This is a genomic window from Fodinicola feengrottensis (genome assembly GCF_010993775.1).
Taxonomy (GTDB): domain Bacteria; phylum Actinomycetota; class Actinomycetes; order Mycobacteriales; family HKI-0501; genus Fodinicola; species Fodinicola feengrottensis.
The window spans coordinates 1-55909 of sequence record NZ_WOTO01000016.1; the positions used below are offsets into that span (position 1 = coordinate 1).

The 55909-nt window shown below is 63.2% G+C and carries 60 protein-coding genes and 4 pseudogenes; 29 read left to right on the top strand and 35 right to left on the bottom strand.

Annotation, left to right across the window (positions count from 1 at the left end; genetic code table 11):
* The 5 genes and pseudogenes from GNX96_RS16440 to GNX96_RS16450 form a co-directional block, all read right to left on the bottom strand.
* The coding region (locus GNX96_RS16440) for a DUF427 domain-containing protein (protein ID WP_163568766.1) at positions 1–203 on the bottom strand (203 nt) is incomplete at its 3' end.
* Between the two features lie 1092 nt (positions 204–1295).
* A complete protein-coding gene (locus tag GNX96_RS52335) occupies positions 1296–1964 on the bottom strand; it encodes an FAD-dependent monooxygenase (RefSeq protein ID WP_279580547.1) in 669 nt (222 codons plus the stop codon).
* Positions 1876–2235, bottom strand: a complete 360-nt coding sequence (locus tag GNX96_RS52340; protein WP_279580548.1) for an FAD-dependent monooxygenase — start codon at positions 2233–2235, stop codon at positions 1876–1878. The genes GNX96_RS52335 and GNX96_RS52340 overlap by 89 nt, the downstream gene beginning before the upstream one ends.
* A gap of 37 nt (positions 2236–2272) precedes the next feature.
* Positions 2273–2506 (bottom strand): annotated as a pseudogene (locus GNX96_RS63715) (FAD-dependent monooxygenase); the annotation flags it as partial.
* Complete coding sequence (locus GNX96_RS16450) at positions 2503–2955, bottom strand: nitroreductase/quinone reductase family protein (protein WP_163568767.1); 453 nt, start codon at positions 2953–2955, stop codon at positions 2503–2505. The gene GNX96_RS16450 and the pseudogene GNX96_RS63715, both read right to left, overlap by 4 nt.
* 47 nt (positions 2956–3002) lie before the next feature.
* On the opposite strand from GNX96_RS16450, the gene GNX96_RS16455 reads away from it, so the two are divergent.
* Entirely contained in the window at positions 3003–3458 is a 456-nt protein-coding gene (locus GNX96_RS16455) for a MarR family winged helix-turn-helix transcriptional regulator (protein WP_279580549.1), read from the top strand.
* 208 nt (positions 3459–3666) lie between these two features.
* Here the strand turns inward: GNX96_RS16455 and GNX96_RS52345 are convergent, their stop codons facing one another.
* The 5 genes from GNX96_RS52345 to GNX96_RS16475 all read right to left on the bottom strand — a co-directional run bounded on the left by GNX96_RS52345 (position 3667) and on the right by GNX96_RS16475 (position 7155).
* A complete protein-coding gene (locus GNX96_RS52345; protein ID WP_279580550.1) occupies positions 3667–3969 on the bottom strand; it encodes a hypothetical protein in 303 nt (100 codons plus the stop codon).
* An 8-nt stretch (positions 3970–3977) separates the two neighbouring features.
* A complete protein-coding gene (locus tag GNX96_RS52350; protein ID WP_279580551.1) occupies positions 3978–4118 on the bottom strand; it encodes a hypothetical protein in 141 nt (46 codons plus the stop codon).
* Positions 4119–4402: 284 nt separating this feature from the next.
* Complete coding sequence (locus GNX96_RS16465) at positions 4403–4987, bottom strand: CPBP family intramembrane metalloprotease (RefSeq protein WP_279580552.1); 585 nt, start codon at positions 4985–4987, stop codon at positions 4403–4405.
* 142 nt (positions 4988–5129) lie between these two features.
* The gene (locus GNX96_RS16470; protein WP_279580553.1) at positions 5130–6017 is read right to left on the bottom strand and encodes an NAD(P)H-binding protein; all 888 of its coding nucleotides are present in this window, start codon (positions 6015–6017) and stop codon (positions 5130–5132) included.
* A 100-nt stretch (positions 6018–6117) separates the two neighbouring features.
* A complete protein-coding gene (locus GNX96_RS16475) occupies positions 6118–7155 on the bottom strand; it encodes a zinc-binding dehydrogenase (RefSeq protein ID WP_163568769.1) in 1038 nt (345 codons plus the stop codon).
* Between the two features lie 337 nt (positions 7156–7492).
* Between GNX96_RS16475 and GNX96_RS16480 the strand changes: the two genes are divergently transcribed.
* The 3 genes from GNX96_RS16480 (at position 7493) to GNX96_RS16490 (ending at position 9364) form a co-directional block, all read left to right on the top strand.
* Entirely contained in the window at positions 7493–7969 is a 477-nt protein-coding gene (locus GNX96_RS16480) for a hypothetical protein (RefSeq protein ID WP_163568770.1), read from the top strand.
* A 54-nt stretch (positions 7970–8023) separates the two neighbouring features.
* A complete protein-coding gene (locus tag GNX96_RS16485; protein WP_313885686.1) occupies positions 8024–8614 on the top strand; it encodes a flavodoxin family protein in 591 nt (196 codons plus the stop codon).
* Between the two features lie 270 nt (positions 8615–8884).
* On the top strand, positions 8885–9364 hold the full coding sequence (locus GNX96_RS16490) for a hemerythrin domain-containing protein (protein ID WP_163568771.1): 480 nt from the start codon (positions 8885–8887) through the stop codon (positions 9362–9364).
* A 1697-nt stretch (positions 9365–11061) separates the two neighbouring features.
* Here the strand turns inward: GNX96_RS16490 and GNX96_RS16495 are convergent.
* Positions 11062–11664, bottom strand: a complete 603-nt coding sequence (locus GNX96_RS16495; protein WP_163568772.1) for an RNA polymerase sigma factor — start codon at positions 11662–11664, stop codon at positions 11062–11064.
* Positions 11665–12484: 820 nt separating this feature from the next.
* Here GNX96_RS16495 and GNX96_RS52355 point away from each other — a divergent pair.
* The 3 genes from GNX96_RS52355 (at position 12485) to GNX96_RS16510 (ending at position 14542) form a co-directional block, all read left to right on the top strand.
* A complete protein-coding gene (locus tag GNX96_RS52355) occupies positions 12485–12823 on the top strand; it encodes an ANTAR domain-containing protein (protein ID WP_279580554.1) in 339 nt (112 codons plus the stop codon).
* A gap of 303 nt (positions 12824–13126) precedes the next feature.
* Entirely contained in the window at positions 13127–13660 is a 534-nt protein-coding gene (locus tag GNX96_RS52360; RefSeq protein WP_279580555.1) for a GAF and ANTAR domain-containing protein, read from the top strand.
* Between the two features lie 192 nt (positions 13661–13852).
* Entirely contained in the window at positions 13853–14542 is a 690-nt protein-coding gene (locus tag GNX96_RS16510; protein ID WP_279580556.1) for a GAF and ANTAR domain-containing protein, read from the top strand.
* A gap of 72 nt (positions 14543–14614) precedes the next feature.
* Here the strand turns inward: GNX96_RS16510 and GNX96_RS16515 are convergent, their stop codons facing one another.
* Positions 14615–15088 (bottom strand): ferritin-like domain-containing protein, encoded by a 474-nt coding sequence (locus GNX96_RS16515; RefSeq protein ID WP_279580557.1) that lies wholly within the window; start codon positions 15086–15088, stop codon positions 14615–14617.
* A gap of 439 nt (positions 15089–15527) precedes the next feature.
* Between GNX96_RS16515 and GNX96_RS63720 the strand changes: the two genes are divergently transcribed.
* Positions 15528–15737: a helix-turn-helix domain-containing protein gene (locus tag GNX96_RS63720; protein ID WP_390624034.1), complete on the top strand. Its 210-nt coding sequence runs from the start codon at positions 15528–15530 to the stop codon at positions 15735–15737.
* 7 nt (positions 15738–15744) lie between these two features.
* On the opposite strand, the gene GNX96_RS63725 is transcribed toward GNX96_RS63720, so the two are convergent.
* From GNX96_RS63725 to GNX96_RS16535, 3 genes are all read right to left on the bottom strand, one after another.
* Positions 15745–16356 carry an ATP-binding protein gene (locus tag GNX96_RS63725; protein ID WP_390624031.1) on the bottom strand — a complete coding sequence of 204 codons (612 nt, stop codon included), beginning with the start codon at positions 16354–16356 and terminating at the stop codon, positions 15745–15747.
* Between the two features lie 64 nt (positions 16357–16420).
* The gene (locus GNX96_RS16530) at positions 16421–16843 is read right to left on the bottom strand and encodes an STAS domain-containing protein (RefSeq protein WP_163568775.1); all 423 of its coding nucleotides are present in this window, start codon (positions 16841–16843) and stop codon (positions 16421–16423) included.
* A gap of 28 nt (positions 16844–16871) precedes the next feature.
* A complete protein-coding gene (locus tag GNX96_RS16535; RefSeq protein WP_163568776.1) occupies positions 16872–17414 on the bottom strand; it encodes an RNA polymerase sigma factor in 543 nt (180 codons plus the stop codon).
* Between the two features lie 599 nt (positions 17415–18013).
* Here GNX96_RS16535 and GNX96_RS16540 point away from each other — a divergent pair.
* A complete protein-coding gene (locus GNX96_RS16540; protein WP_163568777.1) occupies positions 18014–19216 on the top strand; it encodes an Nramp family divalent metal transporter in 1203 nt (400 codons plus the stop codon).
* Positions 19217–19226: 10 nt separating this feature from the next.
* Here GNX96_RS16540 and GNX96_RS16545 read toward each other — a convergent pair whose 3' ends face one another.
* On the bottom strand, positions 19227–19952 hold the full coding sequence (locus tag GNX96_RS16545; protein ID WP_279580558.1) for a hypothetical protein: 726 nt from the start codon (positions 19950–19952) through the stop codon (positions 19227–19229).
* A gap of 74 nt (positions 19953–20026) precedes the next feature.
* Between GNX96_RS16545 and GNX96_RS63730 the strand changes: the two are divergent.
* Positions 20027–20278: pseudogene (locus GNX96_RS63730) on the top strand (IS66 family transposase); the annotation flags it as partial.
* A gap of 398 nt (positions 20279–20676) precedes the next feature.
* Here the strand turns inward: GNX96_RS63730 and dgoD are convergent.
* From dgoD to GNX96_RS16585, 8 genes and pseudogenes are all read right to left on the bottom strand, one after another.
* Positions 20677–21897, bottom strand: coding sequence for a galactonate dehydratase (dgoD, locus tag GNX96_RS16555; RefSeq protein WP_279580559.1), 1221 nt, complete (start codon positions 21895–21897; stop codon positions 20677–20679).
* Between the two features lie 238 nt (positions 21898–22135).
* Positions 22136–22720, bottom strand: a pseudogene (locus GNX96_RS63735) (NAD-dependent epimerase/dehydratase family protein); the annotation flags it as partial.
* Positions 22717–23016, bottom strand: a complete 300-nt coding sequence (locus GNX96_RS52375) for an ABC transporter permease family protein (RefSeq protein ID WP_279580562.1) — start codon at positions 23014–23016, stop codon at positions 22717–22719. The pseudogene GNX96_RS63735 and the gene GNX96_RS52375, both read right to left, overlap by 4 nt.
* Positions 22974–23276, bottom strand: coding sequence for an ABC transporter permease subunit (locus GNX96_RS63740; RefSeq protein ID WP_390624035.1), 303 nt, complete (start codon positions 23274–23276; stop codon positions 22974–22976). The genes GNX96_RS52375 and GNX96_RS63740 overlap by 43 nt, the downstream gene beginning before the upstream one ends.
* A 317-nt stretch (positions 23277–23593) precedes the next feature.
* Entirely contained in the window at positions 23594–23977 is a 384-nt protein-coding gene (locus GNX96_RS63745; protein WP_390624036.1) for a carbohydrate ABC transporter permease, read from the bottom strand.
* Positions 23978–24538: 561 nt separating this feature from the next.
* Positions 24539–25768, bottom strand: coding sequence for an ABC transporter substrate-binding protein (locus GNX96_RS16575; protein ID WP_163568780.1), 1230 nt, complete (start codon positions 25766–25768; stop codon positions 24539–24541).
* Between the two features lie 32 nt (positions 25769–25800).
* A complete protein-coding gene (locus tag GNX96_RS16580; protein WP_163568781.1) occupies positions 25801–28332 on the bottom strand; it encodes a polysaccharide lyase family protein in 2532 nt (843 codons plus the stop codon).
* A 106-nt stretch (positions 28333–28438) separates the two neighbouring features.
* Entirely contained in the window at positions 28439–28582 is a 144-nt protein-coding gene (locus GNX96_RS16585; RefSeq protein ID WP_163568782.1) for a hypothetical protein, read from the bottom strand.
* A gap of 123 nt (positions 28583–28705) precedes the next feature.
* Here GNX96_RS16585 and GNX96_RS16590 point away from each other — a divergent pair, with 123 nt between their 5' ends.
* From GNX96_RS16590 to GNX96_RS52385, 4 genes and pseudogenes are all read left to right on the top strand, one after another.
* Positions 28706–30307 (top strand): hypothetical protein, encoded by a 1602-nt coding sequence (locus tag GNX96_RS16590; protein ID WP_279580564.1) that lies wholly within the window; start codon positions 28706–28708, stop codon positions 30305–30307.
* 147 nt (positions 30308–30454) lie between these two features.
* Positions 30455–31210 (top strand): annotated as a pseudogene (locus GNX96_RS63750) (LacI family DNA-binding transcriptional regulator); the annotation flags it as partial.
* A gap of 26 nt (positions 31211–31236) precedes the next feature.
* Positions 31237–31440, top strand: a complete 204-nt coding sequence (locus tag GNX96_RS63755) for a substrate-binding domain-containing protein (protein ID WP_390624037.1) — start codon at positions 31237–31239, stop codon at positions 31438–31440.
* A gap of 362 nt (positions 31441–31802) precedes the next feature.
* Positions 31803–32384 (top strand): ROK family protein, encoded by a 582-nt coding sequence (locus tag GNX96_RS52385; protein ID WP_279580566.1) that lies wholly within the window; start codon positions 31803–31805, stop codon positions 32382–32384.
* 914 nt (positions 32385–33298) lie between these two features.
* Here GNX96_RS52385 and GNX96_RS52390 read toward each other — a convergent pair.
* Complete coding sequence (locus tag GNX96_RS52390) at positions 33299–34033, bottom strand: PKD domain-containing protein (RefSeq protein WP_279580567.1); 735 nt, start codon at positions 34031–34033, stop codon at positions 33299–33301.
* Positions 33969–35339, bottom strand: coding sequence for a right-handed parallel beta-helix repeat-containing protein (locus tag GNX96_RS16610; protein ID WP_163568784.1), 1371 nt, complete (start codon positions 35337–35339; stop codon positions 33969–33971). The genes GNX96_RS52390 and GNX96_RS16610 overlap by 65 nt, the downstream gene beginning before the upstream one ends.
* Positions 35340–35863: 524 nt before the next feature.
* Here GNX96_RS16610 and GNX96_RS16615 point away from each other — a divergent pair.
* The 7 genes from GNX96_RS16615 (at position 35864) to GNX96_RS16645 (ending at position 40436) form a co-directional block, all read left to right on the top strand.
* The gene (locus GNX96_RS16615; protein WP_163568785.1) at positions 35864–36400 is read left to right on the top strand and encodes a sigma-70 family RNA polymerase sigma factor; all 537 of its coding nucleotides are present in this window, start codon (positions 35864–35866) and stop codon (positions 36398–36400) included.
* 55 nt (positions 36401–36455) lie between these two features.
* Complete coding sequence (locus GNX96_RS16620) at positions 36456–37127, top strand: hypothetical protein (protein WP_279580568.1); 672 nt, start codon at positions 36456–36458, stop codon at positions 37125–37127.
* Positions 37105–37488: a WD40/YVTN/BNR-like repeat-containing protein gene (locus tag GNX96_RS16625; RefSeq protein ID WP_163568787.1), complete on the top strand. Its 384-nt coding sequence runs from the start codon at positions 37105–37107 to the stop codon at positions 37486–37488. Before GNX96_RS16620 ends, GNX96_RS16625 begins: the two co-directional genes overlap by 23 nt.
* Positions 37489–38496: 1008 nt before the next feature.
* Entirely contained in the window at positions 38497–38754 is a 258-nt protein-coding gene (locus GNX96_RS63760; protein WP_390624038.1) for an ArsR/SmtB family transcription factor, read from the top strand.
* Positions 38755–39028: 274 nt separating this feature from the next.
* Positions 39029–39340, top strand: a complete 312-nt coding sequence (locus GNX96_RS16635; protein WP_279580569.1) for a hypothetical protein — start codon at positions 39029–39031, stop codon at positions 39338–39340.
* Positions 39341–39360: 20 nt separating this feature from the next.
* The gene (locus GNX96_RS16640) at positions 39361–39543 is read left to right on the top strand and encodes a hypothetical protein (RefSeq protein WP_163568790.1); all 183 of its coding nucleotides are present in this window, start codon (positions 39361–39363) and stop codon (positions 39541–39543) included.
* A 488-nt stretch (positions 39544–40031) separates the two neighbouring features.
* Positions 40032–40436 (top strand): hypothetical protein, encoded by a 405-nt coding sequence (locus GNX96_RS16645; protein WP_163568791.1) that lies wholly within the window; start codon positions 40032–40034, stop codon positions 40434–40436.
* A gap of 81 nt (positions 40437–40517) precedes the next feature.
* Here the strand turns inward: GNX96_RS16645 and GNX96_RS16650 are convergent, their stop codons facing one another.
* Both GNX96_RS16650 and GNX96_RS16655 read right to left on the bottom strand, forming a co-directional pair.
* Positions 40518–41438, bottom strand: coding sequence for a tetratricopeptide repeat protein (locus GNX96_RS16650; protein WP_163568792.1), 921 nt, complete (start codon positions 41436–41438; stop codon positions 40518–40520).
* 2 nt (positions 41439–41440) lie between these two features.
* Positions 41441–41623: a hypothetical protein gene (locus GNX96_RS16655; RefSeq protein WP_163568793.1), complete on the bottom strand. Its 183-nt coding sequence runs from the start codon at positions 41621–41623 to the stop codon at positions 41441–41443.
* A gap of 1119 nt (positions 41624–42742) precedes the next feature.
* On the opposite strand from GNX96_RS16655, the gene GNX96_RS16660 reads away from it, so the two are divergent.
* The 6 genes from GNX96_RS16660 to GNX96_RS16685 all read left to right on the top strand — a co-directional run bounded on the left by GNX96_RS16660 (position 42743) and on the right by GNX96_RS16685 (position 47429).
* The gene (locus tag GNX96_RS16660) at positions 42743–44290 is read left to right on the top strand and encodes a S8 family serine peptidase (protein ID WP_163568794.1); all 1548 of its coding nucleotides are present in this window, start codon (positions 42743–42745) and stop codon (positions 44288–44290) included.
* Positions 44263–45969: a hypothetical protein gene (locus tag GNX96_RS16665; protein WP_163568795.1), complete on the top strand. Its 1707-nt coding sequence runs from the start codon at positions 44263–44265 to the stop codon at positions 45967–45969. The genes GNX96_RS16660 and GNX96_RS16665 overlap by 28 nt, the downstream gene beginning before the upstream one ends.
* Before the next feature lie 87 nt (positions 45970–46056).
* Positions 46057–46134, top strand: coding sequence for a DeoR family transcriptional regulator (locus GNX96_RS63765; protein WP_390624039.1), 78 nt, complete (start codon positions 46057–46059; stop codon positions 46132–46134).
* Positions 46135–46222: 88 nt separating this feature from the next.
* Positions 46223–46528, top strand: coding sequence for a hypothetical protein (locus GNX96_RS16675; RefSeq protein ID WP_163568796.1), 306 nt, complete (start codon positions 46223–46225; stop codon positions 46526–46528).
* 4 nt (positions 46529–46532) lie between these two features.
* Positions 46533–46895 (top strand): DUF3137 domain-containing protein, encoded by a 363-nt coding sequence (locus tag GNX96_RS16680; protein ID WP_163568797.1) that lies wholly within the window; start codon positions 46533–46535, stop codon positions 46893–46895.
* A 96-nt stretch (positions 46896–46991) separates the two neighbouring features.
* Positions 46992–47429 carry a hypothetical protein gene (locus GNX96_RS16685; protein ID WP_163568798.1) on the top strand — a complete coding sequence of 146 codons (438 nt, stop codon included), beginning with the start codon at positions 46992–46994 and terminating at the stop codon, positions 47427–47429.
* Between the two features lie 228 nt (positions 47430–47657).
* On the opposite strand, the gene GNX96_RS16690 is transcribed toward GNX96_RS16685, so the two are convergent.
* The 3 genes from GNX96_RS16690 to GNX96_RS16700 all read right to left on the bottom strand — a co-directional run bounded on the left by GNX96_RS16690 (position 47658) and on the right by GNX96_RS16700 (position 49714).
* Positions 47658–47852 (bottom strand): hypothetical protein, encoded by a 195-nt coding sequence (locus tag GNX96_RS16690; RefSeq protein WP_163568799.1) that lies wholly within the window; start codon positions 47850–47852, stop codon positions 47658–47660.
* A gap of 456 nt (positions 47853–48308) precedes the next feature.
* Positions 48309–48626: a helix-turn-helix domain-containing protein gene (locus tag GNX96_RS16695; protein ID WP_163568800.1), complete on the bottom strand. Its 318-nt coding sequence runs from the start codon at positions 48624–48626 to the stop codon at positions 48309–48311.
* Positions 48623–49714 carry a tyrosine-type recombinase/integrase gene (locus GNX96_RS16700; RefSeq protein WP_279580596.1) on the bottom strand — a complete coding sequence of 364 codons (1092 nt, stop codon included), beginning with the start codon at positions 49712–49714 and terminating at the stop codon, positions 48623–48625. Before GNX96_RS16700 ends, GNX96_RS16695 begins: the two co-directional genes overlap by 4 nt.
* Before the next feature lie 378 nt (positions 49715–50092).
* Here GNX96_RS16700 and GNX96_RS16705 point away from each other — a divergent pair, with 378 nt between their 5' ends.
* Both GNX96_RS16705 and GNX96_RS16710 read left to right on the top strand, forming a co-directional pair.
* Entirely contained in the window at positions 50093–50314 is a 222-nt protein-coding gene (locus GNX96_RS16705) for a hypothetical protein (RefSeq protein ID WP_163568802.1), read from the top strand.
* Positions 50315–51478: 1164 nt separating this feature from the next.
* A complete protein-coding gene (locus tag GNX96_RS16710; protein WP_163568803.1) occupies positions 51479–52078 on the top strand; it encodes a hypothetical protein in 600 nt (199 codons plus the stop codon).
* A gap of 75 nt (positions 52079–52153) precedes the next feature.
* On the opposite strand, the gene GNX96_RS52395 is transcribed toward GNX96_RS16710, so the two are convergent.
* From GNX96_RS52395 to GNX96_RS16725, 4 genes are all read right to left on the bottom strand, one after another.
* A complete protein-coding gene (locus GNX96_RS52395; RefSeq protein WP_279580570.1) occupies positions 52154–52366 on the bottom strand; it encodes a hypothetical protein in 213 nt (70 codons plus the stop codon).
* 94 nt (positions 52367–52460) lie between these two features.
* Positions 52461–53654, bottom strand: coding sequence for a DUF6119 family protein (locus GNX96_RS16715; protein ID WP_163568804.1), 1194 nt, complete (start codon positions 53652–53654; stop codon positions 52461–52463).
* A 290-nt stretch (positions 53655–53944) separates the two neighbouring features.
* The gene (locus GNX96_RS16720) at positions 53945–54604 is read right to left on the bottom strand and encodes a hypothetical protein (RefSeq protein WP_163568805.1); all 660 of its coding nucleotides are present in this window, start codon (positions 54602–54604) and stop codon (positions 53945–53947) included.
* A 692-nt stretch (positions 54605–55296) separates the two neighbouring features.
* The gene (locus GNX96_RS16725) at positions 55297–55479 is read right to left on the bottom strand and encodes an antirestriction protein ArdA (protein ID WP_163568875.1); all 183 of its coding nucleotides are present in this window, start codon (positions 55477–55479) and stop codon (positions 55297–55299) included.
* Positions 55480–55909 lie beyond the last annotated feature (430 nt).

Here is a 55909-nt window from a genome sequence, read left to right on the forward strand (position 1 = left end):
GAAAGTCTGTCGTTGGACCGGACGATCTGGTCGCCAAACGCCGTCCGCGGCAGATAGTACGTCGGCGGATGCGAGGTCTCCAGCACACGGACCACATCATCGGTGTCGGCAACGATTACGCCTGCGTAGGTCAGCACGGCACGTCGCTGGATCCGCTCGGCGCGCGGTGGCCTTGGATAGTCCCAAACAGATTCCGAAGCCATGAGTTATCCCTCGAAGGTGAACATATTGAACGCTCGGACAAGCGTTAACCCTTTAATATAGTCTTACGGCTAAACTGCGACGTCATCATGAGATCATAGGGTCTGCATTCCTGACGAGTTCAGATAGGCCGTTCGGCCGTCTTCGCGCGCTGCCCCATTTTCCGCACGGGAGCAAAACGCGAAATCGGCGATGGCTCCGCTATGCACGGGACCCCAGGTGCAACAAGCCGTCGGACACCATCCGCCAGAAATGTCCCCTTCAGCGCGGGCATAGACGAGGATCTGAAACCGGATATGCGGCGATGAGGTCGAGTCTGACCGAAACACGTGGTTGATGTTCCGGCGTTCAAGGCAGGTTTGCTATCTTTCTCCTGAACAACTCACGCTTGGCGGCGGGATCAGAATACGAACGACTACGTGTGTCGCGCCGATCCGCGCAAAGAGCCAGTTGGTGAGCAGTAGTAACAAAAATGCGACCTCGGGTACATAGAAAGAACCGACAGTCAAGTGGCGTGTCGAGCTGGTCGCCGCGCAGTCAGACCCATCAGGCTGCCGGACAACAGCAGAATGGCCAACTTTGTCACGCGACGGTCCTCGGCTGGGTGCTTGAAACAGGTTTGCGATGTCAGGGGCAACGACCAACCGGTCCACGATCCAAAGCCGGACGACACCGCTCCACCCCCTCGGCCAGACGAGCGAGTTCGGCGTCTCTGTTATCCAGCGCCAGGGCGAGAAGCGCCGGTCAGCCAAAGGCGTGCAGCCCAACATCCCTGCGAACATCCCGCTTACTGCGCGAGATCGCCCCTCGTACACAGATGCCTCCGGCACTTCCGGAGGTCTACTCTGTTCCTGCTCGCCCACCGCGATCTCCGCGAGTTCATCGGTAGGGTAGATATATCGTCGAGTCCGACGTCGCCTGTGATCGATACTGATTGCTTCCAGCGGACTGTAGCGTCATGGGTGTTTTGATCGCGTCGGCTTTCGTGTCCCTCAGTTGGCGCTTGTCACCAGGCACTTGAGCGGCCACTGACCAGTCTGGTGTCGTTGCGCAGATCCGGGATGTCTGCGGAACGATGCCTCGGGCGCACGACACTAGAGCTGAAGTCGGGGTGGCCGTGGGCCGTACGCGTTGGAGCGGGCGGCGCGGCGGCGGATGGCCGGGATTTTGCTGAGATACCGGAGAAAAGTTGGTGGGCTGATCGCGCGGCCGGTTTCTCGCGCGGCGGCAGCTTGCTGCTCGATGCGGACTTGGTCGGCCTGTACGGCACGGATGGTCGGCTCCCGCTCGGTCTGGATGGCTGCTAGTACCTCGTCGTTGATCGGCTGGCTGGTACGCAGCGCGGGTGCGAGATGGTTCGCCGCGGCGACGGCGTCCTGGATCGCCATCAGGATTCCGTTGCCTCCTACTGGGGAGATGACGTGCGCAGCGTCGCCGATGAGCAGCAGCCCGGGCTGGTGCCAGAGTGTGAGGCGGGAGATGTCGATGGACAAAAGCGTGGTGTCGGCGAAGTCGGCCAGAAGGTGTAGCCGGTCGGACAGCCATGGCACCCGCTCGGCGACGAACCGGCGGATTGGCTCTAGGCCGGACTCTCGTACCGCTGGATACCCGCCTTTGGGCAGGGTGTATCCGACCTGCCAGTCGTGGTCGCCACCGAGAAGCGCTACGTACCGGTCAGCGCCCGAAATACACCCCAGCGTCCGCGTCGGGAGGGTCCAAATGGTAGCGGGGCAGCTTGAACCAGAGCAGATCGGTGGTCGCACCCAGCGATGTCGGCGTCATTGCGGCCAGGTGCCGGACCTTGGAGAACCGGCCGTCACACGCGACTACGATCGCGGCGCCGAGGTCATGTGTACGCCTGTCGCTGTCGCGATATCGCACTCCGGTGGTCCGGTTGCCGGTGTTCACCAGGTCGGTGACCTTGGCGCCCATCCGGATCTCGAACGCCGGTAGTTTCGCAGCCTCGGCGGCCATGAAGGTCAGGAACCGCGCCTGCGGCATCAGTGCCACATAGTTGAACGGTTCTGGGAGCAACCCATAGTCGGCCGCGGTGATGGTCGCGGACGGGGTTTGCAGGAAAAAAAAACGACCGCGCCTTGTGGTGCGGTAGAGCTAGCAGCCTGTCCGCCAAGCCGAGTTGGCCAAGCAGATCGAGTGTGTACGGGTGCAGGGAGTCGCCGCGAAAGTCGCGGTCGAAGTCCTGACGTGACTCCAGGACCGTGACAGGACAGTCGGCCGAGGCCAGCAGGTATCCCAGCATCATGCCGGCAGGACCACCGCCGACCACCAGGCATCGCTCGGTCATACGTCAGTGGGCTGATCGAGCCGAAAAACCGCCATCGCTGGCAGCTTTTGCCGTATCTGATCAGGTGGCTGGCCAGCGGAGACAGGGAAGGCAGCAAGTGCCCAGGGAGCTGTAACTGCGCCCAGGTAAGCAACGATCACCCTGACCGCCTCGTCGCCGTTGACCCCGACACCGCGCCGGCGCCAGATGCGCCGGCCTGCGGTCAGAGTGCAGATGGGGTCGGTCCGCAGGTTGCGTACCCAATCTCGGCCAGCGTCGGGCGAAACCAGATACCACCTTTCGCCGACCTGCAGGACGCCAAGAGGTGTACTGCGGACCCGCCCAGTCCGGCGCCCGTGGGTGCTGACGACCCGCAGCGCGTAACCGCCCTCGACTAGTGGCTGCGGCTCACTGGACAACAGTTTGTCCTTCAGGTCAGCGTTGGCTAACTCGCTAGAACTTCTAGTCATGTCGGGACTTTACCACGGTCGGTAGCTTATCTAGCTACAATTGCGGAGTGGTGGGCAACGACAGGTCCAGGGAGGTCAATCTCGCCGTCCGGCGCGTACTGCAGGCAGGTCGGGAGATGCAGGCGGCGGTGGCTGCGGGGATGGGCGTTCGGACGACGGATGTCCAGGCGATCGATCACGTCATTTCGGCAGACGAGCCGATGGGAACGGTAGAACTGGGGGACCGCCTGGGCATCCGCTCGGCGTCTGCAGCGGCCTTGGTCGACAGACTGGTCGAGACCGACCACCTACGCCGGGAACCCCATCCCACCGACGGCCGCCGCGTGTCGCTCGCGGTCACCGAACACGCCCGTGCGCAGGTCAGACAGGCGCTGGAGCCGCTGCTGACCGACATCGCCGGCTACACCCGCCAGCTCAACGACGACCAAGCCGACACCGTGCTCGACTTCCTCGACCACGTCATCACCGCAATGCGAAACTACGCCGTCGAGGCAAAGGAATAGCGGTCAGAACAAGCTGTTCCTGGGCGATTGCGGTTCGCCGACAATCGGTAGCTGAGGAGATGCTGTACGGGGTACCTGGGGCCCAGTACTCCAGCAGTAGATCGCCCCCGGGTTGCTGGTGCCTACGCTTTCCGCGGCTTCCCCCAGCTGTCTTGCGGCCGGTTTCGCTCTTGGTCCAGCATCGTCGCGTCGAACTGGGCCTTGCTGATCATGGCTCTCGCTTCGGGCACGAGCGTGATCGCCGCCGATCCCACGGGACAGCCGAGGCCCAGCCGACCAGGGGCATGGTCTCGTCGTAGTGCGGAGCGAACTGTGCGACGGTGATGGTGGGCATTCGGTAGTTCAGGCCTCGGACGTGTTCGAGGAACCTCTCGGGCAGCCAGACATGGTGTGTCTCCAGGTAGTGCGGGAAATCCTGGCGCCACAACCAGGTGCCGTCAGTCATCAGTGATGAGCATCCCGGCGAGTGCCGGTGGGCGCTGCCGGTGATGACGTCGTGTCCAGCTTCCATGACGTCGATCAGGACATGGCGGCGTCGAGGTATGCCACCAGGGCTGCCTCGTCCGGCTCGCTGACAGGTCGGACGGCATCGTTTACCGATCCGTTCGGCTGGTTGGAACAGGCGTCGAATTCGTCGTAGAAGCCCAACAATCCCAGCACTGCGTCTCCTTCGACGAGCCGGTCCGACCTGCTGGCGCTGGCAGCTGCGGCCACCATTGATCATCGGTATACCAACGCGCCGGACGTCAGGTTTTCTTCGGAATACTCGAAGCTGCGCCGTCCCAGCAGCACCGCCTCGGCTTGCAGCGCCTCTGCCAGTAACGCGTCCGCCCACTCCTGGCGGTCCTTGTTCCCGATCCAGTCGAACCAGTCGCCGCGAGCTTTCCCACGTCGTTTCTCCTTCGTTGGCTGAGTCGGCCGTCACAGAGGTAGAAACCGCGGCATCAAGAAAGTGGGCGCTGCGTTCGAGATTTCGACAGGCACCCGGGCTGCCCGCTTCGAGGCTCGTGCGAAGAACAGGTCGACCGCTTGGCGAACAGTGGTGGCAGGAACGTGAGCATCAGTGTGGACCAGGTCAGGTGTGTGATCAGTGGCGCTTGGATGCCGCCGGTCCCACGACGTTGGAGCGCGAACAGTGCCCCCATCGGGATTGAGGCGAGGACGAGGGCGGGGTTGCCGGTCGCGGTGGTCGCCAGTGTGTAAACGGCGGTGGTCACGGTCACCGGAGCTCGGTCGCCGGCCGCTGCGAAGACGGCGCCACGAAAAAAGGTCTCCTCGGCCGCGCCATTGGCCAAGGTCGTGAACAGCACCAGTGGGGACGTGCCCTCGTGCGCGTACTGCAGAATGCCGGCGATTGCATCGCGCAGCGGTGGAATGGGCCTTGCCACCAGGGCGGCTGCATAAAATGCCCCGAAGGCGCCTACGCCGAGCAACACGGGTCCAACGACTGGCCGCCCGCCGCCGCGTACGGTGCGGCCTCGGTGCAGCGGGCCGGACGCCAGTCCGCCTGCCAGCCAGACCGCGGCCACCGCGCCGGTCAGGCCGTAGAACCGCGGCGATCCAGGTTTGGTGGACAGTGAGACGCCCAGCAGCAGTGTGTGGTGCCGGCGATGGCTGTACCGGCGACCACCCGGCGTCGCCAGGACAGGCTCCGGGCTCGCGACCAGCCCATCACCACGCGGTTCCCTTGTCCTTTGCGCGTTCTTTGAGCGCTTCCAGCACCGCGTCGTCGTAGCCCATCGGCGCGAAGTCGACGAGCTGCCGGATGCTGTCGTCGCGTACGAGCACCTCGTTGGTCATCGAGTCGATCAGTGTCCGGCCGGCCTGTACGTCCACGTTGGTGACCAGTGCCAGCCAGTACGATGACAGCTGGGGTGACAGTAACGGGACCGGCAGGGCCAAAAACTGTCGGCCTTCGATGATCGCGACTCTGCGCATCATGTCCAGATAGGACATCACGTCGGGTCCGCCGATGTCGAAAGTCCGGCCGCGCGCCTCGGGAGACTCCAGGACCCTTACGAGGTAACGGACGACGTCCGCGACGGCAATGGGCTGCGTACGCGTACGGACCCACAGCGGGGTCACCATCGCTGGCAGATGCTCGACCAGTTGCCTGGTGATCTCCCAGGAAATCCCGCCGTGGCCGACGATGATCCCGGCCCGCAGCGCGGTCACCGGTACGTCGGTCGAGGCCAGCAGGTGCTCCACCTCCCGCCGACTGCGCAGGTGCGGCGACAGGTTGTCAGTGTCGTCACCCAGCCCGCCGAGGTAGACGATGCGTTCCAGGCCCGTTTCGTTGGCGGCGTTGGCGAATCGCTTCGCGGCTTCAGCGTCTCGCTCGACGAAGTCGCGCTCGTCCAACGAGTGCACGAGGTAATAGGTGGCGTCCACGTTTTTCATCGCCGTACGCAACGAATCCTGGTCGCTGACGTCTCCGTACACAGGTGAGCCGGCGCCGTCGTAGTTCTGCGGATTTCTGGTCATCGCGAACACGCCGTGCCCAGCCGTCGCCAACGCTGCGCACAGTCGTCGACCGATGAAACCCGACGCACCTGCCACCAAGACGTGAATGTCATCTCCCTCTGTCGAGATTGGGATACCCAGCTGCCGCGCATTCAACCCTCAGGACCGGCAACAACGGCCCCGCCTCGGCCGCGATTTATCCGAAGGCAATTGCGACCTTGAGTGCTTTTCGGTCAGCCATCGCTTGGTACCCTGCCGGCACTTCGTTGATGCCGATGGTGCGATCGAAGACTTTTCCAGGCTGCAGTGTGCCGTCCAGAATCTCGGGAAGTAGTTGGTCAATATAGTGTCGAGCTGGTGCCACGCCACCGGTGAGAGTCACGTTGCGCATGAACTGCTGCCTCGTCAGAGGGGCTGCCTGGTACTGCGGAGCGCCGACCCGGCTGACCGTACCGCCGGCCCGTACGAGCCCGAGGGCCATCTCGAGCGCTGGCTCGGTCCCGACGCATTCCAGAACAATGTGGGTGCCTGCGCCGGCCGTACGTTCGCGGACCTTTTCGACACCCTCGTCGCCGCGTTCGGCGACAACTTCGGTGGCGCCGAATTCGAGGCCGAGATCGGTGCGGTCGGTGTGACGGCCCATCAGAATGATCCGTTCGGCGCCGAGTCGTTTCGCCGCCAGTACAGCGCACAGCCCCACTGCGCCGTCGCCGATCACGGTGACCGTGGTGCGCTTATCCACTCGGGCGGCGGTGGCCGCGTGGTGACCGGTGCAATAGACGTCGGACAGCGTCAGCAGCGACGCGAGCAACGCGTCGTCTCTGGTGGCGGGGACTTTGACAAGGGTGCCGTCAGCCAGCGGGCTGCAGACGAACTCGCCCTGTCCGCCGTCGACGCCGTTGGTGCCCCACCCGCCGCCATGTTCGCATGAGGTTTGTAGGCCCTCCCGGCAAAACTGGCAGGTGTTGTCGGAGATGACGAACGGGGCGACAACGAGGTCGCCGGCCTTGACCGTGACCACCTCCGAACCGGTGTCCTCAACGATGCCCAGGAACTCGTGTCCGATCCGGTTACCTTTTTCGGTGGCCGGCATGCTGGCGTACGGCCACAGGTCGCTGCCGCAGATACACGAACGGACCACTCTCACCACGGCATCGGTCGGCTCCTTGATCTTGGGATCGGCCACGTCCTCAACCCGCACGTCGCCGGCACCGTAGATGACAGTCGCTCGCATGAAATTCCTTCGCACTGGGCAATCAGTCAACCTGGGAATACCCGAGATCAACAGAGGTAAACGCCCCGAGTCGAGATAGCGGCAACGCAGCCGTCCGAAGGCAGCGAAATCCTGCATTTGGAGTCAGACACAAGTGTCGTTGACACTTACCCGCGCTGCCCGGTGCCCACCACCCCCAACTACGAATGTGACGCCTGTCTGAACCGTGAGAACGTCGCCCGCGAATACATAGGCGACTCGGTCATCGGCGACTTCGCGCCGTACCTACACGAGGTTGCGGCTCCAGACTTCGGCGGCCGTGCTTTTCAGCATGGTTGATCGCCCTGGGAGGTTCGCTGTGAGCAACGCCAGAGCTGCCGTCGCGGGGATTAGTCCGCTACGTGCGGTGACATTTGGTCAGCCACTCTGTGTGTGGGCGCGGGAAATCACGACAGCGTTGGATTTCTACTTAGCGATTGGCTGCGAGGTGCGTAAGGTTGCTGACGGTCGGGTATATCTTCACAACAACAACACCAGGTTTATCCTCGCGTACTCGCCTGGCCCGGTCGCGGCATCGGTGGCTCAGACTCTGCAGGTGACAACCGTGGACCTGGCCGAAGTGTGCTGCAGGTTGTACGAGCTGGGGATCGAAGCGGGGCCGATCACATATCCGGCTGCAGCTCCACACGGTCGGATCGAACTGTGTGATCCTGACCGGCATGTCGTGGTGGTGATCCAGCTCCCCGCGAGCGGTGACACCAGAGTGTCACCCGCCCGCCATTCGCCGTCGGCGCACGATGCAGGCGGCCATAGGACTGCCGTACGACGAGCGTGACAGACCCGGGCTGACTGATCTTCGAGGAGTTTCCGGACGAATCTGCGAGCCATCATTCTTGGCTGTTCTCTCAAACGTTCACCGGCGTCGTCAAGCTCGGAGCTGCTGGGTAGGCAGGTACTCGCGGCCTTGGCGGAGCGCGAGGTTGACGGCGAGTTCATCCGGATTGTCGACCACGACGTGAGTTTTGGGGTGTCCATCGACGAAGGCGACGACGACGGTTGGCCGGCGATTCGCGCGAAGATCCTCGAGTCTCAGATCCTGGTCATTGCGACTCCGATCTGGATGGGACAGCCGTCCAGTGTCTGCAAGATGGTGCTGGAGAGGCTGGACGCCGAGCTGGCAGAAACCGACGGACAAGGCCGACCGCGGGTTTACGGCAAAGTGGCCGCGGTAGCGGTTGTTGGCAACGAGGACGGCGCGCACCACGTCACTGCTGAAGTTTTCCAAGCCTTGAATGACGTCGGCTTCACCATCGCCGCTGCAGCATCTACTTACTGGGTGGGTGAGGCGATGAAAAAGGTCGACTACAACAAGACTGACCCCAAAACGGACACCACAGGCGCAGCGACCGCCGTTCTCGCGGCCAATACCGTGCACCTCGCTCGCCTCCTCAACGACAGGCAATACCCCGCACCCAGTTAACGTGACGGATGGATCCGCCCTACCCCCTTCGATAGGGCGGGTCCACCATGCCAGCGCTCGAGCTGGGTGGGGCAGCCAACACACCTCGCGTTGCGCTGGCTCATTTTTAAGCACCACGATCAACATGAGGCAACCCTGTGTGGGCCGCCGGCGCCGCTTGCGACCAACTGCGGTGGATCGGTCAGCCGAATTTGCCATCCCTTGTGGAGCTGGCGGCGATTAGCGCGGTCATTCAGCGGGTACCACTTGATGACGAGATGAGGAGACACCATGTCCACTGATGCGATCGTACTGTTGAAAGACGACCACAAAACTGTTGAGCAACTCTTCAAGAAGTTCGAAGAGGCCGGCGACAATGCGCTGGTCACCAAGCGTGGCATTGTCGAGTCAATTATCAAGGAGTTGACGGTTCACGCGTACATCGAGGAGGAAATCTTCTATCCGGAAGCCCGCAAAGCAGTGCCGGAGACTAAGGATCACGTCCTGGAGAGTTTGGAGGAACATCACATGGTGGTATGGATGCTTTCCGAACTCCAGAAACTCGATCCATCCGATGAGACATTCGATGCAAAAGTGACTGTACTGACGGAGAACGTTCGCCACCACGTCGAGGAAGAAGAGCAGGAATGGTTCCCTAAGGTCCGCAAGGCGATGGGCCGAAAGGAGCTTCAGGAAATTGGTCAGCGAATGCTCGACGCCAAGTCCGACGCGCCACACGATCCGCTCAAGCTGCCGAGCGCGACCGCCTGACCTGCCTGGTTATGGCTGTCAGATCTGCAGCTCGCCGCGACCGTCGTCGGTGATGAGGTTTCGTTGTGCCCCGTGGATTTACCTGCCCATTTCTAGGAGTACGACAGCCGCAGCGGTTGCCCAACCTGGCTCCGAGTGCTACTACAACGGGTATGAGCGCATCGTGTTTTTGGCGTTGCCTCCCACTCCAGAACCCGGTGGCCTTGACCGACGGTAAGTAGGTCAGCTGATGAGCGGATCCGGCGCTTCTCGTTCACTTTTTAGGCTGACTGCTGAAAATGACTCATATCCGATCTGGTTCACCTGGGAGAATAAGTCGCCGTCGTGACCCTGATCGGTCGATTCCTGTCTTGGTGCGGGACCGCACTTCTCATGACAGCTTCGGCATTTTTTTCCGGCGCCAACAGTGGAACATCGTTACCGCGACCAGCGCACCCGAGTATCACCAGAACCAAGGCATACAGAAAGGCGAGATCATGAGTGAAAACGGGAACAACCCGGATCAGGCTGGTTGGGCTCCCACCGGCCAATCTGGCTCGAGCGAAGGCGGTGACAAAGCTTTCGATGCGAGCAATGCCCCCGGCCCCGGGCCGTGGGCGTGAACCTTCCCCGGAGGAGGAGGATGGCGTCCCGCCGACTGACACTACGGGTGCGGGGGCGTTGGGTGTGGGTGAAAGTTCCCATCGTCGAGGTGAGGACATGATTGACCATGACGGCAAGGAAAGAGGCCGCGCCAACCTCCCACAGACAGGGGAGTCTGATCGTCCAGCGGGCACGTCAACCCCGGCCGACGCAACTGGAGTCGACCCGTAAAAAGATTGCTCTATTCCTGGCATTGAGGTGGCATGAAAGCTGAGACGGCGACCGACAAAGTCGCACGGACCCGTACGTATCGGGTTGGGTGGCTGGAGAAAGAGGACTTCTCGCCTGGCGGACAATCTCGGACCACGTCGGTGAGAGGGACATATTCATCTAGGTTGATTGTGTGTGCTCCGGATGATGCGGACCTTTGAGATTGGCGCCCGCGAACTGGGGCCTGCACGAGCTGGCGGTGGAGGATGCAGTGCATTTCGGGCAGCGTCCTAAGCTTGATTGGTGCGAGGATCACATCCAGCGTCCTCATCGTCCTCTTTGCGGGCACCCTGTACGTGGTGTTCCGACGCAAATCGCGGTTGTGACAGATTCGCATCTCAGACAAATAGAATTTTGATGACCTGACACTGATGACCTGCGGTCGCGCTCGGAACGCGACTGTTGGGATCATGAATGAACAGGTCCCGCGCCGCTATTGTTAATGCCCGCGCTCCATGCTCAGTTGACGATATTCTCTTAACTCGGTTCCCGTGTGTATCTGTTTCTGGCGGCCGCTGTAGTTCGAGGCGCCGATGCACTGTGGTCGGCGTTTCAGGATGTGGCGCGGTTGGTGGAGCCTGGCCAGGCAAAGATCACGATGTTGTCAAGGTATTCGTGGGTTTGCGCGTCGTATGGCCCTTCGCAGGGGATTAGCCGCAGGCATGCCTAGTCGATTCGCGGGTCCAGCAAATAAGATTTAGTCTTGAACAGGATCGCGTATGTCTGGATGCAACCCATGTCCAGCGCCGAGCGGCTACCAAGACGAGAGCCAAAATTGTGCAGCGAAATGCGAATCTGCCACTTGAGGCACACCGGACGACGCGACGGGTACGCAGTCACTAGAGTCAGGTCAGTCGGTTATCGACCTGAGCTTCGCGTAGTACGTCGGCCAGCCGGTGCATGGCCGCATGGGTCCGGGTCTTTACTGTTCCCAGCGGAATGCCAAGTATAAGGGCGATCTCGCCTTGGGTATGGCCGCGGTAGTAGGCGAGTATCAAGACCACACGTTGCTTACTGGAAAGCTGCCGCAAGATCTGCCAAACCTGCTGCTCTCGGAATTGCGAGAAAACCTGTTCCTCCACACTTTTCGCGACAGGATGGGGATGAGCTGCGACGAGGATGCCGTGTAGCCGTTGGCGTGCGGCCGATCGGCGCACGTAGTCGACTGCTTTGTGGTGCACCGCGCCCATCATCCAGCCTCGAACTGTGCCACGGGCGCCGTTGAACCGTTCCGGATGTCGCCATACGGCGAGCAGGACATCCTGCACCACTTCCTCGGCTGTTTCAGCAATACCGGTGATCTGGTAAGCAAACCGCCAAGCAACATCAGCATATGCGTTGTAGAGCTGGTCGAATGCCTGACTGTTTCCGGCAGAGATTAACGCGATCAGTTCTCTATCTCGTGTCGCGCTCGATGCGGCTGGTTTTGGCCTCGGTTTGTCGTCCATCGGACATGGCGAAACAACGTTCGATCGCGTACCGGGGCTGAACCTGGCGTCAGTCACGTGGACCTCACCGGGAACAGTCGGCTATGCCGAGACAATCTCAGGTCCTCACGGCTAGGCTGCGACCAGCGCGAGCTAGCCAGCCACACAGGATTGATGTGTGGGTCGCTCAGTAGAATTCGGTAACTCAGATGACCGGATCTCATCACCAGCTCCCAGGGACGAAACGAGCCGCCGGGAGTCTGGGGAGGCAACCAGCAACCACACTAGGCCTACGCCTACGAGTCGGCAACTGGCCAGGGGCGGCGGCAACATACGGACAGAAAATCCCAGGCTCGTCGGCACAGACGACAACTGCCGCTTACGGGCAGGATGTGACGATCGCTGCGAGGGCCTAGAGTTGGCCGATTCACCAAGAGTGGTCACGGAGGACTGATGGCGGAGAACCGGCGGCAGCGGATGCTCGCTCTGCTGGCCACCGACCGCGCGGCACGGGCAACGTCGAGTGTCGGCCTGGCGTGTGCTCGCTGCGTCCTGGAGCTATCGATTGCCGGGGCTGGAGCGACTGTCCTTGCCCATCTGGGCAAGGGAAACGGCGATCGTCATCCGAGCCGTGGTCTGGTGTACGCGACGAACGAGATCAGTGCGGGTCTGGAGGATTTGCAGCTCACCGTGGGGGAGGGGCCGTGTCTGGACACGTTCGCATTAGGTGGTCCGGTGTTGATCGCCGATCTTGCGGCAGAGGGCGGTCGATGGCCGGCGTTTACCCCTGCAGCCCGTGCGCTGGGTGCGGCGGCGGTGTTTTCTTTTCCTTTGCATATCGGTGTCGTACGGCTGGGATCTGGATCTCTACCGCGACACCCCAGGGCCGCTGACCCGGACGGAGCTTACCGACGCGTTGATCCTGACCGATGTGGCCGCGCAGGGCGTCGTGGAGGATCTCGACGGGCACGCCACCGCGGACGTGAGCTGGTTGTCTGATCCGCACGTCGAGGTGCATCAAGCCGCCGGCATGGTGCAGGCACAGTTAGATGTGAGTACCGACGTGGCGTTGATGCGCCTGCGCGGTTACGCGTTTACTCACGACGTTCCGCTGGCCGAGGTCGCTAGGCAGGTCGTGTCGCGTTCACTTCGATTCACCGAGGACAAGGACGCGGAATGATGCAGGTTGAGGAAAGGTCGTGGTCGCGATGAGCACAACCCGAGAGCAGCGCCTGGCCAGCACGTTCGTGTCCTTGGCCGACACGTTGGTCGCCGACTTCGATGTGCTCGACTTCCTTGCGCTGCTCGCTGAACGGGCGGTGGAGTTGCTCGACGTGTCGGCGGCAGGAGTGATTCTGTCGGATCAGAGGGGCGGGTGGCGCCCGGCGGCCGGATCTTCTGAGCGCGCCGAGCTGATTGGGGTGTTCGACTCCCAGACCACGCATGGTCCGTCGATGGACTGCGTTCGTACAGGGGGGTCACTGTGGCCAGTACGAACTTGGTCGCTGACGCTGCGCGGTGGCCGCGGTTCGTCGAGACCGCGGTCAGCGCGGGGTTCCGCGCGGTGTGTTCGGTACCGATGCGGCTGCGTGACGAGGTCATCGGCGCGCTGACGCTGCTCAATACCCAATCCGTCCCGATCGATGCTCCCAGCGTCGAGTTGGGACAGGCGTTGGCCGACATTGCGACCATCGGGATTCTGCAACAGCGGGCCGCGCACCGAGACGCGGTCATTTACGAGCAACTGCAGGTCACTCTGCATCACCGCACGGTCATCGAGCAGGCGAAAGGCGTCCTTGCTGAACTCGGTGGCCTGCAGATGCACGAGGCATACACGGTGCTTCGAGGCTACGCCCGCGCGCACGCGGTTTGCGGATGTCCGACGTTGCCCGGGATGTCGCCAAGGGCGTCCGCGATCCTCATGAGCTGCTCAGCTCTCCCACCAACATCACCTAGACCTGAAATCGTAGAAAGAGTTGGCCTCACCCTCAGCGCAGCGTCACGGCCAAACCGCTAACCGTGGCAGACCCAACCGTTTGCCGGTTGCGGACGAACGAACTGGCAACAACAGTTGTCAGCAACCGGAGTGTGATCGATATGGTCCGCCAGACCCGGGTGGTCCCAGACCCGGCATCTAACGACGACAGCGTAACCTCGATCAGCTCAGACCGGGTGGCGCGTGTGCTGGTGGGCGCTGGCCGACACCCTCGTGGATGACTTCGATGTGCTGGACTACCTGAGGATGCTGACCGAACGGTGCGTCGAACTCTTGGACGTCTCCGCGGCGGGTGTGGTCTTGTCCGACAGGCACGGCAAACTGCAGGTGGCCGCTGCTTCGTCGGAGAACGCGCAATTATTGGAGCTGTTCGCGGTCCAGGCCCATGAGGGGCCGTGCGTGGAGTGCATTCGTACGGGGCAACCCGTGGTCAGCCACGATCTGCAGGCGGACAAAAATCGGTGGCCCAGATTCACGGCTGCCGCTCTGGTCACGGGGTTCCACGCATCGCACGCCGTTCCCATGCGGCTGCGCCGAGACGTGATCGGCGTGCTCGCTATGTTTAAAACCGAACCCAACGGTGTCGATCCACTCAGCTCGGACCTCGCGCAAGCACTCGCGGATGTCGCCACTATCGGGATTCTGCAGGAGCGTGCCATCAGCCGTGGCGATCTGATAGCAGGGCAGTTGCAAGCAGCCCTGACCAGCAGGATCAGTATTGAACAGGCTAAAGGAATACTCGCCGAACGCGGCAACCTGGACATGGAACAAGCCTTCCGCGCGCTACGAGGCTACGCCCGGCGCAACAACCGACGACTCACCGAGCTCGCCGTCGCGGTCACCGACGGCAGCGCTGACATCAACGCCATCCTGGATCGCCCTGCCGTACGCGAAGGTGAATAGCATCCAAATCCACGATCCTTGAGTCTTGTTCGTACGTCCGTGCCGGAGTCGGACGCGGTGACCCGCCACAGATTACGGACGAGGCACCGCGGCTGGGGCGGTGCCTTTGTATGCGGAGACGCCGACGTCGTCGAAGATGAACGCCGCGAGCAGGAAATTGTTCTCATTTCCGTACGGATCAAATGTTTGGTGCGCGCCGATCAGACCTGCGGCGCGGGCGGCTGCGGTGAAACTGGTCTTGATGTCGATCGCCGGCCGAGCCACCGCGGCGCCGCCCAGCGCCGTGCGCAGGAATTTCACGTGTGCGAGTTCGTCGCCGGCGATCTCGGTAGCGAAAGCTCGTACAATCCGGGACCGGAACGGGACCACTCGGCCACCGGTTACCCCGCTTTGCGTGCCGGTGGTGAGTTTGTCAACCAAGCCGCACCCGTGCACGGCGTAGGAGTAAAGCTCGGCCTCGAGGTATTCCAGATTGAGTGCGAAATTGAGGATAGCCGAGTCGCTGATCGCCACCGACATCGCTGTGGTGGCTGTCGCCGGTTTCACTGCGGCTGCGGCGAATGGAGCGCCTGCGGTCGCGACCAAGCTGGTTCCGACCAGGCCTAAGCCTGCGGCGCCAGCAGCGGCGAGGAATCTTCGACGATCCGGACTGTTCTCGGCGCTGCGGTTGATTTAGTCACGCACAAACGGTTTACCGAACACAGAACGGCCCTCATCCATGTCGGGCGTGCCGCAGACCAGGCCCTGATGGCAGGACGTATGGCCTCGCCATCCTTGCATTCACGGGTCACGTTCTGATGTTTCAGATATGCGTCATATTCATGTTTCCGCTGGTGGGCACTAGCGGTCGGATGGGATGTAATGTTGAATTAAATGACTCTGTCCCGCTGCGTCGCTCAGCCTCGACCTGTGGATGTCGCGGCGCGCGTACCTGGACGTCGTGCACCATCCTGACGGGAGTTGGACACCGTTGACGAACGAATTCATGCCTGCGGTTGGTAAGTGTGTGGCCCGCGCCCGTTGGGAACGTGGACTGAGCCAGGAGGCGTTGGCGCGACGTGCCAACGTGAGTGTGTGGCTTCTTCGTAAGGTGGAGCAGGGAGTACGAGCACCGACGGAACATTTCGTTGAGGCGGTGTCGGAGGCATTGAAAGTGGACGTACTGGCTCTGTGCCACAGATACCCACACCAATGACGCCGGTTTATGACCGACCTGTCGATGGTGGTGGGGTTCTTCGTTGGGAAGCGCAACAGTCTATTGAACGCGGCGCGATGGGCGTCCACGTCCGTCCAGGTCGTCGCTGCTGTGTCGATCCCCCGGCGATCTGCCGAAATAGGATACGCGCTTTTAGATCCTGGGTCCGCGAATCCTGCCCGTCCGTCGGGACGAGGTGAAGAATCTGCCAGTTCAGCCGTACGGTCGTCCCGTCCTGTGTGGTCGTGATATGCGCCTGTGGAGCGAAACCCTGGATAATGAGCAGGCCGTGCTCACGGGATGGATGGAGTTGACGCGTCATCGGTCTCCAACGGCCCTGATCGGCAATGGTCACCGTCACCTTGCCTTCGCGGGTACACGTGGCGTGGATGTCCAAGAGGCCGCTCTTACCGTCGTAAGCGTGTGCTTTGACGTTCGCCATGGCTTCGTAGCTGGCTTGGGCGACGGCGTTGGCCTGTCGCTCTGTCATTCCTGCTTGGCTGGCCCAGTCAGAAAGATTATGGCGCAGTCGAGTGAGATCCGCTTTCGCAGTCGATCCGTGGTGCAGCAAGTCACCGACCGGAAGTGTGGCGGACTGATCTACCGTATTTACCGGCATTATTCACAGCTCCAATTCTGCTCGCTGGGTCGTCGACAGACCCTGTTCGGGCTGTCACGGAGCACTAGGCAGCTGGACTGGCATCTTTTTGCTTACTGCGAGGTTCTAACGTCTCGATCGCTGATGGAACGTCGCGGAAGACAGGGACTACCTCGCAGACCCCCGTCATTTCCAAGGATCGCAAGGCTGCGCCGACGGCGACGACCCCAAATCGGCTGTTCTCAGGTGTATCGACATGTCCTTCGATCAGGACGGTGAGTCCCGGAGAGGCCAGAAAGGCAACTTCGGTCAGATCTGTAATCAGAACGTGAGGCCCGTCCGCGCGAGCTTGGGTGATAGCTTCTCCCAAGCGTGGCGCGGTGAGCATGTCGAGCTCGCCGCTCACTGACAACACAGTCACATCGCCCCGGAGATGCTGGACGGCAAAGGAGACATGCGGGAAAGACTGGAACTGCGATGATGACTGTGACACGGCGGTCTCTTTCATAGAACACGAAGGCTTTCCGGACAGTAGGTCAGGCGTCAACATCGGCTGCGCGGAGCATGCCACCCAACTGCCAGAGGTGTTGGACAGCGTGTGAAACCTCGTCCGCCACCGCATCGACCGCCACGCCGCGTTCGGCGGCGATCTGCCGGATGGTGCTTGTGCTCAGGAATGTTTCTTCGATCAGTGAGCGCTCGGCAACGGTCAGGTGGTTGAGCTCATTCGTGAGGTGAATCCGTACCCGCTCGGCCTGGGTTGATTCGATAGGATCGGGACATACTCCGTGATGGTGACGTCGGTGCGCACCTGCGCCGGGGTGGCGATCGTTCCCGGCAGTGTGTGCGCGTCGCCAAGCCAGCGCCGCATTTCGGGTCGTCAGCGCGACGTGCGCGCGTAGGTCGCCCGGGTGCTGAATACTCCTGCCCCGATACGAGGTTCGTGTGGTCACGGTCAGGAAGGCTGTCGTTGCAACCGATTCGGCCCCGCGTCGATCACCAGTGATGGTGAGGGCGAGTCCGTACACCATAGGCAAGAACTGGTCGATCAGCTCACCTTGTGCTGCCCGGTCGCCCATCTGGGCCCGGCCCAATACCCGTGACTCCCAGTGCGTCGGCTTCCCCGCCAGTGAGCCGATGCTAGATCTGGCCATCACCCGGCCTTCCCAAGATGTGAGAGACCACCGGGTTCTGGGGTGGAAGGCAACGATACGCGCACACCGCCTCTCCAGCAGTTGTAGCACCACGCGCAAGACGGAGCAACCCAACATGTCGGGAGGCCCAAGGGGGAAGATCGATGTTGTGGCTGGAGAGAACGGGTTTTGCCAGGGAATGGCCTGTCGATTCTCATTCCCGGTGGGACCGGACACAGCGTGCAACTCCGCTGCTTGTTCGCTCAAGAGCCGCGGATGAGCCGTCATTGGGCTCCGAGCGGCGATCGACTGAACCGTGATGTTCGCAGCCGCGAATATCGGGTGTGGCTTCCTTGGACCAGCATCGGCGCTACGTCGGGCGCCGACCTGTTGGGTAAGACGGTCTGGCTGATTTGGTCGGGTAGCACGGACAGCTTTGCTCGCCCAACGTGCTGTTGTAAGGGAGCGGTCATTGGACATTGCCCATGACGTCCGGCCGGCTGTCTTCGGGAGCGACTTACGCGAGGTCCGGGCCCGCGGGGCGTATGCGTGGATCGGTGGCTTTGTTGGGGCCGGCTTTTGTGGCCGCAGTCGCATATATCGATCCGGGAAATTTCGCGACCAATATCGCCGCTGGCACGAAATACGGCTACACGCTGGTGTGGGTCATCGTAGTGGCCAACGCGATGGCGATGTTGGTGCAGTATCTATCGGCGAAAGTGGGAGTGGCCACCGGGCGGGACCTGCCGGAACTGTGTCGGGAACATTTTGGCCGTTCGATTTCGGTCGGACTGTGGGTGCAGGCTGAGCTGATCGCGATGGCAACCGACCTGGCCGAGTTCGTTGGTGCGGCGGTCGGCCTGAATCTGCTTTTTGGTGTCCCGTTGTTCCCCGCCGGGCTGATGACTGCGGTGATTGCGTTCGCGATTCTTGCGTTGCAGCGGCGGGGCTATCGTCGTTTTGAGCTGGCGATAGCTGGTCTGTTGGGGATTGTGTTTCTGGGGTTCGCGTACGACCTGCTCAATGTTGGAGCGTCGGTGAGCGGGACAGTCCGTGGCTTGGTCCCGGAGCTAGCAGGGCCAGACAGTGTCCTTCTGGCGAGCGGAATTATCGGCGCGACGGTGATGCCGCATGTGGTCTATCTGCACTCGGCGTTGACGAAGAACAGGATCTGGGCGCGCGATGACAATGAGCGCCGCCAGGTCCTGCGTTTCCAACGGTTGGACGTATTCATTGGCCTGGGCGCGGCGGGCGTGATCAATCTGAGCATGCTGCTGGTCGCCGCTTCGCTTTTTCACGCCTCCGGCCATCCGAATATCGATTCGATTGAGGCGGCCCACGCCGGGCTTGGTCGATTGGTCGGCGGCGGCGCCGCGCTGGCGTTCTCGGTTTCGCTGCTTGCGTCCGGGCTGTCGTCGTCAAGTGTGGGAACTTATGCCGGCCAGGTGGTGATGCAGGGATTCGTGCGTCGTCGCATCCCGCTGTTCTTGCGTCGCGCGCTGACCATGCTGCCAGCCCTGGTAGTGCTTGGGGTCGGCTTGCCCACGACGGGAAGCCTGGTGGCGTCTCAGGTCGTCTTGTCTTTCGGCATCCCGTTCGCGCTGGTGCCCATGGTGCTATTGACCCGCAGAGCCGACATCATGGGTGCGCTGGTCAACCGGAGGATCACCACCGTCGCGGCAGCTGTCATCGCGGCCCTGATCATCGCGCTCAACGCGTACCTTTTATATGTCGCTTTTACCGATTAGGCCGTTCTTCTCATTGGTGGCCCCGCGTGAGCAGGTCGATGGCGTCGGGCAGGTTCGTGGCTTGTTGGACGCCGTTCGGTAGTCGCTCGGGGTCCCATCCGGGACCGGCGGCGACAAGGGTGTCCAGGTGAGCGCGCAGCGCGCGCAACGCGCCGACTCGTGCCGTACGACTGGTCTGTGCCCAGAGCAATGCAGCCGAAATCTCCACGCGGGCGGCCGCCGAGACGAGGGCGTCGGTGGGCACATTGGCCCCCAACACGCGGCTGGCTGTCCCGATCTCCGTCAAGGGCGCGCGGACCGCTTCCATGGCCAGGGTGTGTTGCTCGCCGGCCGGGCAGGCAAGTAGGACCGCTGCCGCCTGGTTTTCGCGGGGCGGTGCGACCGGCACCGCCTGGTGCAGGCTTGCCTGAATCGCCCACGACAGCAGATGTTCAGCCTCGATGCACTCCGCGTCGTCAGCCGATGGCTCGCTGATGGCGGCCATCGCCGGAAGGCACAGTTGTTGCCAGGTACGTACCACCCCGTGCTGCTCGAAAGCATCCTGCAGAAGGTCGACGGCAGTGGCCGTGTCCACCCGTCGTGGGGCAGTCGAGACGACGGTGACCAAGGCCCGCCAGTCATAGGGAACCATGAGTTGATCGGCGCTGTCAGAGGTCTGGGGTGCTGACTGTTGGGCGGCGCGTACGGTGGCCGCTGCCATCGCCGGTGGCGTACCAGCGGCGACCAGGCTTTGCATGTGTTGCAGCGCCTGCAGGTCTCGTGTTGTGTAACGGCGATGGCGCCCGGCTTCCACATTCGGCGTCCACCGGTATGTACTCACTGATTACCGCGCACGACCGGCGCGGAGTCCAAGCGATGGACGCCGCTGGCGTGCTACCCACGTTCACCGGAGTCGCCGTGCACGACGCGTGGGCGCCGTATGACACCCACACCAGCGCGGTGCACGCACTGTGTGGCGCCCACGTCTTGCGAGAATGGCAGGCCATCACTGAACAGACCGACCAGGCCGCGTGGTGTTGGGCCAGGCAAGCCGTGCATGCGCTACGGGAGATCAAAAAGCTCGTAGACACACAACTGGCCGCCACGCCCGTGTCGCTGACCGGCATGGACGGCCACACGCTGACCGAACTGGTGCACCGGCTCCAGTCCGCAGCCGCTATCGGCGCGAACCAGACCTGGGAGCGGTCAAAGGCACCAATGGCCAAAGCCCCCGCGCTGGCCCGTGCCGAGGTGTTACACGCGCCAGGGCGCGCTGAGTGGCTGAAGCAGGCTTTGACCTCTTCCGATGGCTTGCAGTGCAGCGTCGGGTTGGAGTTTCTCACCACCTTTCCGGACGAGGTGCCCGCCCTGCTCGACCAGTTGTTTCCGTTGGCCATCTCCCACAGCACTGGGCCTGCGGCGTGGGAGGTGTGGACTATCGCGTACATCGAGCAGTGGTCGCGCCGCGTTTGCCAGAGGCGTTACTCGTCCCGTGACGGATCCGTACTTTGGCGGCGGTGTTGTGGCTGTAGATGGAAATCCGACACGGAGACGCGGTGTTTTCTTACCATTCTGCGAAACTGCCGTCTGGGTAGTTCCAGGTCGGTGACCCTGGTTCGAGTGGGCCGTGGTTGACGGCGGAGCGTACGGCGTCCTCGTTCACCTCGATGCCGAGGCCTGGGCCGGTCAGTCGGGGTAGGTGGCCGTCGACTGGTGTGAGCGGGCCGGAGTCGGTGAGGATCGAGGTGGTGGCGTTCGGGCCGAGGTGCAGGTTCAGGGACTGTTCCTGGGCGTAGAAGTTCGGTACGGGCGAAGGCGAGTTGCAGGCACGCGGCCAGCGCCACCGGGCCGATTGGTGAATGCGGGGCGATCTGGGCGTCGTACGTCTCGGCCTGGGTGGCGATGCGGAAGCATTCGGTGATGCCGCCGGCGTGGCTGAGGTCCGGTTGGACGATGGCCACGCCTGCTTCCAGTACGCGGCGGAAGTCCGTTCTGGAGTAGAGCCGTTCGCCGACGGCGAGTGGGACCGGCGAGCAGTTGACCAGTGAGCCGAGCTGGTCGCTGTGCTCGGGGCGCAGCGGTTCCTCCACAAAGGCGATGCCCAGCGGCGCCAGCAGCGGGAGCAGCCGCCGAGACTGCGGGACCGAGCTGCGTCCGTGCAGGTCCAGGCCAATGTCGACGCTGCCGCCCACGGCCTCGCGTACGGCGGCCAGGTCCGCCAGCATCGGGTCTGGCGACTCCAGGAAACCGATCTGGTGCTGGGGCGCGACCTTGATCAGGGTGATGCCGGCGGCGGCGTGTTCGCGTGCCCGTCGCGGGTCGCCGGTCCGGTCGGACGCGTTCGCATGGGCGTAGATTCGGGCGCTGTCGCGGGTCGGGCCGCCGAGCAGTTCGTGGACCGGGACACCGTGCCAGCGGCCCTTGATGTCCCATAGTGCTTGGTCGAGGCCGGCGACCGCGGATGAGAGCACTGGTCCGCCGCGGTAGAAGCCGCCGCGGGCGAGGGTCTGCCACAGGGCGGTGATCCGGAGTGGGTTCGCGCCGAGGAGATGGTCGGTCATGCGTTCTACGGCGGCGGCGACGGTCCGGACCCAGTTCTCGAGTGTGCACTCGCCCCAGCCCGCCACCCCCTCGTCCGTGGAGACCTTCACCAGTGCGTGCCGGTTGGTGAGCACGAACGTCTCGACGGCGGTGATCCGCATCAGTCCCGCCTCCCGGTGTGGATCGACTCTCGCGGCTGGAAGCCCAGCAGCTCTCGGGCCCGCAAGGTGTAAACCAACGGCTCCGTGCCGGTGAATGCCCGCGACACGGGACTCTGGGAGCGTACGTGTCCACGAGTTGCTGGGTCGGCATGTCGAGGAGGGTGTCCTGGGCGCTGAGTCCGATGACGTATGCGCCTTTGATCTGGGCGACCAGCGCGGCGGCGATTGCCCGCGCGGCGTCGTCGGCCGTCAGGTACGCCCAGCCCGTGCGCATCATCTGAGCCGGGTGCCGTGCGACAGACTTGGCGATGTTGATCAGCTCGGTACGCGGTTTGACCAGCGGGAACCGCAGTGCAACCACGTCCAGGCCCCAGGTGCGCGCGGCCATCTCGGCGGACAGCTCGTCGACCTGTTTGGACAGTGAGTACGCGTCGCCGATGTAGGTCGGCAGGTCCTCGTCCAGCGGGAAGTACGCTGGGAGCGGGCCGTGCGGGTTCAGGGCGATGCCGGGCGCGTTGATGCTCGATGCCAGCACCACGCGAGACACGCCGTGTTCGGCAGCCTGCGCGAGCACGGTGAACGTGGACACGACGTTGTTGCTGAACACCCGGCGGGGTGTGCCCAGCGTGGGATGGGGCAGTGCGGCCAGGTGCACCACGGCGTCGCAGTCTTGGACCGCCGCGCCGACCGCGGCTTCGTCCGTCGCGTCCACCGCCACGGACCCGGCACGGTCCAGCGTCCGCACCGTGTCGCCTTGGCCGACCAGGTGGCGTACGGCGGCTTGACCGATGCCGCCGCTCGCGCCGGTGACCAGCACTCTCATTTCACCGCTCCCTGCGTCATTCCCTGTACCACCTGGCGTTGGAAGATCAGGAACAGCAGGAAAAGCGGCAGGGCGCCCAGCAGCGCCGCCGGGAACAGCTGGGTCGGCTGCAGGGTGTGCGGGTCGGCGAACGAGTACGCGTTGGCCATGACCGTGCTTTTGCCCGGGTCCTGCAGGAACACCAGTGGCACCACCAGGTTGTTCCACACCTGTAGTGACACGAAGGTTAGAAGTGTGCCGGTGATCGGCCGCATCAGCGGGAACACGATGACGAAAACGTACGGAACGGGCCGCATCCGTCGAGCGCCGCGGCCTCCTCCAGGTCGAGCGGGATCTGCCGGACGAAGCTGGTGTAGAAGAACACCGACACCGGCAGGTTGAGCGCGGTGTAGATGAAAATCAGCCCGAGGTGGGTGTTCAGCAGGCCGAGGTCGCGCATCAGCAAATACAGTGGCGAGATGAGGACGAACAGCGGAATTGTCAGGCCGACCGCAAAAAGCCGGTAGACCAGCGAGCTGAGATGCGAGGTCAGCCGGCCAAGTGGATAGCTCGCCATCGCCCCGATAATCGACACCACGGCGCACGACCCGGCGGTGAGCACGACGGTGTTCAGCACGCTGCTGACGTAGTGGATCTGGTTGATCGAGATCACGTAGTTCTCGATCGTGAACGCCCTTGGCCACCCCAGCGGCGCGCGGGCAAGGTCAGCGGCCGTACGGAAAGACGCGAGCAGCGTGAACAGGAAAGGCGAGGTGAACGCGACCGCGGCGAGCACGACCACCACATCGAACACCACGCCACGCGGCCTGCCGCGGCGCTTGCGTCCATTGCGGACCGAGTCGACTTTCTCCGCTGCACGGACGGATATCTCGGTCACAGCGCACGCTCCCGTCGCCGCAGCAGTACACTTGCGGCCGTCGACACGACCATCACGAGCACCAGCAGCAGCATCGCTGTCGCAGCACCCATCGCGAAGTCGCTGTTGTTGAAGATGTCCCGGTAGATCACCAGAGCAAGGGTGTTGGTCGAGTCCACGGGTCCGCCGCCAGTGAGCACGAGCGGGAAGTCGAAGACGCCGAGCGAGCCGATCAGGCTGAGGGTGACGTTCACGGTCAGCGCCGGTGCGAGCATCGGCCATTCCACCCGGCGAAAACGCTGCCACCGGTTCGCGCCGTCGATGACGGCCGCGTCCAGTAGTTCGCTGGGAATGCCTGCATAGCCGGCCAGGAAGATCACGCACGAGTAGCCGACGAACATCCAGATGTTGACCGCGGCGGGCGACCGCGTAGAGCGCGATTGACGGGTCACCGAGCCAGATCTTCTGGAGCGCCTGCAGCCCGAGCTCACCGAGTGCGGTGTTGATGCCGCCGTCCGGCCGGTAGAGGTACGACCAGATGAACGACGCCATCACCGGCGAGATCAGCGCGGGCAGCAACAGCAGGCTGCTGACCGTACGTCGGATGCGGACCCGATAGGCGAGCGCCGACGCGGCGAGCAGGCCGAGGGTCAGTTGAACGACAAGGACCACCGCCGCATAAATGACGGTGTGCGCGAGCGCGTGCATCGCCGTCGCGTCCTGAAACAGCGTCTTGTATTGCTTGAGCCCGACGAAATTGCTGACCGGGCCGCCCAGGTTGTCGGTAAAGCTGAGCAGCACCCCGCGAACCAGGGGATACAGCACGAACACCCCGTACACGGCAAGCGCCGGCAGCAGGAACAGGATCGCCGTGAGTCGACCGCGTCGGCGGAACACGTGTGTTTTCCGTTCTTAGGAGTTGGCGGGTTTTGCCGCGTTCTGGATGGCGGTCAGGGTGGCCGTCACGTCGGCCTTGCCGAGCAGGAAGTTCTGCAGGATCGACCGGATCTTGGTCTCCGGCGCGGCCAGGTTCCAGGTGTTCGTCGGAAAGAGCGCGAACCGCTTGGTGGCGTACGCGTCGGCCATGGTGGCCAGCAGCGGATCGGCCCCGGCGGTGCTGGCTCCGAACGGGCTGATGGCGACCTCCGCGGACAGGTACGGCGCGAGGTTCTGCGAGCTCGACCAGAAGTCGACGTACTGCTTGGCCGCGTCCTGTTGCGAGCTGCGCGCGTTGACCGCCCACATCGTGCCAGGGAACAGCAGTGCGCTCGGCTTGACGCCCACTTTGCCGCCTGGCCACGGGACGAACGCCAGCTTGAACGGCGCCTTCTTGAGCGCGCGGCCGCGGACCACGAGCCGCCCGCGAAAAACGCGGACTTGCCGGCGAGGAAGTCCGGCTGGCCGGTGGTCGCCTCGTCGGTCCCGACGGCGTTCTTGAAGTCGACGTATCCGTTCGTACCGAGCTGCTGGATCTGCTGGAGCGGCTCCCTGAATGACTGTGGGAAGGTCACTTTGCCCTGCAGGAACTGCTGATCCCAGTTCGGGTTGTCCTGGTAGACGGTGGTCGCGGCGGACATCAGCATCACGAACTCGGCCATGTAGCCCTGCGCGTCTGGGAACGAATAGCCGGGCTGGCCGGCCGCCTTGAGCTTGCCGAGAGCCGCCAGGAACGCCGGGAAGTCGGTGGGCGGTGCGGTGACGCCGGCCTTCGCGAGGATGTCCAGGTTCACGTAGACGCCGACCGGGCTCAGTTCCATCGGCGAGGCGAGGACCTTGTCCTGGTAGCTGACAAACGACTTCACCGCCGGCGAGATGCTGGCGGCCCAGCTGCGCTGCCCGAGGTCGGCGAAGTAGCCGGACTTGCCCCAGATCTGCACCTTCTGCGGGTCGACCATGACCACGTCCGCAGCGTTGCCGGCGAGCAGCTGCGACTGGATCTTCTGCTGATAGACGTCGTTGGGTGGGACATAACTGAAGTCGAGCTTGATCTTCGGGTGGGACTTCTGGAATGCCGCGTTGATCTGCGCCACGTTGGCCGGCTCGGCGCCGCCGCCCTTCCAGCCCACCACGTGCAGGGTCGTGGTGCCGTCGGAGCTGGCGCCCGAACCGCACGCGGCCAGGGACGGGGCAAGGGACGCGGCGACGGCGAGTGCGGCCACCGCCAGGCCGAGTGGACGACGGAGTTTGCGCATGCCAGGACCTTTCAAAACGAGGTGAGGGAGAGCTAGGCCGGATAGATGCCGACGGCGTCGTACACCATCCAGGAGCCGCTGGTCTTGTCGATCGTGATCGTGTTCCGGCCGGCCACCAGCCGCGCGGCCGGCAGTGTCACGGTGAACTGGGTGGGCTGGACGCCCGAGTCGAGCGCGCTGCCGGCCGAATAGCCGGCGCCGCTGCCGCTGGGCAACACGACGGTCGTGGCCGCTCCCCCGTTGAGTGCGACGGCGACCGTGCCGGGCGCGGTGTTGTGGGTGTCCAGCAGGAACACGACCAGCCGCAGGTCCGCGGCCGGGACAGCCGTGAGAGCGAAGGCCAGGGTGCATCGGTGTACGCGGCTGCCGGCCCAGCCGTCGTCCGGACCGGGGTGAATGTACGACCACGACTGCGCCGGGTCGTCGGTGCCGGCAGTGACGGTCACGTCGTTCGGGAACCGGATCGAGTAGTCGGCATAGCCGGCGGGCGCGAGAGCGAACTCGTGGTCGGTCCAGTCCGCGACCCCGACAGTGGCCAGCGCATCCGCGGGCACGTCCAGTACGACGACGGCTGTCACGAGCCGGGCTACTTGCCCCTTACCTACGGTCACCGCAGTGATGATGGTGTTGCGACCGGCAACCAGCGAGCCGAGCGGTACGGCGGTGACTTTGTCGACTCGCTGGCCGCGGGCCGCTGTGACGCGGGTTTCCTTGCCCAGGCTGGTGAACACCGCATTGACCGGCGCGATGCCCGCGGTGTTGTCCACGACGTACGCGAGGGTCACAGTCTCGTCGGCGGTACGGACCACCGCCGGTGCGGTCACGTCGAAGCGGCCGCTGGCCACAGCCGCCGCGCCCGTACGCACGTACACCGGAGCACCCGTGAGAGTCAGGTGGACCCTGCCGTCGAGTGGCGTGAGCCGCGTCCTGCCGCCCGTGACGTCGACGACGTCGATCGGCGTGTCGCTCGGCAACGCGACCGCCGTACGCGGGTCGGTGCTCCACAGGACCGAGACGCTGTCGCGCCGGTCGGCGAACACGTAATCGCGGATCGCGCCGGTGGCGTTTTGGCTGTGCAGCGTACGTCCGGTCAGCATCCGGATGGCGACCGCGTACGCCGCGTAGACCGGCCGCGGAGTGTACGAGTCGGCGCCGATTTCGTTGAGCAGCCCGAAGTTCTGGTCGCCGATGAGGTCGTACCAGAAGAATTTCTCGACACCGCCGGCAAATCCGAGGACTAGACCGCGGACCAGATAACCGGCGGCCGTCAGCCCGTCCCGCAGCGACCAGCCCAGCTCGGATATCCACACCGGCTTGGCCTTGCCGCCGTTGTACTGCGCCGTGAGCGCGGCGACCTCGCGTTCGGACCCGTCGATCGGGTCCGGCGACTCTGGGACACCGACATACGGGTGATTCGACACCGCGTCCAGGTGCGCCATCCCGCCGGCGTCGAACACGGCCTTCATCCAGTCGACGGCGGTGCCGTACGTGACGCCGCCGACGACCACGATCGACGGGGCGACGGCCTTGACCGCCGTGTACGTCTTTTCCAGCAGTGCCGCGTAATATTTCGGGTCACCACTGGCTGGGCCGGTGGTGAACCAGCCGGCGTTGAATTCGTTGAAGACCTCGACCGCGGTGAACTGCTGGCCGAAACGCCGGACCACAGCGGTGGCGTACGCGGCGAAGGCCGCTCGGCCCGCGTCCGTGTATGGCGTGCGGCCGCCGTCGTATTTGGCGTTGGCGTAGTCCAAAATCGGCAGCGGATGAATACCGTTTCGGGCTAGCGCTGCGAAAAACGGCGAGTACGTGTCGAAGGTGTACCCGGTGATCAGCCCGCGCTCGAAGCTCGGGTTGGTCAGCAGGTTCAGGCTCGAACCCTCAACCGTGACCCGCGCGTCGTCCAACCACGCGGCACCGGTGACATCACTGGAAAGCAGTCGGAACGTCACAACCGACTCGGACCCGGTGGTGTACCGGAACGTGACCCGCGTCCAGTCGAACGTGCCCGTTGGCGCGTCGACCCGCGCGCCCCAGTCCGGCCGTACGGTGAACTGCAGCGCCTTGACGTTTTCGCCCTTCACCCACGCGTCGAACACATAAGTCGTGTTGGCGCGGACAGTCACCTGCTGGGAGATCGTCGCGTAGAAGTTGTCCTTGATGGGCGAACGGTTGACGATCTTCACCGATGCGCGGCCCGAGTGCGCGACGGTCGGATCCAGCTCGACGGTCGCGTCGGCCTGATAGGTGTCGGGCGTCCAGCCAGCCAGCGGCGGTGGCTCGATCTCGGTCCAGGTCAGGTCCGTACGCGCCCAGGTGATGCCGAGCGCGACCATCAGCGGCACCGACGCCAGCGGCGGCAGGTGGGTGTTGGCGCCGAACGGCGAGTCGGCCGGCAGCCGGTACGGCGCCAACACCGCGAACGAGCTGGTGTGCCGCCTCCCGCGACTCGCCACCACCTCGAGGGTGTAGTAACCGTTGCCAGCGTTGACCTCCACGGTCGCGCGGCCGCCATGGCCCCGGGCGCTTCCGGTCTGCGCGATGCCACCCCAAACGTCCCTCACCGTCCACCCGATCGCGTCGGCCTGGACCGAGACAGCGAAGCGCTGGGTGCGTACGCCGACAAACACCGACCCGTACGACGCCGGGCTGACCGTGATCCCACCGACGTCAGGGGTTTCCGGCGAAACGGTGGTCGCGGCGAAAGCCGGGCCGCCGTTTGCCCACGAGAAACGCGAAGGCGGCGGTGGCCAGCGAGCCGGCGAGCAGGCCGCGCCGGGACACCGACGTGGGCTCGTCGTTCCGATCGTTCATGGCAGTCCACCTCATGACCTCACCGACTGGCTCGCCGCACGCACGTTATCGGTAACACGAAAGGTACGCAATACTTACAGGTAGCCTTGGCGTTATCGGTAACTTTCGATAAGGTTCTGAGCCGTGTCGACTTCGTCCGCGTACGACCCCCAGCCGCATTACCCACCCGCCACCGGCTCGGTCCGGCTCGGCTGGGCCGCCGCCGCCGCGACCCTGCCGGCCACCACCCGAGTCCTCGCGATCGACGGTCCAGCGGTGCTCGACTGGGACCGTGCGGCCAAAGCGGTGGCCACCGAACTGTCCGCGCGCGGTCCCGTCGACGTGGTCGACCTGCGCGAAGCCGGTCTGCCGTGGGACGAAGTGGAACGCCGTACCCAGTCGGCGGCACTCGCTGACGACCCGCATTTTGAGATGCTCGCCGACGGGACCCTGGCCGACCTGCTCGACGATCAGAAGGAGCCGGGTCCGGCCGCGGGCCTGCGCGTACTCATTGGACCGGGCGCGGCCGCCGTGGGCAACCCGGACGTGCTGTGGTGGGCCGACCTGCCCAAGCGCCACGCCGAGGCGGCCGTGGTGGCCGGCACCGGGCGCAACCTGTTCGCCCCCGCCAACCACCGCCCGACCACCCGCCGGCTGTTCTACGTCGACTGGCCGCTGCTGGACCGGCACCGGGACACGTACGTGAACCGGGTCGACCTGTGGCTGGACACCCGTGACGCCGAGAACCCGGCCTGGCTGGACGGCCACGCGCTGCGCGCCACCTGCGCCGCCCTCGCGCGGCGGCCACACCGGACCCGCCCGACGTTCAACACCACCCCGTGGGGCGGCCAGTGGGGCAAGCGGGAACTGGGACACAACCCGCAAGCCCACAACAGCGCGCTCGGCTACGAACTGATCGCCCCGGAGAGCGGCGGCGTGCTGGTTGGCACGTCGCCGGAGGTCGCCGTCGAAGTCCCGTTCCAGCTGCTCGCGACGCTCGCCCCGGTGGACCTGCTCGGTACGCACGTGTACGACCGGTTCGGCACCTCGTTCCCCATCCGGTTCGACTACCTGGACACCGTCGACGGCGGAAACCTGTCCGTACACTGCCATCCCCAGTCCAGGTACATGCGCGAGGTGTTCGGGTGGCCGTACACCCAGCACGAGACCTACTACGTGATGGTCGGAAGCGAACAGAACACGATTTTCCTCGGCCTACGGGAAGAAACGTCCATCGCCGAGTTCCACCAGAGCGCCCACCGAGCAGATCACGACGGCGTCGAGTTCGAGATCGAACGGTTCGTCCAAACCTTCCCCGCGACCCCCACACCAACTGTTCCTCATCCCCGGCGGCACCCCACACGGCAGCGGCCGCGGCAACGTCGTTCTGGAGGTCAGCGCGACCCCGTACCTGTATTCGCTGCGCTTCTACGACTGGCTGCGCCGCGACAGCTCCGACCGGCAACGGCCAGTGCACGTCGAGCACGCCTTTCACAACCTCGACCCCGAACGCGCCGGCGCGGCAGTGGCCGACAACCTCGTCCAGCAGCCACGACGCGTGGCCGCTGGCAACGGCTGGCACGAGGAACTCATCGGGCAGCTGCCCGAGATGTTCTTCGAGGTACGCAGGCTGCACGTCGAACCGGGCGCGAGCGCACCACAAGACACGAATGGCCGGTTCCACGTACTGAACGTGGTGGACGGCGAACGCGTGATACTCGTTACCGAGAACGGGGACGAGCATGAGCTCGGGTACGCCGAGACCATCGTCGTACCAGCCTCCGTCGGCCCGTACGACGTACGCGGCCTCGGCGGCAGCCCAGCACGGGTGGTGAAAGCAAACGTGACGGGGATATGACGAACGCCAAACCGAAGCGACCGGCCGCGGTGACGATGCGCGACGTCGCGCAGCGGCTCGGGGTCAGCGCGATGACCGTATCCCGGGCCCTTCGCGGCGACAGCGGCATCGCCGAGCCGACGAGAGAACGCGTACTCGCCGAGGTCGCCGCTCTCGGCTACCGCCGCAACGACCTGGCGCGGCAACTGCGTACCGGCGCGGCGCACGAGCTGGTCGGGCTGGTCGTCACCAACTTGGCGAACCCGTTCTACTCCCAGCTCGCGGTCGGCGTGGAGGAAGTGGCCACCGAACACGGTGTCGGTGTCGTCGTTGCCAGCACGGACGCAGACGTGGACCGCGAGCGGCAGCTCGTCCTCGACATGGCCGGACGCCGGATCGCCGGACTGGTCGTCGTACCCGCCAGCAACGACCACAGCCACCTCGCGCCGGACCAACTCGATGGCGCGCCCGTGGTGCTGGCCGCCACCCCACCCCGCGGCATCGAGGTCGACTGCGTGTTCGTCGACGATTTCAACGGCACGTACGAGGCCTGCCAGCAGCTCATCGCCCGAGGGCACACCCGCATCGGTTTTCTCGGACTGCCGCTGTCGCTGTGGACCGGCTCGGAACGCTATCGCGGCTATGCGGCCGCGATGGAGGACGCCGGGTTGCATGTCGACGAACAGCACGTGAGCCGCCACCGCGGGAACATCGAACTCGCCGAGCAAGCGACCCAGCAGATGCTCGCCCTCCCAGTGCCCCCGACCGCGCTGATCACCGCCAACAATCGCAACACCGTCGGCGCACTGCGCAGCCTGCGACACAGCCCCCCACCCCGGTGGCGCTGGCCGGGTTCGACGACATCGAGCTGGCCGACCTGCTGCAGCTGCCGCTCAGTGTGGTCGCGTACGACGCGGTCGACGTGGGCCGGCAGGCGGCACGATTGCTGTTCAGCCGCATCGACGAACCCAGCGATCACAAGGCCGGCCGCCAACAGGTCATCATCCCGACACGAGTCATCGACTACCCGCGGCCGACGTGAATTCCCTACCGGCACTGGAAATCGGCGGCTCACACGTGACCGCGGCCCTAGTGGACCCAGCCACCGGCGGGATCAACCGCCGCGCACGCCGACCACTCATCGCCGATGCCACGGCAAGAGAACTGTTGGCGACAATCGCCGAGGCGGCCAGCGAGATCGCCACCGCCGGCGCGGTCTGGGGCGCCGCCGTTCCCGGCCCGTTCGACTACGACACCGGAATCGGCCGCTTCCACGGCGTCGGCAAATTCACCGCGCTAAACGCGCGTCGACGTCGGGGCCGAGCTGCTAGCCAGGATCACCCCTGCCCCAAACGCGATCCGTTTCCTCAACGACGCGGCGGCTTTTGGTCTCGGCGAATGGAAATGGGGCGCGCGGCGGCCGGTCACACCCGAGCGGTCGGCATCACCCTGGGCACCGGCATCGGATCGTCATTCCTGGACGCCGGCCACCCGGTGACCACCGCCGGCAAGGTCCCACCCGAGGGACGTGTCGACCTGTTGTCGATCAACGGCGTACCACTCGAAGACGTGGTCTCCGCACGCGCTCTGGTGGCCGCCTACCGTACAGCCGGCGGCAAAGCCACAAACGCCGCCGACGTGATGGCACGCGCCGATGCTGGCGACCACAGAGCCAAGTCCGTCGTCGAGCGGTCCTACCACCTCCTCGGCACCACGCTCGGCCCGTGGCTCCAGCTCTTCGAAGCGACCATCGTCGTCCTCGGCGGAGGCATAAGCACGGCCTGGGACCAGGTGTCGACTCCACTACAGCACGGCATCGCGGCCACCTCCACAGCAAAGCTCGCCCTCATTCGCACCCAAGACACCGAAGGCGCCGCCCTACGAGGCGCTGCCAGCTGGATAATTTCTTCGCAAGCCGCTCAGGTAGAGGCCGAAGAAGCTGTTTCTGCCGCTACGTGGGGACAACGTCGCTCGCTTTACCGGTGAAGCGTACGTATTCGATGTTGCAGAGTTCGTCGATACTCAGATGGCTCACTGCTCGGCGATCGAGCGGCCGATGCTGCCAGCGCCGTACGCTCTCTGCTCAACAGGTGGTTGAACGCGCCTGTGTCGCTCCCGGGCGACCGCCGCGAGGCGCCTCAACGGAGTTCGCTGCAAGCCTGTTGTGTCTCTACAGCGCCAAATCAGGATGCTCCGTTCGCTCGTCCCGATACTCACCTGATGGCCCGCTCGACGGTAGGTTCCGGGATTCGTTCGGATCCTTCGGCGCGCCACCGACTTCCAGCGGGAGGAAGTGGTCTTCGTCGTACTCGGACATGTTGGTGTCGCTGCACCCGTGGTCAACGATTCCTTGTTTTTCAAGGCATTGGTGTAGGTGTCGATGGGCGGATCGTCGCTGTCCATCCTGACGTGCAGATGGTGCTGACGATCGTCGACTGCCTCACGTCAGGATTCGTACATGCCGGGTCGGGCAACGGCAAATACGACTGCGAAGACGCCGCCGCCGCTAACGCCGAACGACCAACCGCCGCGTGTACGCTCGCCGCGGCTCGACCACCAGGTGCGTCAACGATCATGATCGACGCCGCCGATCCAACACACGTCGCTCAAGATCCTCGCGAGTATCGCGCCACCAGACTCAAAAGCAACTTACCACGGAAACAAACAGAAAAGCCGTCACGATATGCCGACTCGACCCAACAAGGTACTTCTAGGTGTCCGCGTACGACTTCAGATGCAGAGGCGCGTACAACCTCACGTCCAAGGTCTTCGGGTGATCATTGGCATGGGTTGCTCACGAACCGAAGGGTGATCCCTACTCACACCGACACGTACCCAACGCGCCGAGATCTCTGGACATGAGGTCGTACCCGCTATGGACATCAGGTCGTACGCGGACGCTAGGAGTGCGGGCCGATCGTCACCGGGAGCGAGGTGGTTCCCTTGCGGCCAGAGGTGGCAGCGTAGGAGACATTGATGACGTACTCGCCCGGGGCCGTGTACGTGTGCAGGTACGTTGTCGCGGGAGTGCTCACGGGCGGGGAGCCGTCGCCGAAGTCGTACGTGTACGTCAGCCCGCTGGACCAGGCGTTCTCCTCCAGGTGTGCCGTCATCGTGATCATGTTCAGCCGCGGGCCGGTGGGATCGCTGGCCTCGAACCAGAGCGAGAACGGATCCTGGAACTCCCACGCTCCCCGGTCGTGGTATCCAGGGTTTGTCCCGGTGTTGGCGACGAGAGGATCATCCACGCGGGTGTCCCAGTAGTAAACATCGGTCTGCAGTTGGCCGGGTGCCTGGGCATTCGCCGAGTCGATGGCCGGCGAGCCTTCCGCAAGGGCCGGTCCGCCGCCGAACGTGAAACCCGGGTCGACGTTCAGGTCGTGCCGTCCCTGGCCAGTCGCCGCCGTGAAGTCAGCGGTGCTCTGGAAGCCGCGACCGGCCCATCGATAGGGTGGATTCTCCGAGTACGGAAAGACGATGTTGAAGTCGACGGTTATCCCCGACGCGACAGCCGCGCTGTCGACGCTGATCTCGGTGATCTCTGTGGACGGAGGGCAGTGATAATAGACTTCACTGCCGAAGACGTACGCGAAGATGTTGTTCTGGACACTGGCTCCCGAGGATCGGCCCGTCACCTCCTCCCCCCCGGTTGCAGGAATGGATCACCGTGTTGCCCGTGACCGCCGCGGCTGGCGAGTCGGCAACCCGTACTCCAGTGTTTCCGCCACCGGAAATATCGTTGGCTGAGACGACGTTGCCAACACCGGCGGAGTCGATCCTGATCGCCGCGTATCCGTACGAAGAATCAATAAGGTTCCTGCTTACCGTGATCGAGCGCGACGCCCCGGTCACCCGAACGACGGAGCCCTGGGCTTCCGGTGACGGAATGCTCAGCGCATTGCTGTCAACGATGACGCGCTGAGACCCAGTGATGAAGATGGCGTCATGGTCCACCGATCCGCCGGCGATGCTGAGCGCTCGGATGACCACGTCATGCACGCCGTGCATGGTGAAGGCAGGCCCGCCCGATGTTCCATCCACCCAGGTGAAGTTGCGGTTTTCGCTTTGGAACACGATCGGTGCTCGGGGTGTGCCCGACCTCCCGACCGTCACGCTCTCCTGGTATTCGCCGGTGATGTCGACCGTGGTGCCCGGCACCACTGTGTCCGCGGCCACCTGAATTGTGCAGAACGGCTGCTGTTGAGTGCCTCGCCCGACGTCACTGCACCCGGATCCATCGGTATTGTCGACATACAGCATCCGAGGAGCGGCTTCGGCGGGCACCGGCATGACCAAGGCAGCAACCGTCAATGCCACCGCGATCGTGGCAAATGTTGATTTCATCCCCATTTTACACCCCCTTGTAATCGTAGATTCCAGGCAGCGGCGCAGAAAACCCGATCCAACCAGAGCTGAGATTGCGGTCGGCCGGCAATCGCAGGTGGACCAGTGAATTCGAATTCGGTTTAGTAGGACTGCACCAGTCCGGATGGTAAGAGGAACCGGGAGGACAAAAGCGGAACAGCTCCCATACGTCCGGATGGGAGCCGACGTGCTCATGTGGTGGAACAATGCGCGGCCTTGTATACCGCTGTATATTTGGTAGGACGTGTCAGGGCCGATGAAGTGCTGCCCTGGACCAAGATCGGGTTTCTGTACACGCCAAATAGGGTAGTTCGCGTCCCAGCGGTACTGCACGGTGCAGTATCCGGGCCCTGTATACCATCCGGCGGTCGTCGACCAGCCGAGATTTCCAGCGGTGTCGTCGTCTGGCGGGAGGGCGACATCGTACTGACCGTGTGCGTATGAGCCATCCTTGACATGGATGACACCGATATTGATGGTCGTGCCATTGATGATCGTATTGGTAGCGCTTGTTGTGGCGGCTATGCCTGCGGAAGCAGGCGACGCCGTCGCTATGACAAAGCCTGACGCTGCCATCAGAGCTACCGCGCACACAGACGCGGACGTTAGTCGTCGTATTTGTGACACGCCGGTTTCCCCCCCATCGTTGGACTCGATTCTTGAGGTTGTCCGCAGAGACCGGCCTTGTCTCCCGGATCCGAACAGTACCGCCCGCGAGCGTTGGTTCAGGGTGGTCATGCTCTCGGACGTGCCACCGGATAGCAACGCTTTTCGGCGTCAGCCGAAAAGCGTATCTCCGTGATCGAGGTTTGGTAGTCGATTTCCGCCCCAGTCACTCTCGTGAATGGTCGTCGGTGCCAATTAGGGCGGCGCCGAGGGACGTACGGCGGTGTGGGCACCTATTGGAAGCCTGCATCTATTCGTCGCCGTTGTGGAGTGAGCGCAGTCTCATGCCGAGGTGAGTGCTGGTCATGCCGGTTCGTAGGGCTGAGAGGTGCACGTCCGGTATATGTGCGCGCGGCTTGGGTATGCGCGATGCACCCTGAGGGCCTGTTCGTTCGTCAAGAATAGGTATCGGGCCCTCGAGGACGAGAGGAACCATGGCGTCTACAGATCCGGCCACGGCGGGCGACCCGCGGATGGTGCTTGAGCAGCTGTATCGAGCTGCCGCGCCGAGGTTGGTCGTGGCGGCATATGCGTTCACCGGTGACCTCGGTGAGGCGCAGGAGTGCATGCAGGAGGCGTTCGTGCGCGCGTACGCACACCCCGGGCGGATTCTGCAGACCGAAAATCCTGTCGGGTGGATGCGGATCGTGACCGTGAACATCGCCCGTGACCGGATGCGGCGCAAGCGTCGATTTGCGGTTCTGCATCGGCTCCTGGCGACCACACCCGACCCGGTACCTGCGGCGACGCCGGATAGGGTCGCGATTCTCACCGCCATTCGTGTCCTGCCGGCCGGGCAGCGGGAGACAGTCGCGCTGCACTATCTCCTCGACCTCGCGGTAGATGAGATCGCGGAGCTGACAAGCGTATCCGTCAACACTGCCAAGTCGCGGCTCCGACGTGGACGAGCCGCGCTATCAGTCCTGCTGAGCGAGGAAAGTGTCTCAATGACGGAGGCCAGGAATGACTGACTCCGAATCCGTACATGTTCAGGCTTCCGCGGGTCGGTCCGCGCTCTTCCAGGAGATGACGCTTCCTGACTGGACGGCCGTGCGAGGTGCAGGCCAGCGTCGCTCGATCCGCGACCGCATCCTCACCGTCGCCGCCGTCGTCACGGCTGCCTCCGTGATAGTCGCCGCCCTCGGTTTCCTGACGGTCCATCACAACGATCCGATCGCGCCCGACGGCCACGTAAGGCTGCACGGTCCGATTGTTGCCGAGCACTCGAGCAAGCCGACCCAGCTGTCAGTGTGTGGATTGAACTACGCGACCGACAAAGTGGCGTACTACACCTACTTTGACGGTCCGTGCGGCGAGGGCGGCAAGCCGACAACGACCTACGCGGTCACCACCGACGCGGGCCGCACCTGGCGCTACTACAGCATGCCCATTCGTGCCTGCGTGGACATTACGCCAGTTGGCGCCCATGCCGTTGTGGCGTGTGAATTGATCACCCACGACGACGGCCGCACATGGGCTCGCCGACCGGCAGCGCAGACCCCGGTTGGGGCCATACCACCCGGTTGGTTGCTGACGACAAGGCCGGCTGATCAAAACTATTCGGTGCTCACAGCTATCAATCCGGTTACCGGGCAAGAAGCGCCCCTTGCACACCAAGCCCGCTTTGGCAGTTTTCACCTCAGCTACCGGCAGAACAATGGCCAGCGACGGATCTGTGTGGCTAATCGATCGTTCTAACCTCGACTATGGCAGTGCCCGCATCAGCCGTGACCGCGGCGACACCTGGCATCCGGTCATCCTGCCAAAGCCGTTCGAGGCAGCCGACGTCACGGGCATCGCCAGCACCGACGGACGCACCGGCTATATAGTCACCAGCGACGAGTCAAACGAGTGGGCAATCTTCGGCACCCGCGACGGAGGGACCAACTGGTCCCTCATTACACGGCACAGCGCCAATCCGCCTAGCGGCGAGATCCTGCCAGGTCCTGGCACAAGCATCATCAGTACGTCGACCAGCCAGATCCCCCCGATGATCAGCAAGGACGGCGGGCTGACATTCACCCCTGCGCAAGGCGGCATTTCCGGCAACCTTGATTAAACCCCCTCGGCTATTACGTCAATATAGACGGGCAGCACCCCACCTGGACCAACGTTCGGGTCGGTACACCATCGATTCAATTCGCAGCTATCGCACCACCATAAGACTAGGTCCAATAGTCTATCCAGTTGGCTACGGAAGTTGCTCGCGCAGACAAATAGCAAGGATTCGAGAGCGACCGACGGCACGCGTCTCGGTGACGGCCCGCCTACAGCGGACCGATCGCCGGGCTGGCTGGGATACATCCGCATCTGATCAACGCATGGGGGGAACGCGTTATGCTCAGAATCCACTTCGAGGCAGCCGATTTCGCCCGCACACATTTCATAGACCAACCAGATCTGCTCTGGGAGATTGCGTTAAGCAGTCAGGTGTTACGGAGACAGGGCGATCCTGCTTTTACCAAATGGCTTCGGCATGTTGATCGCGCCGCGCAAAAAAAAAGACGAAGTGAGGCAAGCAATCGAGACTGTGGCCAGCCTGAACCCGCCACATCAATATTTTTCAGCCTTTCTCACCCCCGCGCCCGGCGAGGTCGACGTCAAAGCACGGATCCGCAGAGTCGTGTCCGCCGGACCTTCGCGGTTCTACCGCGATATGTCGCTGCTACACGACCGGTGCAACCTGTCGCGATTTACGCCATCGATATCAAGTAGCGACCAGCTCGCTCTCCGGCAATTGGGGCAGGCGCTGACCGTATATCATGAGACATTGATGGCTCCTTACGCTCATCACATCGCCGCACGAGTCGAGCAGGACATAGCTATTCGTATACGAGACCTCCTCAACGGCGGCCTAGACGCCGCGCTCTCGAACCTACGACCGATATTCCAATGGCGACCGCCTGTCTTACATATCTCTGTCCCGCATGAGAAAGAAGTATTCTTGAGCGGTCGCGGCCTGATCCTAGTCCCCTCGTATTTTTGTCGACGCACATTAGTCGCCATGACCGACCCGGAACTACCGCCGGTAGTCGTGTACCCAGCGCGGCCGACCATTACCCAAAATATGAGCACGGAGACTGACGAACACCTATTGGCCGCGCTCCTAGGATCGACGCGGGCACTCATCCTCCGAGCCATTCACTCTTGTCGTGGCGCCACTACAGGCCGTCTCGCTAAAACGATCGGCGTATCCGCCGCGACAGTAAGCGAACACGTTAAAATCATGCGAAACAGCGGACTACTCACCAGCACTCGCCACGCCCAAAATGTCCTCCACATCGTCACACCTCTGGGACGACGACTCCTCGATAGCCGCCTTTAGACGCCACACATACTCGCGGCCAGCCCACGAGACACAACATCACCCGCCATCGAACTTCTACCTCAACTCAATCCGCAGGTGACGCGACCAATCGACAGGCAACTTCGCTCGCTCTACTGGTGGAGCGTACGTATTCGATGTTGCAGAGTTCGTCGCTCTGGCTCAGCGAACGCACTCTTCTGCTGACGAGCGGATTCTCCAGGTCGCACCTGGAGCCGGAGTCTGATCTGTTGGTCGGTTGGCTCCGGCTAGGTCAGGAAGCATTAGGGTCACGATGTGCTGGGGTCTGGCAATGGGCGTGCTCGGGGAGGGCTCAGTGAGCCGGTGGGCGGAGTATGTCCAAGCGGTGCAGGTGCTCGCCCGTGCTCGTGCCGAGGTGTTACACGCGCCAGGGCGCGCTGAGTGGCTGAAGCAGGCTTTGACCTCTTCCGATGGCTTGCAGCGCAGCGCCGGGTTGGAGTTTCTCACCACCTTTCCGGACGAGGTGCCCGCCCTGCTCGACCAGTTGTTTCCGTTGGCCATCTCCCACAGCACTGGGTGCTGCGCCGGGCCCGAAGGCGCGGCCTGGTTGATGAAGGACGGTTAAGCGAGCTGATCTGGTCCGAGTTGGACGCCGACGACGTCACTGAGTTCGAGTACAACTGCGCGTACTCACTGCTGGTCATCCTCGACGCGAGGACGTTGATGGCCGCCCTCAGCCAGCGTGCTCTCGCAAGCCCTGACCCGGAAATCCGGGAAACCGGCGAATCAATCCAGGAATACCTCGACAGGCACCCAACCACAACGTAGACAAGGCGCGCCGACCGTGAGCGCACGCACGCTTTGCTTCTATTGTCATGTGGGCTTTGTTGCCTCTCGGGATGGACTCGTTGCCGTCCACCTTCCGGGACTGCCGGGTGCCACCGAAATCAGGAGTAGTACGTAAATTACGTCTCCGGATCGGGCACATCACGCTGCCTTTTCCGAGGTCTATCGCCTGGACGAGGCTTACGTCAAGACGTGGGTCGTCGAGCTGGACATCACCATTCCCGCACGGCAAAGGACTGGACGCAAACGCGACCCGGCCCCGCCGTCATCGCCGGTGGAGCTGTCATCGTTGCTTCCTGCCCGCTCGTCCTGCTGCGCAAGGTCGATCAGGGGCCTGAAAGTCGGCCCTTTGGGCCGTTTGGAACCACCGGCTCGAATGCCACCATCGGGTCGTGTTCAATGCCGACCCGATCAACGGGATCCACGTGCCGCCGCCACCGTTATCGCGGCGCAGAAGTTGGATTCGGGTCGTGGCCGGGTTGTGGTTCCTTGTGATGGGGATTATCCCGACCGGCTTCATAATCCAGCAGGTACCGGGATACTTCGGGCACTCCGGCGCCGACGGCACCTTGACGATCTCCTCCTGTCGGTCGGTATCGGTGGGAAAGAGTGGATCGGTCCAGCAATGCAGAGGTACGTTCACCGGCGCTGGCGGCGTCTCGGTCACTGATGTCCCTCTCGCTGATCCCGACCGCGAGCGGTATTACCAGAGCGGCGATGCGGTGAGCGTCCATTACATTGTGGACTACGGGGTTCCTACTGGCTACCAAGACTTCCGGACAGCGACTGTCCATTTCGTGAGCGGCAGTGTCCTGTTCCTGCTTCTCATCCCGATCGGATTCGTCATCTTCCTACTGGGCTTGTTTCGTCCGTAATAGCCCATCGATGGGAGTGCCTGCGTCACCGGGTGATCCTTTGCCATGCGACTTAGGGCAGTTGCAGCCATTTGGCTCAGGTCATTCTGAGCCGCCGTCTAGCAGGCGGTTATTGCGCTGAGTAAGAGCGACTTCTCGATGATTGGCGCCGAGGATCTTTGTCTTGATGGCGATTGCCTGAGTGTAGTGACGGCGCGCGAGTTCCGGGTTGCCGCGGGCGGCCGCGAGGGCGCCGAGGTCGTTGTGCGTGACGGCCATCTCGTAGTTGTCCATGCCGTACGCGTCGGAGAAGATCAGCAGTGCAGTAAGGTAAAGATCCTCCGCCTCGTCAAATTTCCCTTGCCCAACCAGCAAAGACGCAAGGGCGGCCTTATCGGCGGCCACCGTCGGATGCTTGACGCCGAGCAGGCGCGACCGGATCCGTACCGATCTGCGCGCTGCCGGCTCGCCGGCCGCATATCGGCCGCGCGCGTGATCCAGCCCGCCAAGGTTGTGCCACAGCGACGCGGCGGCAGCGCCGTGGGGATTGGTCATTCCCATCGCTTTCCGGTAGAGCCGCTCCGCCGCGTCGTATTCTTTGGTGGCCTTGTAAACGACGCCAAGACCGGTCAGCAGTGACACGCGATCGGTGTCGTCCGCCGTGGATAGCGCCATCGCGTGTTGGTAGAGAATTTCGGCGTGCGCGAGGCGTCCGCGAATCCTGGAAAGCGCGGCCAATCTGCTTAGGGCATGCGCCCGCAACCGTACGGGCGCATCGTCATGGTCCGTGGCCGTGACCGAGCGCTCCGCCTGTTCCTCGGCCTCGTCGTAAAGCGAAAGGCGCTCGCAGATAATGCTCAGCCCGAGGCGTACGTTCGTGGTGTCCCCGTGCCGTGCGCCGCGGACTCGCTGTACGAGAGCGAGCGCGGCCCGGGCCGGTTCGAGGGCTTCGGCCGTCCGTCCCTCGGCGTGCAGCCTCCGCGCCTGCGCATTCCAGATCCTGGCCACGCCCAGCCCGTCCATAGCTACTCGGGCGCGTTCTCGGCAGTCAGGTCACTCTGATTGTGGTTGGTCTTCTCCTCGTCGCCCAGCAACCACTCCCAGTCGCCGGTCGCGGAGATCTCAGTCTGGTTGTGGTTGTGCTTCTCATCGTCGCCGATGAGCCATTCCCAGTCGCCGTCGATCTCGGTGATCTCGTGCTCGTTCATGCGTCCCACCTCTATGAGTTGATTCCGGTATCGCAAGGATCAGCCACCACCTGAGATAGCGGGTATAGGTAGGAGCACGTAGACCTTGCCGACGGTCCCGTGCGCCTCGTAGACGCGACTCGTGGCGGCGTGAGGGATCCGCCCGATCGGCGAATTTCCTCATGCCCACCGGTACTAGCCTGGGTGCCTAGGCGCATAGCAGTTGCCCACCTTGGCTGCGACGAGGGCCCGACCTGACTGGCCTACGTCTTCAGGTCGCCTTGCCTGGCTGTGGTCAGCGCGAGCAATGGCCAGTCCAGGCATTGCCACGCCGGCCGGCACCAGATCGTGCCACTGCCGGGTCGGCACCAACCGACCGCCGGAGACCGCCTGCCGGGTCGTGGCAACTCGCCGCTATCGCCAAGCAGGAGAGTCCGACGACAACCCACCGCACGAGGTACGCCTGGCCGAGCGCGGTCGCGACCACCGGCCCGCCGGGCAGGCCCGGCCTACATCGATCGTCCAAGCCAGCCGGCGGCCCCTGCCTCCGGGCTCAGGCCTTGGTACCCGTCAAAACCCATGGCAGAGCACCAGAAAACAAGGCAGCTTCACCTGCAGGTAACACGAGCCGGGCAGCAACAACGTGCCCAGATCGGGGGGCGAGCAGGTGACCGACACCTCCGAGTGCGGTCATCGCTCCGCCCAGCATCATCACCACCGGTCGCGATCGGCCCGCATCTGCCCGCCCGCCGGCGAACGGAGGTCAGAAGGCTGTCGCTAGAAACGCGAGGCGACCATGGTCCCGGCCGTCAAGCCGGCGCCTTCCGGCGGCCCGGCTGCCCGTGCGGAGTGCCGAAAAGTCCCGCCGATGACCCTGATCGGGCAGGTTTCGGGCGTTCTTGATGACTTTGTCAACTTTTTACCGGTTCCGCTCAGTCACTGTATTGCGGTAGGCGCCGGAAACTCCGGTCTGTTGCCTATACGGGGAGCTGATGGGATGAGGGACCAGAGATCTGGCCGGCGCGGGATAATCGCCGCCATAGCTGTCACACGGCGACCGTCGCCGGCGGGCTGGTCGCGCCGGTTGCCGGACGCGCCGCAGGACCCGGGCCATTGCCGGTCGGTACGACCGTGACGCTGGTGACGGGCGACAGGGTCATCCTGTTGGCCAATGGGCAGATCCGTACGCAGGCCCGGCCCGGTGTCAAGAACATCGCGTTCACGGCACACAAAGACGCCGCCGATGAGATGTCCGTGATCCCGCTCGACGCCGCCGGGCTGGTGGCGTCGGGCACACTCGACCCGCGGCTGTTCAACGTCACCGCGCTGGTCGCCCACGGTTATGACGACGAGCACCGGGCTGACCTGCCGTTGATTGTCCAGTACACAAAAGAAATTCGCCCGCGGCTGTCGGCAGCCAAGGTCAGCCGCGACATCAGCGCGCTGAATATGTCGGCCGTCCGTGAGACCAAAACGCAGGCTACGTCCTTCTGGTCCAGCGTGACCGCTGGGTCGAGCGCGAAACCCTCCGCGCGTACCGCCGCGCCCGGTATCGCCCGGGTCTGGCTGGACGGCCGGATGCGGCTCACCCTCGACCAGAGCGTGCCGCAGATCGGTGCGCCGCAGGCATGGGCGGCGGGCTACACCGGGAAGGGCGTGACCGTTGCCGTCCTGGACAGCGGCATCGACGCGACCCATCCCGATTTCGCTGGGAAGATCGGCGCGGCCCAGAACTTCACCGCCGATCCTGACACCGACGACAATGCCGGTCACGGTACGCACGTGTCGTCGATCATCACCGGATCCGGCGCGGCCTCGGGCGGCAAATACAAAGGCGTCGCACCGGGCGTCACCCTGGCCGTCGGAAAGGTCTGCGACGGCGATGGCTGCGAGGAATCGGCGATTCTCGCCGGCATGGCATGGGCCGTGGACACCGCGCACGCCAAGGTCGTCAACCTGAGCCTCGGCGGCGACGACGCTCCCGGCGACAGCCCGCTCGAGTCCGCGGTCAATGACCTCTCGGCGCGTACCGGCGCACTATTCGTGGTCGCGGCCGGAAACCATCCGCCCGGCTCACCACTGGTCAGCTCGCCGGGCAGCGCCGACGCGGCGCTCACTGTCGCCGCCGTGTCCAAACAGGGCAGGTACGCAACCTTCTCCAACTACGGTCCGCGGTTCGGCGACGGCGCGCTCAAGCCGGACATTTCCGCGCCGGGCGTGGACATCGTGGCCGCCAAGGCGAAGAACGGCACCGACGGCGAGCCGAGCCCGAACCCGGCGTACGTCAGCATGAGCGGCACGTCGATGGCGGCACCGCATGTGGCTGGCGCGGCGGCGATCCTTGCCAGCGAGCACCCGACCTGGACCGGGCAGGAACATCAAGACCGCGCTGATGAATTCGGCGAAACCGATCGCCGGCACCCCGGGCGGCCAGACCGGGGTTTTCCAGACCGGCACCGGTCGGGTCGACGTGGAGAGGGCCTATCAGCAGGTTTTCGTTGGAACACCGAGCGTTTCCATGCCCGTACAGCAGTGGCCCCATCGCGACGACCAACCGGTCGCGAAGAAACTCACCTACCGCAACTACGGTTCTTCGGTGCTGACGGTCAGGGCCACGCTCGCCGCGACCGCGCCCGGGCGGGAAGACCGCGCCAACGGGAATGTTCACACTTTCGGGCTCGTCACTGACAATTCCGGCCGGCGGCCAGGCGGATCTCACGTTGACCGCGAAGACCCGCGTTGCCGGGCCGGATGGCCAGTATGCGCGGAAAGTTGTCGCGACCGCCGGCGGCCAGTCCGTCTCCACGCCGTTCGAGATCGTACGGGAACAGGAAAGCTACAACGTCACCGTGCACGGCGTGGGCATCGACGGCAACCCGGCTGGCCTGGAGTACGTGGACCTCATCATCAACTACACCAGCGGCATGGTTCCCAACGTGCCGCAGGACATGACCGGAAGCGGCACCGTGGTCGTACGGCTTCCCAAGGGCCACTATTCGGTCCAGGGCGTCGTCGACCTGTCCACACCGGACCTGCCCCGGACTGCCGACCTGCACGCGCCGTCGGTGATGGTCGACCGCGACATCTCCTTGACCGTCGACGCCCGTAAGGCGGCGCCGGTGAAGTTCTCCGTCCAGGACCCGGGTTTCTCCTGCCAACTCCCGAGCTACCACTACCAGGTGGCCGGCCGCTTCGACGACGAGATCTACCTTCTCAACGGCTCGGAGTCGCTGTATCTCGGCAACATCGGCCCGGCGAGCGCACCGTCCGCGTACCGCGGCATGGTCGCGGCGGACTGTGACTCGTCCGCCGCCGCGGCGCCACCAGCGGAGGTGAGCGACTTTTACCACATCGCCGTACCGACGTTCGGGAAAGCACCCGACGGCGCGGTGGTCACCGCCTCGAAGTCGAGCTTTGCCAAGCTCACCGGGAAACACATCGGGGTCGACAGCGACGCCATCCTTTACCACAGCGCGGACGTCCAGTTCGCGCCTGGAATGCCAGCCAGATGGAACGGATTCGGCACCGAGCACCCGCTCGCCGCCGGCAGCGACGACTATTTTTCGCCACATGCCGGCTGGTGGGTCGTCGGTACACGCCTCACCGAACCAGGAAAGTCGTACGCTGTCTCCAGTCAGAACTCTCAGCCCCGGCGGTTCCTGAGCGGACACACGTACAGCGAGGTATGGAACAAGGGCATCTATGGACCGTCCTTCCGCGCGGCCTCCTACGTTCCGGCGACCCGCAGCGCCCAGTATCCCGACCGGATCGTGTTGGTGCCCTGGATCTTTTCCGACTCGGATCCAGCACACAGCGGTTACGCCTTCGGCGACGGCAGTGCCGGTCGCATCATTCTTTATCGCGAAGGCATCAAGGTCGCCGAGGACCAATACCCGTTTATCCCGAACCTGGAGTACGAGGCACCCGCCACGGCGGCGAAATACCGCTTGGCGGTAGCGGTCAACCGGCCTTTCGGCCCGATGTCGACGAACGTCTCCGCGTCGTGGACTTTCCGGTCGCAGCCGACAACCAACGTCGCCGGCGTACCGCTGCCGCTCTACGCATTGCGGTACGGCGCGAAACTGGACGCCAGTCAAGGCGCGGCCGCCGGCCGCTACACCATTCCGGTCTACGTCGACCGGCAGATCGGGGTCCCGAACCTGCCTGTCGTGAATCCAACTCTCGAATATTCCACCGATGACGGCACAACCTGGCAGAAGACGCCCGCCATCCCGACCGGCTACAACAGGTGGAACGTCACCGTCGCCAACCCGTCCAGCGGTTTCGTGTCACTGCGAGCAACCGCCACCGACACCGGCGGCACCAGCGTGACCCAGACCATCATCCGCGCGTACGCGATCCACTAATGCACGGGACACGCATTCTTCGATCCTACGAGAATCGCGCCGGCCGGATTTCGTTGACAGAGCTGGCGGACCGGCTCGGCATCTCGGATGACCGTCCGCCGCGACCTGGACGCGCTGCAGGAGCAGGGGCTCCTGCAGCGCGTACCCGGCGGTGCGACCCCTTGAAGGCCGGGCGGCCTTTGATAGCTTGCCGAACGGGCAGATGGTCAGGCATACCGTCCATTTCCTATCGGGCCGATCGTATGGTCGGTCCATGCAGGAAATCAACTGGTGGCTGGATCTTGCCAACGCGCCGGCCTGGTTCTCCGACCTGCTGCAATGGCTGACCGTGGTTAGCGTTTTGGTCTGCAGCATAGTGTTCCTTGTATTCTGTGTTGTCGGCGGCTACTGGTTCGAGCGCAGGCACGAAGAGGACACAGCGGATTTTTTGGCCCGGTGGGGACTATTCTGCGACCCTCGCACCCACGCGTCTCATGGTTCTTTCGGCGGTGTCGATGTCACGCTTCGGGTTGTGCATGGGCCTGACATAGACGGCCAACCATCTTTTCGGCTGGTTTGAGGTCTTGTTCGGAAAGCCGAAAAAATCCCCACACTATATCGTCGTCCGCGCACGAAAGGCTGCGCTCAAACCACCTTACGATCCGCGGCCCGATCTAGTACGCGTACGCACCGAAGATCCGGTGTTCGACGACTATTTTGAGGTTTTTGCTCTGTCGCCAGGCGACGTACCTGCAGTCCTGGATGCCGAACTGCGAGTCGCACTCTACCGAGCAGGGGTCAGTGCGTTTGACTACAAATGGGGTGAGATGCAGCTCGCAGACAGCCAGATGACGCAGATCGACGGCAAGGATTTACTGATGTCGGCGGTACGCCTGCTCTGTACACGCGCCGCCCCCTCATTCATCGAACCCCGACCAGATGCCTGAACAGCGCAGCGTTGAAGCCAGGGACTGTCTCGTTGCCGGATTGTCGTTAGGCAATAGCCACGGGGTTAACTGCGGAAAGGCCCGACTGCGGGTTCGTTGACCACGTATCTCGACCGGCTCGCCCCGAGCGTGCTGCTGTTCAACCTGTGGATGACCGCCGCGGTGATCGCTGCAATGATCATCTGGCAGGTCGTACGATGGATCCGGGTCGTCCGCGCGAGCCGGTACGAGTTCACCGTGCCGGCGTACCACGCGGCTTACCTCCGTGGTGGTCCCAAAGCTGCGATCCTGGCGTCGGTAGCCATGCTTTACACCGCGGGAGTCGTCAAACTCGGTCCGCGGCCGCTGCCGCCAGCGCGGGAATGGCCGCTGAAGCGAAACGGCCGCCTGCTTTCCGGTCTACCGCTCCCTCTTGGACGGGTGCTACCCGGGTTGGTTGCGGCAGCGCCGCTGCCCGCCGATCACCATCCGCTGGACGCGGCCGTACACCAAGAGTTGCGGCTGGCACAGGTGTTGCAGATTGATGCGTCATAGTTTTGGCCTGTGGTCCCACATTTCTTGCAGGCGAATATCTCCGGCACCCCGACGCATGGTCCACACAGTTGTCGCCCGTCAGGTGCGCGGCCGATACACGGCAGGACTCGAACGCATCGCGCGCAGTGTGTAGCGTTGCGCAGTACCCGCACTCGGCATCCCTCGCATACTGGCCCCAGCGGCCACCGGACCGACACTTTTCGCTGCCGCCCGCAAGATGCGCAGATCTCAGTAGGACGAGGTCGGCAGGTCCAGCACAGTTGTTGGCCCGAGCTGGCATTCGGCGGGCATCGGGTGCGTTTCCCGCATGCCGAGCACGTGGGAGCAAGTCCTCGGGAGCGTGGTGGGGGTGCACAGGCTGGCGCCGAGCAGAGTGGGGAACCATCGGCGGTCCGTCGACGAACCGGGCGGATCTGGCTGCACCGGGAGCAGCGATCTCGAGGCTCTCGCCTATGTCCGGCGCAGGTGCCGCACAGCCGGCCGTCGGCGGTCGGACGACTGATGGTGCGAGCTTTTCCGCACCAGTCGCATGACCCCTTCGGTGTTCCACACCGGTTGCAGCGACGGCCATCAGCTGCCGAATAGGTCAGCGTCGGCACTGACGCGCGGCAGGCGGCACAATACGGCAGCGCGACAGGATGGCCGGCATCGCGGAGAAGGTGCGCAAGTCGCACGTACGCCCGCGGCACCGCCGTACGTGGCCGTGCGAGGGCGTCGTTGTGCGCTGAGAGGAATGTGTCGAGTTCGCGCCAAGCGCGTGAGCGAACTCTGCCATGTCTAGCAGGAGAAGCAACGAGTCCTCGCTGCGATCGGGGATCAACCGCTGCAATGCTGCCACGATACGCAGCTGCACGCCCGATAGTGGTTCTTGTGGCTGGGTCACGTCAGGTCCGGCCGGCGAATGGTGCTCCGGCGCACCGGGGGCGCGGCCCGCTCACCCACGGTCTTGCGCACCGGTTCGTTCGTTTGTTTGATTTCGATCAAGTCATTAGGCTGGCAGTCCAGAATGTCGCAAAGGGCCGCGAAAACATCCATCGACATGCGCTGCGGCGGCGAGGTCACTAATCGATAGACCTGTTCGCGAGACAGCGAGATACCCCGTTCTGCCAATGGCGAGACCAGATCCGAGGTCTGAAACATGCCGCGCTCAGCCATCCGTAACCGCAGATGCCAATCGAAACCCATCTTCTTTGTCACAACGTCTCCTCGCCCCACGCGCCCGGCAGAGACGCCTTCACAGCATTTTCCAGCAACCGATTGCGGTATTCATCCGAGACACCCGTGTAGAGAGCAGTCGTGCTCGCGTAAACGTGCCCCACCTGTTCCTGAACAAACCTGGCAGGATATCCAAACTCGACGAGATGCGTGATATACGAATGCCGCAGGCAGTGTAGATCGAGATCCTGGTCAAGGCCGGCGGCGTCACGGGCGGCGGTGAAAGCATCGTTGATCCCACGCAACGACATCCGCCCACGCCGCTCGGTCACGAACAACGCGGGGTTCTGCGCCGGATCGAACATCGCGCGGCCACCCGTCAACCACCGCTCCAACGGATCGATCACCCAGTCCATCATCTCTGGCACCAACAGAACCGTACGCCGCTTCGGAGGACTACCCTTCGAAGCCTTACCCCCCCAACGCACAAACACAGCGCCGCAGCGACCGAACTGTTTCAACCTCGGATTATGCCGAAGATCAACCAGATCCAGACCCCACGCCTCTCGTCTCCTGAGCCCGAACGCATAGACCGTCTTCAACACGGCCGCGTCCCGATAGGCGGCCACACCGCCTTTCCGGCTACGTGCACGGATTTGCTCAACCAGACCGTCAGCGGCATCAAAAAGTGCCTGAACTTCCTCGTACGTCAAAGGGCGACGCCCAGGCCGGCCTTCATAGTCGCTGACATGCCGCACACTATTGAATTCATGAAGCACTATTTGCGGCGCCTCGCCAAAACGGCTCATGCACTCTGATGGCCACCCATAACGCGCATCGGTCACGTACTCCAAGAACTGACGCAGACCACACTCATAACCGCGAGCGGTGGACATAGCGATCGGCCGTACACCTGACCGCGCATGGTCGAAAAACGCCTCGACCTCGCCCGAGGACCACTGCCACGGATACTGATTCGAAACCTCCGCGAGCCGCCGCACCACCATCACGCGAGCACGAATCGTCTCCGCCTTCAGAAACCGCACGCGCTGCTGGCGCTCCCACCCCTCCAGCATCGCCTCGAATACCGATTCCTGCGGATCAAGAAACGAGACGCCGCCGGCGAGCACCAGCCGCGCAACACCCACCAAACCGGAATCAGCTTCCATAATGTTGCATTAAACACAACATCGAGGCATCGGCCAACTCGGGGCGTCTCCCCCTTCCTGAACATGTGATAGCGATAGAGGCGAGGCGACTTAGGCGGAGCGCAACGAAGGCGGCCTCGACCTGGACATACGCTGGTGAGGCGCTAGACGGAAGTTCAGTGTTGTATCAGATGCAACTTCGCTCGCTTTATCGGTCAGTCATCGTTTGACTTTGCTGCGCAGCCGGCTCATGATCCTGGGCGTCGAACGTGTGTACTAGGGGACGGTGTGAGCGTCGGGTTTGAGTTTCCTGAGGAATTGGGCGGTCTGCAGCGACGACGGGACGCGGCGGAGGCCCGGGTGCGATACGTGCTGAGTCGATTGCCATCGGCGGCCGACATCGTCGAGGGCCGCGCTGAGGTCTCGCCTGCGCTGTCGGAGGAGATGGCCAAGGTTCGCAGGGATGAGTCGGATCGGGTGATGCCGTTGATGCAGCACGATTGGTGGTCCACGAACGGGAACCGCACGACCGCGAAGGCAGCGCTGCGCGAGGCAGCTCGTTCTACGTCGTCACGCGGCTGAGTCGTCGGCTCCGTGCAGAGACGCATTTCTTCTTGCGGCGGTCTGTTGACGCTGGCCGTTGGTGACCCGTGGGGGCGGGTGGTTCGCTCCGCCTTTTCAGCTGCGTCACGATAGCGGTTTCCGTGAGGTCCACGGTTAACTCTCGAGGCGGCGTGGCCAGGTCATCTCCGACCAGCATTTCAGCACGTACCAGAGCTACCAACTCCCGTGAGCGCTTCGCGCCGACACCGGTCCTTCTTCTGGGAGTCTCGGATGAGATCGGTCGGTGATACTCCGCTCTGTGTCGCGGTCCCTCAACCCTTGCTCGGTCCAGCAACGCCACGACAGGTGTGCCGGCCATGCGGCCGGCGGCCACCTCCGCAATCACGGCATCCAGGATCCGGTCCGCGGGCTGATCGGCGGGAGTCTCTTCGCCGCTCAGCACTCCTGCGGTGAGGAGCGCGGCGATGCCTAGACTCATGCGCTGACCGTAAATCCGGCACGCGTCAAATGCGACACTCGCTGGCTAAGTGGTTGATTTCGTAAGGTCGTCGGGGGATCGGGCCGCTTGGAGAGCAACGTGACAATTGCGCCCTGCCTGGATGAGCTTGCGTACGATTTCAGCGACCGTGGAGAGGTGCTTCGAAGGGGATGATCCCTCTTTTGTAACCGAGTTGGCGGCCCAGTGGTCATCTTGAATGACCGGCGGGCCACTGATCGTTCGATGAGACAAATCAAGCGGCCCAGGGACCAACGCGACGGAGCAAACGTGACTGACAGACAGGCAGCGATGCGGGCTCAGCTGGATGACATCTTCCGTGCCACCCATCGTCGGCTCGTGCTCAACGTGTTCGCGCAGACCGGCCTGCGATGATCTGGGCATGGACTTGCCTGTTGCAGCGGAGACGTTTCTCGACTCTAGGTTGCCGACCCGGGCAGCCATCGCCCGCGGCTGGTCCCAGCAGGCCTCGACCGTGCCACTGACGGACAACGTGAGCCAAGTCAGCAGCTCGTATGATCGCATCGGCCGGTCCTTCGAACGACTGCTAGCCCTCGATCTGACAAGTCAGCCGTGTTATACCTCGGCTCTGGCGTGTCTGCCGGCGGCCGAGGTCGAGCATCTCTTGTTCGCTCTGGGCTACCAATCGCCTGCCACAGCAGACGCCCGATTCGCTGACTGGCGGCATGACCGTCCGCGTACGAAACAACCCGCCGCCGCTAGATCACTCCTGCTTCGAGAGCGCCTTCCTCCTTGACTGGGCGTACGAGTTCCAAGATCGCTCTCCGACGCTGACGAATACGCAAATCGCCCAGCTTCTGGAGACGACCGGAGTGCGGACTACTGCAGGCCCGGTGATCAGCGGACTCACCATCGCCTGGAAGCAATACTGCGAGCTGGGCTGGGCTGCCTGGGCCCGGTTAGGCAATCCGGTGTACGCCGACGTCGTTCTGTCGCCAACAGGCCGGCGCGCCGATCTGGTTGCCGGCAGCACACTGATCGATGTCAAGGTCACCAGGCACACCGAGGAGAGCCATGCAAAGATGTGGCTCGACCAGGTGCTCTTCTACCTGTTCAGAGACGTTGACGACCGGTACAAGCTGGACCGCCTCGGTGTTTACCTTGGCTGGACCGGCCAGCTGCTCACCGTCACTGTCGATGAGGTCCTCGCCCATCTCGTCGATGACCGCGCGGCCTCTCATGAGCTGCGTGCCGACTTCTACGCGGTCATCAAAGATGATGAGGAGGAGCAAAAGCGCTGGCGCGATGCCGCCCGCAGGCCCTGAGAGGTAGCCGCGGCCGCATGAATACCATTTAGATCGCGGCCCCGTCGAGCCGCTCTCCACGCACGAGGAGCGAGTTTACGTTTTTGCCCGGTGACTTAGCTTAATGACGGGCCGGATACTCAAATCCCGGGCTTTCCGTGCCCAGTTGTCAATCTTCTGCTTCAAGATGATCGAGCCGCTGGTACGGATGTCTGTCAATGGCTTCTTCGCTTCGTAGCCAAACCAGAGGCAGTAGCTCGTAAACTCTGGAATATCTGTGACGTTGGCGCGGTTGCGGATCAGCTCCAAGACGTTGAGCGCCTGGTCGCAGACGTAGCCGAGTTTTTGTGGGGTGCCGAACTTGACGGCATAGACACAGCCATTTCGACTGAGGTCCCAGGCCTCAAACTGGCGTGCTCGATCGAGTCTTGAATATCGAGAAATCCTTGTCGGCGACCGCGTAACCGGCGCTCTTAACTGCGGCCGAGATGTTGAACTCTGGCTCACCGCCAACTATCTTGGCGAATTTAGATTCGACGGGCTCCATATCGATGGCGGCAATGCTTTCGTCCAGGAACGTCAAGTAGTCCTGATTGAACTTCGTCCACTGGCCGCCAGTAAGGAGAACCTGCTCGTCATCAGCAATGAAGTCGATGGACTCTTTGAGTGGCTTGGTGTATGGCGTAGCATCGTCGGGCTCATGGCGAATCCGTATATTCAGAATGGCGTTGCGGGTGATTTCGTGGACCTGAATGTAGGTACGGAGGTCCTGAATCGTCAGATGGTCATACGTGGTTCGTGGGCCACCGCCCCGACAGCTCAAGACAAATTTTCCATCTTCGTTGAAGATGAAGTCCACGCCGTAGAGGTCATAGGAGTTGTGGGTAAGCTCGGAGGTCGCCGCATCACTTGTCAGCTCATCCAGCAGCAGCTCATCGAAGCGCGCGATTTCATCTTCATCTTTGATGGTGGTCGTCCGCGGCAGCGCAAACTGCTCCGGCTCGGCGAGCACGCCAACCATGTCGGATAAGAGCTTGCCGATGTCGCCAGTCTCGATGTCGGGTTGGAGTAACGCTGACGTACCGAACTTGCCAGCCACCCCAAAGCGTTCGCGCTTTGAAGTAGCGATACCCATCTGGAGGTACTCGACGGCCTCGCCGCTTTCCACGTCCAACGGCGTGTCTATTGCATAGCTCTTGATGTCCTTTTTGCGGCGAGTCTGGTATCGGCGCGACGCTGTCTGCCGGTTGTCGTTCTCGTCCGCTATTCGTTTGGCGAGTTCGATGCCGAAGTCGTAGTCGCAGTACGGGCGGATAAAGAAATGCGTCTTACCGAAACTCAGCGCAAAGCAGTCGTCTTTCCTGGTGAAGATGAACGCCGCGAACGCGTTCCGGTTCAAAGGCAACTGCTGGCCCTCAAGGTAATCGAAAAATGTCTCGGCCCAGCTCACCCTGCGCGCCACGCCGGCCGAATAGTAGAAGGCACCGCGCCAGCCAGCTTGGGACTCTCGCTTAGTGACGACCATACCGCCGTCTAGAAGCTTCTTCTTGAGCGGCTTCACGGCGGCTTCCGGAATTCTGAAAAGGTTCAGTTTCATCGTGGTGCGCCTCCACTCATCTCACCCAAGACACTCGACCGTTAGGGTCGTAAAGTGAAGTGTGCACCCCGTCAGGAGGCAATCACAGTGTGTTGGCTAGACGTTCAGTCACCTTGTGGCCGGACGGCTGGCTCGACTGACAACATCCTTCAATTTTTACTGAGCCCCGGGCACTCATTGACAACCGGCCTCAGGCCCATCGGGGGTCACAGAGGTGATTAGGACTCTGTGCTGTACATGGCCGCTCCCCGTACCGTCACGTCCCTTCCGACCGATTGCACAGCGGTTCGTCAAGGCACGGGCGGCCAGATCGAGCGCTTCAGTGGCGCCGACCAATAGTCCAGCATTTCTTCTCGCACCTGCTCGCGGATATCCTTGATGATTCGCAGCAGTTGACGCCGAGTTGGCCAGACAATGCTCCGATACTGTTGAACGGCCGTGTCGTCGCCTTCCATCTTGCCAGCATTGAACTTCAGCCCAATGTTCGCATTGGTATAGAACTCGCTCGACGCACCATCGAATTTCCTCAACAAATCCCAAACAGCCGGACTCCAGTAGAACTGGGTCGCCGCCGACTTGCGTGGCGGTCGCAGGCTTTCCCATGGCCACTGATCGATGATGTGTTGTGCGCGCGTGAGTGTCGCTGGCGCAGCGCCATCCGTCATCCCGAACCAGACGTGGACGAGCTGTTCTTCCAGTTCGTATAGCCACTCGTTGAGGTGGCCATAGGCTTCTTCGATCTTCTGCTGGCGTTGACGGTCCCGCTCAGCCGCCATCTGCCCGTAGACCTGTTTGGATGCCATCTCCACGGCCAGGGCAACATCGATGTTCTTCTGGCGCATGCCGGTGAAGTGGGTCAGCAAGGCACCGACGGCCACGCCGACAACACCAATGATGGCCACGAGAGTCTCGGTAGGCATGGCTGCATCTTCCGTCGCCGCGCAGTTCATGACAAGTCCTCATTGCTATGATTGGTGCAGGTGTTTACCGGTCCTAGCCGCAAACCTACTTACTGAGCTGGTTCTCATCGCATCAGCCCAGCTTGCGATGAGAACCAGATAGACCTGGGAATCCTTTAGACCGGCCAACGGCTCGTAGCTATCCATCGTGAAGGTTCAGTGCCGCATCGAAATCCGATTTCGAGGCGTACCAGTAAACACCGTAGTCGAGTGCAATCAGCGACAAGAAGTGCTCGCCTGCGTCTCGCCAAATCGCGAAGCCAACTGTCCCGCCCATTGGGCCGAAGATTGGATCAGATCGTACTGGCATAGCGCTTGTAGCGTCGAACAACTCTTAGCATCGGTCAAGCGTCAAGCGCAATAATTCGTACCCCCACCTTCCAAAGCGGCGACACCAACAGATCACAACGACCGTCGAGCCAGAACTACGCTATCTAGCCTGAGTTTCCGGCCTTCGTCGCTGACCTTCTGGATTTTGCTGTGAGCGTTGGGTTTTAGCCACCGCGAGCGTATTACCCACAACACGTGGAACTAGGAGTCCCCTAGGGTAGGGCCCCGAGCCGGACATCGCCGGTCCCGTGCCTAGTGACCTGCAAGTACAGTTGAGGCGACGACCAAGCAGGTGGGTAATACACCAACGGTCATGACGCGTGTCTGCTGAACAGCGGAAACGTCGATGTTGATCAAGAAAGGCCGGAAACTCCGGCTAGCCCAAGGAGGTATCGATTCTCGGCGCCGCCGGGTTGGTGGCTGTTACGCAGGATGTACTGGGCTGCGTCGTTCAGGGTGTCAACGTCGGCCGTGGCGTCTAACCAGGCGCCGTGCAGTTCGCCGTCGTTGTAATCGGCCAGGCTACCTAGCCAGATCTGTGGGCCGCTTCCTGCGGCGACAGCTTCCTGGTAGGCGTCTTACTCTGCGTTCAGCTGCTGACAATAATCGGCAAGGCCTTCGTCGGAGTGAAACTCCCATGCCTGCCAGTCTTCGTGCATAGTGCGATAGACGATCAAGCCGCCTGGAGCTTCGGGCGAAAACCGACGTAGAGCAAACCAGACACCATCACCAGACAGGGGCGTCCCGCCGCCGACCGTAACTGATCACTCCGTGCGGGCAGGTGCCACGCCTGGCAGCGTACTCCCTTGCTGAGGAAGCTCGTCGTATCCACGATCCGCCCTCGTCCGCTAGATGAAAGCAGCGTTTGCATCCATGTTCCCGAATAACGGATCTACTCCCGTCTCCAATCTTGGGCAGACTGCCGCTATATGGCCCTGTTGTTGGAAGACCTGTGGTGGCAGGGTT

What these genes read in the sequence shown, in the direction of transcription:
- GNX96_RS16575 (WP_163568780.1), bottom strand. Translation starts at nt 25,768, where the DNA reads ATGCGCAAACTCCGTCGTCCACTCGGCCTGGCGGTGGCCGCACTCGCC.
- GNX96_RS16665 (WP_163568795.1), top strand. Translation starts at nt 44,263, where the DNA reads ATGTTCACACTTTCGGGCTCGTCACTGACAATTCCGGCCGGCGGCCAG.
- GNX96_RS16610 (WP_163568784.1), bottom strand. Translation starts at nt 35,339, where the DNA reads ATGGCAGCGTCAGGCTTTGTCATAGCGACGGCGTCGCCTGCTTCCGCA.
- GNX96_RS63740 (WP_390624035.1), bottom strand. Translation starts at nt 23,276, where the DNA reads ATGGCGAGCTATCCACTTGGCCGGCTGACCTCGCATCTCAGCTCGCTG.
- GNX96_RS52345 (WP_279580550.1), bottom strand. Translation starts at nt 3,969, where the DNA reads ATGGAAGCTGGACACGACGTCATCACCGGCAGCGCCCACCGGCACTCG.
- GNX96_RS16720 (WP_163568805.1), bottom strand. Translation starts at nt 54,604, where the DNA reads ATGAACTGCGCGGCGACGGAAGATGCAGCCATGCCTACCGAGACTCTC.
- GNX96_RS63765 (WP_390624039.1), top strand. Translation starts at nt 46,057, where the DNA reads ATGACCGTCCGCCGCGACCTGGACGCGCTGCAGGAGCAGGGGCTCCTG.
- GNX96_RS16710 (WP_163568803.1), top strand. Translation starts at nt 51,479, where the DNA reads ATGACCGTCCGCGTACGAAACAACCCGCCGCCGCTAGATCACTCCTGC.
- GNX96_RS16655 (WP_163568793.1), bottom strand. Translation starts at nt 41,623, where the DNA reads ATGAACGAGCACGAGATCACCGAGATCGACGGCGACTGGGAATGGCTC.
- dgoD (WP_279580559.1), bottom strand. Translation starts at nt 21,897, where the DNA reads ATGCGGATCACCGCCGTCGAGACGTTCGTGCTCACCAACCGGCACGCA.
- GNX96_RS16650 (WP_163568792.1), bottom strand. Translation starts at nt 41,438, where the DNA reads ATGGACGGGCTGGGCGTGGCCAGGATCTGGAATGCGCAGGCGCGGAGG.
- GNX96_RS16620 (WP_279580568.1), top strand. Translation starts at nt 36,456, where the DNA reads ATGACGCTTCCTGACTGGACGGCCGTGCGAGGTGCAGGCCAGCGTCGC.
- GNX96_RS16715 (WP_163568804.1), bottom strand. Translation starts at nt 53,654, where the DNA reads ATGAAACTGAACCTTTTCAGAATTCCGGAAGCCGCCGTGAAGCCGCTC.
- GNX96_RS16675 (WP_163568796.1), top strand. Translation starts at nt 46,223, where the DNA reads ATGCAGGAAATCAACTGGTGGCTGGATCTTGCCAACGCGCCGGCCTGG.
- GNX96_RS16585 (WP_163568782.1), bottom strand. Translation starts at nt 28,582, where the DNA reads ATGAACGATCGGAACGACGAGCCCACGTCGGTGTCCCGGCGCGGCCTG.
- GNX96_RS52375 (WP_279580562.1), bottom strand. Translation starts at nt 23,016, where the DNA reads ATGCGGCCCGTTCCGTACGTTTTCGTCATCGTGTTCCCGCTGATGCGG.
- GNX96_RS63720 (WP_390624034.1), top strand. Translation starts at nt 15,528, where the DNA reads ATGCCTGCGGTTGGTAAGTGTGTGGCCCGCGCCCGTTGGGAACGTGGA.
- GNX96_RS16490 (WP_163568771.1), top strand. Translation starts at nt 8,885, where the DNA reads ATGTCCACTGATGCGATCGTACTGTTGAAAGACGACCACAAAACTGTT.
- GNX96_RS16545 (WP_279580558.1), bottom strand. Translation starts at nt 19,952, where the DNA reads ATGCAAAGCCTGGTCGCCGCTGGTACGCCACCGGCGATGGCAGCGGCC.
- GNX96_RS16635 (WP_279580569.1), top strand. Translation starts at nt 39,029, where the DNA reads ATGTGCTGGGGTCTGGCAATGGGCGTGCTCGGGGAGGGCTCAGTGAGC.
- GNX96_RS16535 (WP_163568776.1), bottom strand. Translation starts at nt 17,414, where the DNA reads ATGGGCGACCGGGCAGCACAAGGTGAGCTGATCGACCAGTTCTTGCCT.
- GNX96_RS16615 (WP_163568785.1), top strand. Translation starts at nt 35,864, where the DNA reads ATGGCGTCTACAGATCCGGCCACGGCGGGCGACCCGCGGATGGTGCTT.
- GNX96_RS16495 (WP_163568772.1), bottom strand. Translation starts at nt 11,664, where the DNA reads ATGGACGACAAACCGAGGCCAAAACCAGCCGCATCGAGCGCGACACGA.
- GNX96_RS16530 (WP_163568775.1), bottom strand. Translation starts at nt 16,843, where the DNA reads ATGAAAGAGACCGCCGTGTCACAGTCATCATCGCAGTTCCAGTCTTTC.
- GNX96_RS16450 (WP_163568767.1), bottom strand. Translation starts at nt 2,955, where the DNA reads ATGACTAGAAGTTCTAGCGAGTTAGCCAACGCTGACCTGAAGGACAAA.
- GNX96_RS16475 (WP_163568769.1), bottom strand. Translation starts at nt 7,155, where the DNA reads ATGCGAGCGACTGTCATCTACGGTGCCGGCGACGTGCGGGTTGAGGAC.
- GNX96_RS16540 (WP_163568777.1), top strand. Translation starts at nt 18,014, where the DNA reads ATGCGTGGATCGGTGGCTTTGTTGGGGCCGGCTTTTGTGGCCGCAGTC.
- GNX96_RS52385 (WP_279580566.1), top strand. Translation starts at nt 31,803, where the DNA reads ATGGGGCGCGCGGCGGCCGGTCACACCCGAGCGGTCGGCATCACCCTG.
- GNX96_RS63760 (WP_390624038.1), top strand. Translation starts at nt 38,497, where the DNA reads ATGAGCACGGAGACTGACGAACACCTATTGGCCGCGCTCCTAGGATCG.
- GNX96_RS63745 (WP_390624036.1), bottom strand. Translation starts at nt 23,977, where the DNA reads ATGTTCGTCGGCTACTCGTGCGTGATCTTCCTGGCCGGCTATGCAGGC.
- GNX96_RS63725 (WP_390624031.1), bottom strand. Translation starts at nt 16,356, where the DNA reads ATGCCGGTAAATACGGTAGATCAGTCCGCCACACTTCCGGTCGGTGAC.